Source organism: Agrococcus jejuensis (assembly GCF_900099705.1).
GTDB lineage: Bacteria > Actinomycetota > Actinomycetes > Actinomycetales > Microbacteriaceae > Agrococcus > Agrococcus jejuensis.
On the sequence record NZ_LT629695.1, the window covers coordinates 1,630,009 to 1,686,952 of the forward strand.

General features: G+C 71.1%; 53 protein-coding genes and 1 pseudogene (2 of these 54 running past the window's edge). 28 read left to right on the forward strand and 26 right to left on the reverse strand.

The genetic code is table 11. The features are described from left to right. Positions 1-602 carry the 5' portion of an NYN domain-containing protein gene (locus BLQ67_RS07715; protein ID WP_092503924.1) on the reverse strand. The gene continues 487 nt to the left of window position 1, outside the view, so the window shows 602 of its 1,089 coding nt (coding positions 1-602); its start codon is at positions 600-602; its stop codon lies off the left edge, out of view. 182 nt (positions 603-784) lie between these two features. On the opposite strand from BLQ67_RS07715, the gene BLQ67_RS07720 reads away from it, so the two are divergent. From BLQ67_RS07720 to BLQ67_RS17010, 4 genes are all read left to right on the forward strand, one after another. After that, positions 785-1,714 (forward strand): DUF2510 domain-containing protein, encoded by a 930-nt coding sequence (locus tag BLQ67_RS07720; RefSeq protein WP_172802271.1) that lies wholly within the window; start codon positions 785-787, stop codon positions 1,712-1,714. A gap of 118 nt (positions 1,715-1,832) precedes the next feature. Further along, positions 1,833-2,111, forward strand: coding sequence for a hypothetical protein (locus tag BLQ67_RS07725; RefSeq protein ID WP_092503928.1), 279 nt, complete (start codon positions 1,833-1,835; stop codon positions 2,109-2,111). Between the two features lie 106 nt (positions 2,112-2,217). Continuing rightward, positions 2,218-3,051, forward strand: a complete 834-nt coding sequence (locus BLQ67_RS07730) for an aldo/keto reductase (protein WP_092503930.1) — start codon at positions 2,218-2,220, stop codon at positions 3,049-3,051. 54 nt (positions 3,052-3,105) lie between these two features. Further along, positions 3,106-3,198: a hypothetical protein gene (locus BLQ67_RS17010; protein WP_331711994.1), complete on the forward strand. Its 93-nt coding sequence runs from the start codon at positions 3,106-3,108 to the stop codon at positions 3,196-3,198. 428 nt (positions 3,199-3,626) lie between these two features. On the opposite strand, the pseudogene dnaB reads toward BLQ67_RS17010, so the two are convergent. Next, positions 3,627-4,877 (reverse strand): annotated as a pseudogene (gene dnaB, locus BLQ67_RS07740) (replicative DNA helicase); the annotation flags it as partial. 368 nt (positions 4,878-5,245) lie between these two features. Next, positions 5,246-5,836, reverse strand: coding sequence for a TetR/AcrR family transcriptional regulator (locus BLQ67_RS07745; protein WP_172802272.1), 591 nt, complete (start codon positions 5,834-5,836; stop codon positions 5,246-5,248). A 116-nt stretch (positions 5,837-5,952) separates the two neighbouring features. Between BLQ67_RS07745 and BLQ67_RS07750 the strand changes: the two genes are divergently transcribed. Next, positions 5,953-8,499 (forward strand): MMPL family transporter, encoded by a 2,547-nt coding sequence (locus tag BLQ67_RS07750; protein WP_092503938.1) that lies wholly within the window; start codon positions 5,953-5,955, stop codon positions 8,497-8,499. Positions 8,500-8,658: 159 nt separating this feature from the next. Here BLQ67_RS07750 and BLQ67_RS07755 read toward each other — a convergent pair whose 3' ends face one another. Then, positions 8,659-9,504, reverse strand: coding sequence for an HAD family hydrolase (locus tag BLQ67_RS07755; RefSeq protein WP_092503940.1), 846 nt, complete (start codon positions 9,502-9,504; stop codon positions 8,659-8,661). A gap of 141 nt (positions 9,505-9,645) precedes the next feature. Next, the gene (locus BLQ67_RS07760; protein WP_092503942.1) at positions 9,646-10,365 is read right to left on the reverse strand and encodes an SDR family oxidoreductase; all 720 of its coding nucleotides are present in this window, start codon (positions 10,363-10,365) and stop codon (positions 9,646-9,648) included. Between the two features lie 83 nt (positions 10,366-10,448). Here BLQ67_RS07760 and BLQ67_RS07765 point away from each other — a divergent pair, with 83 nt between their 5' ends. Then, entirely contained in the window at positions 10,449-11,003 is a 555-nt protein-coding gene (locus BLQ67_RS07765) for a TetR/AcrR family transcriptional regulator (protein ID WP_092503944.1), read from the forward strand. A gap of 59 nt (positions 11,004-11,062) precedes the next feature. Then, positions 11,063-11,779: a GntR family transcriptional regulator gene (locus BLQ67_RS07770; protein ID WP_172802273.1), complete on the forward strand. Its 717-nt coding sequence runs from the start codon at positions 11,063-11,065 to the stop codon at positions 11,777-11,779. 19 nt (positions 11,780-11,798) lie between these two features. Here BLQ67_RS07770 and BLQ67_RS07775 read toward each other — a convergent pair whose 3' ends face one another. Beyond that, positions 11,799-12,215, reverse strand: a complete 417-nt coding sequence (locus BLQ67_RS07775; RefSeq protein WP_092503948.1) for a DUF1579 family protein — start codon at positions 12,213-12,215, stop codon at positions 11,799-11,801. 131 nt (positions 12,216-12,346) lie between these two features. Here BLQ67_RS07775 and nagE point away from each other — a divergent pair, with 131 nt between their 5' ends. After that, a complete protein-coding gene (nagE, locus tag BLQ67_RS07780) occupies positions 12,347-14,257 on the forward strand; it encodes an N-acetylglucosamine-specific PTS transporter subunit IIBC (RefSeq protein WP_092503950.1) in 1,911 nt (636 codons plus the stop codon). A 113-nt stretch (positions 14,258-14,370) separates the two neighbouring features. Beyond that, entirely contained in the window at positions 14,371-15,495 is a 1,125-nt protein-coding gene (locus BLQ67_RS07785; protein WP_157674726.1) for an ElyC/SanA/YdcF family protein, read from the forward strand. A gap of 207 nt (positions 15,496-15,702) precedes the next feature. On the opposite strand, the gene BLQ67_RS07790 is transcribed toward BLQ67_RS07785, so the two are convergent. Then, positions 15,703-16,896, reverse strand: coding sequence for a DUF3500 domain-containing protein (locus BLQ67_RS07790; protein ID WP_092503954.1), 1,194 nt, complete (start codon positions 16,894-16,896; stop codon positions 15,703-15,705). A gap of 111 nt (positions 16,897-17,007) precedes the next feature. On the opposite strand from BLQ67_RS07790, the gene BLQ67_RS07795 reads away from it, so the two are divergent. The 3 genes from BLQ67_RS07795 to BLQ67_RS07805 are packed head-to-tail and all read left to right on the forward strand — an operon-like array spanning position 17,008 to position 19,590. Next, the gene (locus tag BLQ67_RS07795; RefSeq protein ID WP_092503956.1) at positions 17,008-17,772 is read left to right on the forward strand and encodes a response regulator transcription factor; all 765 of its coding nucleotides are present in this window, start codon (positions 17,008-17,010) and stop codon (positions 17,770-17,772) included. Between the two features lie 8 nt (positions 17,773-17,780). After that, positions 17,781-19,193, forward strand: a complete 1,413-nt coding sequence (locus BLQ67_RS07800; RefSeq protein WP_092503958.1) for a sensor histidine kinase — start codon at positions 17,781-17,783, stop codon at positions 19,191-19,193. Between the two features lie 43 nt (positions 19,194-19,236). After that, positions 19,237-19,590 (forward strand): iron chaperone, encoded by a 354-nt coding sequence (locus BLQ67_RS07805; RefSeq protein WP_092503960.1) that lies wholly within the window; start codon positions 19,237-19,239, stop codon positions 19,588-19,590. A gap of 201 nt (positions 19,591-19,791) precedes the next feature. On the opposite strand, the gene BLQ67_RS07810 is transcribed toward BLQ67_RS07805, so the two are convergent. From BLQ67_RS07810 to BLQ67_RS07820, 3 genes are read right to left on the reverse strand one after another with little or no spacing between them, the layout of a single operon-like run. Further along, positions 19,792-21,312, reverse strand: a complete 1,521-nt coding sequence (locus tag BLQ67_RS07810) for a tripartite tricarboxylate transporter permease (RefSeq protein ID WP_092503962.1) — start codon at positions 21,310-21,312, stop codon at positions 19,792-19,794. Between the two features lies 1 nt (position 21,313). Then, positions 21,314-21,952, reverse strand: a complete 639-nt coding sequence (locus BLQ67_RS07815; RefSeq protein WP_092503964.1) for a tripartite tricarboxylate transporter TctB family protein — start codon at positions 21,950-21,952, stop codon at positions 21,314-21,316. Then, positions 21,949-22,968: a tripartite tricarboxylate transporter substrate binding protein gene (locus BLQ67_RS07820; protein ID WP_092503966.1), complete on the reverse strand. Its 1,020-nt coding sequence runs from the start codon at positions 22,966-22,968 to the stop codon at positions 21,949-21,951. Before BLQ67_RS07820 ends, BLQ67_RS07815 begins: the two co-directional genes overlap by 4 nt. A gap of 137 nt (positions 22,969-23,105) precedes the next feature. Between BLQ67_RS07820 and BLQ67_RS07825 the strand changes: the two genes are divergently transcribed. Together BLQ67_RS07825 and BLQ67_RS07830 are read left to right on the forward strand one after the other, a co-directional pair. Further along, positions 23,106-24,377 carry a sensor histidine kinase gene (locus BLQ67_RS07825; RefSeq protein ID WP_172802274.1) on the forward strand — a complete coding sequence of 424 codons (1,272 nt, stop codon included), beginning with the start codon at positions 23,106-23,108 and terminating at the stop codon, positions 24,375-24,377. Then, positions 24,374-25,087 (forward strand): response regulator, encoded by a 714-nt coding sequence (locus BLQ67_RS07830; RefSeq protein ID WP_092503968.1) that lies wholly within the window; start codon positions 24,374-24,376, stop codon positions 25,085-25,087. The genes BLQ67_RS07825 and BLQ67_RS07830 overlap by 4 nt, the downstream gene beginning before the upstream one ends. A 319-nt stretch (positions 25,088-25,406) precedes the next feature. Here the strand turns inward: BLQ67_RS07830 and rplI are convergent, their stop codons facing one another. The 8 genes from rplI to BLQ67_RS07870 all read right to left on the reverse strand — a co-directional run bounded on the left by rplI (position 25,407) and on the right by BLQ67_RS07870 (position 32,080). Then, complete coding sequence (gene rplI / locus BLQ67_RS07835) at positions 25,407-25,859, reverse strand: 50S ribosomal protein L9 (protein ID WP_092503970.1); 453 nt, start codon at positions 25,857-25,859, stop codon at positions 25,407-25,409. 13 nt (positions 25,860-25,872) lie between these two features. After that, positions 25,873-26,127, reverse strand: coding sequence for a 30S ribosomal protein S18 (gene rpsR, locus BLQ67_RS07840; protein WP_092503972.1), 255 nt, complete (start codon positions 26,125-26,127; stop codon positions 25,873-25,875). A 36-nt stretch (positions 26,128-26,163) separates the two neighbouring features. Continuing rightward, the gene (locus BLQ67_RS07845) at positions 26,164-26,700 is read right to left on the reverse strand and encodes a single-stranded DNA-binding protein (protein ID WP_092503974.1); all 537 of its coding nucleotides are present in this window, start codon (positions 26,698-26,700) and stop codon (positions 26,164-26,166) included. Further along, a complete protein-coding gene (rpsF, locus tag BLQ67_RS07850; RefSeq protein WP_092503976.1) occupies positions 26,700-27,068 on the reverse strand; it encodes a 30S ribosomal protein S6 in 369 nt (122 codons plus the stop codon). The genes BLQ67_RS07845 and rpsF overlap by 1 nt, the downstream gene beginning before the upstream one ends. A gap of 108 nt (positions 27,069-27,176) precedes the next feature. Then, positions 27,177-28,475 carry a hypothetical protein gene (locus BLQ67_RS07855; RefSeq protein ID WP_092503978.1) on the reverse strand — a complete coding sequence of 433 codons (1,299 nt, stop codon included), beginning with the start codon at positions 28,473-28,475 and terminating at the stop codon, positions 27,177-27,179. A 48-nt stretch (positions 28,476-28,523) separates the two neighbouring features. Further along, positions 28,524-29,561 (reverse strand): hypothetical protein, encoded by a 1,038-nt coding sequence (locus tag BLQ67_RS07860; RefSeq protein ID WP_092503980.1) that lies wholly within the window; start codon positions 29,559-29,561, stop codon positions 28,524-28,526. A 128-nt stretch (positions 29,562-29,689) separates the two neighbouring features. Further along, positions 29,690-30,577 (reverse strand): hypothetical protein, encoded by an 888-nt coding sequence (locus BLQ67_RS07865; RefSeq protein ID WP_092503982.1) that lies wholly within the window; start codon positions 30,575-30,577, stop codon positions 29,690-29,692. 42 nt (positions 30,578-30,619) lie between these two features. After that, positions 30,620-32,080 (reverse strand): CCA tRNA nucleotidyltransferase, encoded by a 1,461-nt coding sequence (locus BLQ67_RS07870; protein ID WP_092503984.1) that lies wholly within the window; start codon positions 32,078-32,080, stop codon positions 30,620-30,622. On the opposite strand from BLQ67_RS07870, the gene BLQ67_RS07875 reads away from it, so the two are divergent. The 5 genes from BLQ67_RS07875 to trxA are packed head-to-tail and all read left to right on the forward strand — an operon-like array spanning position 32,070 to position 37,691. After that, the gene (locus BLQ67_RS07875; RefSeq protein WP_157674727.1) at positions 32,070-34,175 is read left to right on the forward strand and encodes a DUF6049 family protein; all 2,106 of its coding nucleotides are present in this window, start codon (positions 32,070-32,072) and stop codon (positions 34,173-34,175) included. The genes BLQ67_RS07870 and BLQ67_RS07875 overlap by 11 nt on opposite strands. Further along, entirely contained in the window at positions 34,175-35,962 is a 1,788-nt protein-coding gene (murJ, locus tag BLQ67_RS07880; protein WP_092503988.1) for a murein biosynthesis integral membrane protein MurJ, read from the forward strand. Before BLQ67_RS07875 ends, murJ begins: the two co-directional genes overlap by 1 nt. A 29-nt stretch (positions 35,963-35,991) precedes the next feature. Beyond that, on the forward strand, positions 35,992-36,375 hold the full coding sequence (locus tag BLQ67_RS07885; protein ID WP_092503990.1) for a hypothetical protein: 384 nt from the start codon (positions 35,992-35,994) through the stop codon (positions 36,373-36,375). Positions 36,376-36,384: 9 nt separating this feature from the next. Further along, complete coding sequence (gene trxB, locus BLQ67_RS07890; protein ID WP_407922488.1) at positions 36,385-37,365, forward strand: thioredoxin-disulfide reductase; 981 nt, start codon at positions 36,385-36,387, stop codon at positions 37,363-37,365. Between the two features lie 14 nt (positions 37,366-37,379). Further along, positions 37,380-37,691 (forward strand): thioredoxin, encoded by a 312-nt coding sequence (trxA, locus tag BLQ67_RS07895; protein ID WP_092503993.1) that lies wholly within the window; start codon positions 37,380-37,382, stop codon positions 37,689-37,691. A 67-nt stretch (positions 37,692-37,758) separates the two neighbouring features. Here the strand turns inward: trxA and BLQ67_RS07900 are convergent, their stop codons facing one another. From BLQ67_RS07900 to rpmH, 8 genes are all read right to left on the reverse strand, one after another. After that, positions 37,759-38,745 (reverse strand): ParB/RepB/Spo0J family partition protein, encoded by a 987-nt coding sequence (locus BLQ67_RS07900; RefSeq protein ID WP_092503995.1) that lies wholly within the window; start codon positions 38,743-38,745, stop codon positions 37,759-37,761. After that, positions 38,742-39,584 carry a ParA family protein gene (locus BLQ67_RS07905; protein WP_092506842.1) on the reverse strand — a complete coding sequence of 281 codons (843 nt, stop codon included), beginning with the start codon at positions 39,582-39,584 and terminating at the stop codon, positions 38,742-38,744. Before BLQ67_RS07905 ends, BLQ67_RS07900 begins: the two co-directional genes overlap by 4 nt. A gap of 1,788 nt (positions 39,585-41,372) precedes the next feature. Further along, positions 41,373-42,002 (reverse strand): 16S rRNA (guanine(527)-N(7))-methyltransferase RsmG, encoded by a 630-nt coding sequence (rsmG, locus tag BLQ67_RS07910; RefSeq protein WP_092503996.1) that lies wholly within the window; start codon positions 42,000-42,002, stop codon positions 41,373-41,375. A 17-nt stretch (positions 42,003-42,019) separates the two neighbouring features. Beyond that, a complete protein-coding gene (locus tag BLQ67_RS07915) occupies positions 42,020-42,493 on the reverse strand; it encodes a Jag family protein (protein WP_092503998.1) in 474 nt (157 codons plus the stop codon). Further along, complete coding sequence (yidC, locus tag BLQ67_RS07920) at positions 42,490-43,473, reverse strand: membrane protein insertase YidC (protein ID WP_092504001.1); 984 nt, start codon at positions 43,471-43,473, stop codon at positions 42,490-42,492. The genes BLQ67_RS07915 and yidC overlap by 4 nt, the downstream gene beginning before the upstream one ends. Positions 43,474-43,498: 25 nt before the next feature. Next, positions 43,499-43,771 carry a membrane protein insertion efficiency factor YidD gene (yidD, locus tag BLQ67_RS07925; RefSeq protein ID WP_231945205.1) on the reverse strand — a complete coding sequence of 91 codons (273 nt, stop codon included), beginning with the start codon at positions 43,769-43,771 and terminating at the stop codon, positions 43,499-43,501. A gap of 8 nt (positions 43,772-43,779) precedes the next feature. Next, positions 43,780-44,106 carry a ribonuclease P protein component gene (rnpA, locus tag BLQ67_RS07930; protein WP_092504005.1) on the reverse strand — a complete coding sequence of 109 codons (327 nt, stop codon included), beginning with the start codon at positions 44,104-44,106 and terminating at the stop codon, positions 43,780-43,782. A gap of 6 nt (positions 44,107-44,112) precedes the next feature. Further along, positions 44,113-44,250, reverse strand: coding sequence for a 50S ribosomal protein L34 (gene rpmH / locus BLQ67_RS07935; protein ID WP_092504007.1), 138 nt, complete (start codon positions 44,248-44,250; stop codon positions 44,113-44,115). A gap of 298 nt (positions 44,251-44,548) precedes the next feature. Between rpmH and dnaA the strand changes: the two genes are divergently transcribed. From dnaA to BLQ67_RS07980, 9 genes are all read left to right on the forward strand, one after another. Then, on the forward strand, positions 44,549-45,958 hold the full coding sequence (gene dnaA / locus BLQ67_RS07940; RefSeq protein WP_092504009.1) for a chromosomal replication initiator protein DnaA: 1,410 nt from the start codon (positions 44,549-44,551) through the stop codon (positions 45,956-45,958). A gap of 608 nt (positions 45,959-46,566) precedes the next feature. Then, positions 46,567-47,709: a DNA polymerase III subunit beta gene (gene dnaN / locus BLQ67_RS07945; protein WP_092504011.1), complete on the forward strand. Its 1,143-nt coding sequence runs from the start codon at positions 46,567-46,569 to the stop codon at positions 47,707-47,709. Positions 47,710-47,726: 17 nt separating this feature from the next. Then, the gene (gnd, locus tag BLQ67_RS07950; protein ID WP_092504013.1) at positions 47,727-48,614 is read left to right on the forward strand and encodes a phosphogluconate dehydrogenase (NAD(+)-dependent, decarboxylating); all 888 of its coding nucleotides are present in this window, start codon (positions 47,727-47,729) and stop codon (positions 48,612-48,614) included. Between the two features lie 13 nt (positions 48,615-48,627). Beyond that, complete coding sequence (gene recF, locus BLQ67_RS07955; RefSeq protein WP_092504015.1) at positions 48,628-49,782, forward strand: DNA replication/repair protein RecF; 1,155 nt, start codon at positions 48,628-48,630, stop codon at positions 49,780-49,782. After that, a complete protein-coding gene (locus BLQ67_RS07960; RefSeq protein ID WP_231945206.1) occupies positions 49,779-50,276 on the forward strand; it encodes a DUF721 domain-containing protein in 498 nt (165 codons plus the stop codon). Before recF ends, BLQ67_RS07960 begins: the two co-directional genes overlap by 4 nt. 77 nt (positions 50,277-50,353) lie before the next feature. Continuing rightward, positions 50,354-51,757: a four-carbon acid sugar kinase family protein gene (locus BLQ67_RS07965; protein WP_092504017.1), complete on the forward strand. Its 1,404-nt coding sequence runs from the start codon at positions 50,354-50,356 to the stop codon at positions 51,755-51,757. Between the two features lie 200 nt (positions 51,758-51,957). Beyond that, positions 51,958-53,943, forward strand: coding sequence for a DNA topoisomerase (ATP-hydrolyzing) subunit B (gyrB, locus tag BLQ67_RS07970; RefSeq protein WP_092504019.1), 1,986 nt, complete (start codon positions 51,958-51,960; stop codon positions 53,941-53,943). Between the two features lie 48 nt (positions 53,944-53,991). Then, on the forward strand, positions 53,992-56,577 hold the full coding sequence (gene gyrA, locus BLQ67_RS07975; protein WP_092504021.1) for a DNA gyrase subunit A: 2,586 nt from the start codon (positions 53,992-53,994) through the stop codon (positions 56,575-56,577). After that, positions 56,574-56,944, forward strand: the 5' portion of a protein-coding gene (locus BLQ67_RS07980) for a DUF3566 domain-containing protein (RefSeq protein ID WP_092504023.1). Its footprint extends 31 nt past the window's final position; only the first 371 of its 402 coding nucleotides appear in the window; it begins with the start codon at positions 56,574-56,576; its stop codon lies beyond the right edge, outside the window. The genes gyrA and BLQ67_RS07980 overlap by 4 nt, the downstream gene beginning before the upstream one ends.

The following is a 56,944-nucleotide window of genomic DNA, read 5'->3' on the forward strand; positions in this document are numbered from 1 at the left end:
TGCTCGGCGAGCTCGGCCTTCGTGGGGATCTCCGGGCGCTCGACGCCCGGCAGCGCGTCGTAGTCGGCGAACTCGTCGCACGCGGCCGCCAGCGACTTCGACGTCGACCCGGCCACGCCGATGCCCACGACGAAGCGGCCGAGGCGCTTGGCCTTCTGCGCCAGCGCGATGTAGTCGGAGTCGCCCGCCACGATCACGACGTGCGTGATGTCGGGCAGGCGGAAGAGGTCCTCCATGACGTCGACCGCGAGGCGGATGTCGGCGCCGTTCTTGATGCCGCGCGTCGTGGGGAACAGCTGCACGAGGTCGACGGCGCGAGCCAGCAGCTGCTGCCGGTAGCCCGCGTTCACCGCGACCGACCAGTCGGCGTACGCCTTCGAGATCACGGGCGTGCCGAACGACGCCGCGTAGTCGAGGATCGCGCCCACGTCGACCGTCGCCTGCTCGACGCGCGTCGCGACCGCATCCGTCGATCCGCGCTGCACCGACTTCACGCGCTGCTGGTGGAACGTGCCCCTGCCGTGCAGCTGGTCGTACCGCGAGATGACGATGTTGTCGAAGTCGATGTAGACGGCGACGCGAGAGTCGGCCGGATCGATCATGGTGCCCCTTTCGGCGGCCCCCAGTCTGGCACCCGTCCCCCTCGCACCGTCGCCGAGTCGCCGTGCGTCGCCGCACCCGCCTGCCTTCAGGCGTGCGGGAGTAGCATCCCGGTCGGGCCGCCGCGCACCCGGTGGCCGTCTCGACGTCGCCGCGTGGCGACGAGCGCATGAGGAGACTCGACGTGAGCAGCACGACCCCCGCAGGCTGGTACCCCGACCCCGAGCGCGAGGGCGCGACCCGCTGGTGGGACGGCACGCAGTGGGCGCCGTCGCAGGAGCCCGCCGCGAGCGACGACCGCTTCAAGCCGAAGGACGAGTCGGATGCGGGTGCCGCAGCCGGCGAGGCCGGCGCCGAGCCGTCGTGGTCGCCCGAGCCCTACGCGGGCCCCGGCACCGCGTGGGACGGCGGATCCACCGCGGGCACGTCGGACGCGTCGTGGAACCCCTCGCCCGCAGCGGGCTCCGCCGAGCCCTCGTGGAACCCGACGCCCGCCTCGACGCCCGAGCCCACGGCATCCGCGCCGTCGTGGCAGCAGCAGGAGACCCCGTCGTGGCAGGCGCAGTCGTCGACGCCGTCGTACGGCGCGCCGCAGGACTTCAGCCAGACCGGCGCGCAGCAGTGGAACTCCTACGCCACCCCGCCGAAGAAGAGCCGCACCGGCCTGTTCGTCGGCATCGGCGCCGGCGTGCTCGTGCTGCTGCTCCTGCTCGTCGGCGGCGGCATCTGGGCCGTGTCGAGCCTCATCGGCGGCGCGACCCAGGTGCAGACCCAGGGCGGCGGCTCCGGTGGCGGCGGCACCGGTGGTGGCGGCGGTGGCGGCACGCAGGGCGTCGGCACGTTCACGGTCACGATCTCGGCGAACGGCCAGTCGTACACCGACATCGAGATCCCGACGTCGGGCCGCTACGTCATCGACGTCATCCCGACGAACGGCGAGGACCCGCGCATCGAGCTGACCGGCAACGGCCAGTCGTACGAGGACGACGACGGCGGCGACGTCACGTGGGCGTCGCGCCTCGACGAGAACCTCTCGGCGGGCACGTACACGCTCATGGTCGAGGAGTACAGCGGCGATCCGCTCGTCGCCGAGGTCACCATCACGCAGTACTGATCCACCGCCACGCGACCCCTGCGCGGCCTCGAGCGACACGCCCGAGGTCGGCCCGCAGGGGTTGCGTCGTCTTGCGATCCTCGGCATCGTGGCCTGCTCGCGATCCGAGAGGAGCACCATGCTCACCCTGACCGAGACCGCCCAGACCGTCATCACCGGCATCGTCGGCCAGTCCGACGCCGCCGAGACCGGAGGCCTCCGCATCAGCGGCGCCGAGGGAGACCAGCTGAACGTGGGCGTCGCTCCTGCGCCCGCCGAGGGCGACCAGGTGCTCGACGCATCCGGCGCCCGCGTCTTCCTCGACGACACGGCCACGACCGCCCTCGCCGACAAGGTGCTCGACGCAGCACCCGACGACCAGGGCCGCGTGACGTTCACGATCGCGCAGCAGGCCTGACGCACGGCTTCGCCACGGGGCGCCGACCATCTGGTCGGCGCCCCGTTCGCATGCGGCGGATGCGCACCCCCTGTCGCGCGGCCGCCGCGCGCGACAGCATGGAGGCATGCTGACGATCCCCACCGTGCCCCTCGCCGACGGCACCGCCTTCCCCGAGCTCGGCTTCGGCACCTACAAGCTCGACGGCGACGAGGGCGTCGCGGCCATCCGCTCGGCGATCGACATCGGCTACCGCCTGCTCGACACGGCTGTGAACTACGGCAACGAGGAGGAGGTCGGCCGCGCGGTGCGCGAGAGCGACGTTCCGCGTGACGAGCTGCTCGTGACGTCGAAGGTGCCGGGCCGCGACCACGGCTTCGACGAGACGCGGCGCAGCGTCGACGGCTCGCTCGAGCGGCTCGGCCTCGACCGCATCGACCTGCACCTCATCCACTGGCCGAACCCGTCGGTCGATCGCTACGTCGACACGTTCCGCGCGCTCGTGTCGCTGCGCGACGAGGGCGTGCTCGGCTCGGTGGGCGTCTCGAACTTCACCGAGGAGATGCTGCTGCGCGTCGCCGACGCCACCGGCGTCATGCCGGCGGTGAACCAGGTCGAGCTGCACCCGTACTTCCCGCAGGCGAACCTGCGCGCGTTCCACGCCGAGCACGGCATCCGCACGGAGTCGTGGAGCCCGCTCGCGCGCCGCAGCGAGCTGCTCACCGAGCGGGTGATCGCCGACGTCGCCGGCACGCACGACGTGACGCCGACGCAGGCGGTGCTGCGCTGGCACACGCAGCTGGGCTCGACGCCCATCCCGAAGTCGTCGAGCGCCGAGCGGCAGCGCGAGAACGCCGACGTGTTCGACTTCACGCTCGACGAGACCGAGCTGCGCGCGATCTCGTCGCTCGCGCGCGGTCGGCTGTGGGATGGCGACCCCGAGCGCCACGAGGAGATGTGACGCCAGCCCGCGGCGGTGAGCCGAGCGCTCGCCGATGCGGGCATCTCGTGCAACGTGATCGCCGGGCTGCGCCACGATCACCTGCTGGTGCCTGCGGGCGCGGCGGCCGCCGCGATGGAGGCGCTGGATCGACTGTCGCGAGGCTGACGCGGGTTCCTCCACCTGTGCCCGGCCACGTGCGCGGTCGCGTCGGACGGGCACGTCACGTGGTCTCGTGACGGCTCCTCGCCTGCGGCTCGGGGCCTCCTCGACCAGCTGTGGGGAGGCGATGACCCGTCGCTTGCGGGCCTGACCGGCCAGCGGCTTCCAGCAGCTGGTCGAGGAGCGCGCGAGCGCAGCGAGCACGCGTCACGAGACCACGCGACTGCCGCTCCCGCCCGGCCCCGTGCGTGGTCGCGTCGGGCGGGCACGTCGCGTGGTCTCGTGACGGCTCCTCGCCTGCGGCTCGGGGCCTCCTCGACCAGCTGCCGGGGGCTAGAAGCCTCCGCCGGCTCCACCCGGCGCGCCGCCGATGCCGGCGGGTGCGCCGGCCGGGGCATCCCGGGCGGGCCGCCGCCGAACGACGACGTGTCCTGCGCCATGTCGACGAAGCGCGACAGGTGTCCCTGGAACGACACGGCGATCGTCGCCGTCGGGCCACCACGGTGCTTGCCGACGATGATGTCGGCCTCGCCGGGGCGGATGTCGGGGGCGTACGCATCCTCGCGGTGCAGCAGGATGACCATGTCGGCGTCCTGCTCGAGCGAGCCGGACTCGCGGAGGTCGGAGACGGCGGGCTTCTTGTCGGCGCGCTGCTCGGGGCCACGGTTCAGCTGCGACAGGGCGATGACCGGCACCTGCAGCTCCTTCGCGAGCAGCTTGAGCGATCGCGAGAACTCCGAGACCTCCTGCTGACGCGACTCGACCTTCTTGCCGCTCGTCATGAGCTGCAGGTAGTCGACCACGACCATGCCGAGGCCGATCTGCTGCTTGAGGCGACGGCACTTCGCGCGGATCTCGACGAGCGTCAGGTTGGGGCTGTCGTCGATGTAGAGCGGCGCGTCGTTGATGCGGCCGCGCACCTGCGCGAGCGTCGTCCAGTCGCGCGACTCGATCGTGCCCTTGCGCATCTTGTGGTGGTGGATGCTCGACTCGGCCGAGAGCAGCTTCATCGCGATCTCGGACTTCGACATCTCGAGCGAGAAGAAGCACGTGGGCACGTCGCCCTTGATCGCGGCGGCGCGCGAGAAGTCGAGCGCGATCGTCGACTTTCCGAAGCCGGGTCGGGCGGCGACGATGATGAGCTGGCCGGGGTGGAAGCCGTTCGTGAGCTCGTCGAGCTGGCGGAACCCCGTGGGCACGCCCGTCATCTGCCCGTCGAGGCCCTTGGCGGCCTCGATCTCCTCGATCGCCGAGACCATGGCGACCGAGAGCGGCACGTAGTCCTCGGACTGCTGGCCGCCGTTGACGGCGTAGACCTCGGCCTGCGCGTTGTTCACGAGGTCGACGACCTCGCCCTCGGCGTTGTAGCCCATCTGCACGATGCGCGTGCCGGCCTCGACGAGGCGGCGCAGCACGGCCTTCTCGGCCACGATCGTCGCGTAGTAGCCGGCGTTCGCGGCGGTCGGCACGACCGACGTGAGGGAGTAGAGGTACTCGATGCCGCCGACGCGCGACAGGTGGCCAGCCTTCTGCAGCTCGTCGGAGACGGCGATGACGTCGGCGGGCTCGCCGTGGGAGTAGAGCGAGAGGATCGCCTCGTACACGTGCTCGTGCTTCGGCATGTAGAAGTCGGGGCCGCGCACGACCTCGATGCAGTCGGCGATGGCGTCCTTCGACAGCATCATGCCGCCCAGCGCGGACTGCTCGGCGAGCACGTCGTGCGGCGGGGTGCGATCGCGTCGATACTCCTCGGTGCCGAGCTCTGCGACGTTCGTCACTGCGCCTCCCGTTGCCCCACGATCCACACGAACCTCGTCACCATAGGAGCACCGCGCGCGCGTCGCCAAGCCCGGCCTGTTGACGACACGCGGTGCGCCTGTGGATGACGTGTGGACAACTGTGGACGGAACCACCCACAGCACATCCCAGCCTGTGGAGAAACCTGTGGTGACTTTCCGGCGGAAGCGCGACTATCGGCCTCTGACCGGCGATTTCCGTTTCCACACCTTGTGTGGGGAAATCCACCTCCAGTCCACGTGGAGACTTGGCGTCCCTACGGGTGGACGGGGATGAGCGAGGTCGAGAGCAGCGTCCAGATCCACGCTGCGGCCTGCGTCGGCGCGGGCCTGGGGCGCATGTGCAGCCATTGCCCGACCGCTGCGATCGCCGCGCCAGACACCGCCGCGACCTCGAGGTCGACGGGCACGTCGTTGGCAGGCACTGCGCCCGACTCGCGGGCGTGCTCGATGCCCTCGCGCACGATGCCGTCGATGCGGTCGCGCATGCGCGCCGTCGCGAGCGCCGAGCCGTGCGGCCCGAGCACGCGGCGGAAGAGGGATGCGTTGGCGCTCGCGTGCTCGAGGAACACCTCGAGCGTGCGCAGGATCTGCTGCTCGTCGGGGGCGACGGCGCCGCTCGCGAGGCCCGTGGCGAGCGAGCGCTCCGCCGCCTCGTCGACCGTCGCATCGATCGCGTCGGCGAGCAGCGTCTCCTTGTCGGCGTAGTGCTGGTAGAAGCTCGAGCGGTGCACGCCGGCGCGGGCGGCGATGTCGGCGACCGAGATCGCGTCGAGCGACTCCTCGCGCGCGAGGGCGAGCAGTGCCTGCTGCAGGCTCTGGCGCGTGCGCGCGATCCGCGGATCCATGCCATGAGTCTGCCATGTCGAATCCGACACGTGTCGCTTTTCCGACAGGTGTCGGTTACGCTCGACTCGGCCCGACGTCGTGCCCCTCGCATCCGCCTCGCCGTCGAAAGGCATCCATGGCACTCCTCCTCGCCCGCCTGGGGCGCTTCGCAGCCCGCCGCGCCTGGGTCGTGATCGTCGCGTGGGTCGTGCTGCTCGGCGGCGGCATCGCCGCGTTCCTCGCCTTCGGCGGCACCCTCGCGACCAACGTCACGATCCCCGGCACGCAGACGCAGGTCGTGGGCGACGAGATCGCCGACGAGCTCGGCGGCCAGAGCACCGGCACCGCCAACGTCGTCTTCTCGACCGACGACGGCTCGGCGTTCACCGACGAGCAGCGCACCGGCATCGCCGACCTGCTCGCCGAGATCGGCGACGTCGACACCGTCGAGACGACCGTCGACCCCTTCGACACGCAGCAGCAGCGCGCCGACCAGGCCGCGCAGCTCGACGCATCCGCTGCCGAGGCCGAGGCGGGCCAGCAGCAGCTGGATGCCGGGCAGGCGCAGCTCGACGCCGGCCAGGCCGAGCTCGACGCGAGCCGCGAGCAGCTCGAGGCAGCGCTCGCGCAGGCGGCAGGCACGCCGGCCGAGGCGCAGCTGCAGCAGCAGGCGGCGCTGCTCGACGCCGGCCAGCAGCAGCTCGACGACCAGCAGGCGCAGCTCGACCAGGGTCAGGCCGACCTCGACGCGGGCGCCGCACAGCTCGAGGCGGGCCGGACCCTGCTCGATGCCGCCGACGCGCTGCAGTTCGTCGCGGCCGACGACAGCGCCGCCATCGGCATCATCCAGTTCTCGACCAGCGCCTACGAGGTGCCGGCGGAGGACAAGGCCGCCATCGTCGAGACCATCGAGGGCGCCGACATCGACGGCGTCACCGTCGACGCCTCCGCCGAGCTCACGACCAACGTCTCCGACCTCGTCGGCCCCGCCGAGATCATCGGCGTCGTCGTCGCCGCGATCGTGCTGCTCGTCATGCTGCGCGCCCTGCTGCCCGCGATGCTGCCGATCGTCGCGTCGCTCATCGGCATCGGCGTCGGCGTCACCACCGCGCTCGCCCTCTCCGGCGTCGTCGAGATGACCTCGATCACGCCCGTGCTCGGCGTCATGCTGGGCCTCGCGGTGGGCATCGACTACACGCTGTTCATCGTCAACAGGCACCGTACGCAGCTGCGGCGCGGCCTCGACGTGCGCGAATCGATCGCGCTGGCCAACGGCACCTCCGGCACCGCCGTCGTGTTCGCGGGCTCGACCGTCGTCATCGCGCTGCTCGCGCTCAACGTCACGGGCATCGGCTTCCTCGGCGTCATGGGATCCGTCGGCGCATGGTGCGTCGCCGTGGCCGTGCTCATCGCCGTGTCCCTCACGCCGGCGGCGCTGTCCCTCATCGGCATGAAGGTGCTCACGCGCAAGGAGCGCGCCGCAGCGCAGGCCGCCCAGTCGGCGCCCGTCGCGGCCGAGCATCCGAAGCCCATGCGCTCGGGCCTCGCCGTGCTGCGCGTCGCCCTCGCGATCGCGGCGCTCGCCGTCATCGCCATCCCGGCGCTGTCGATGCGCCTCGGCCTGCCCGACGGCTCGGCCGAGCCGCAGGACTCGACGCAGTACGCCGCCTACCAGACGACCGCCGAGGAGTTCGGCGAGGGCCTCAACGGTCCGCTCGTCGTGTCGGCGCGCCTGGATGCGCCCATGGCCGACGACGAGGTCGTGGTCTGGCAGGCCGACGTCGCCGAGCAGCTGCTCGGCGTGGCCGACGTCGAGGCCGTCGCGCCCGTGGGCGTCGGCGAGGACGACGACTTCCTCGTCTTCCAGCTCATGCCCGCCGAGGGTCCCGCGAGCGTCTCGACCGAGCAGCTCGTGCACGCGCTGCGCGACCTCACGCCCATCGACGGCGTCGAGTCCTACGGCGTCGCGGGCACGGCGAGCGGCAACATCGACCTGTCCGAGACGATCGGCGACGCGCTGCCCACGTACGTGGCCATCGTCATCGGCCTGTCGTTCCTCATCCTGCTCGTCGTGTTCCGCTCGATCCTCGTGCCGCTCGTCGCGACCGCAGGGTTCGCGCTCTCGCTCTTCGCGGCGCTGGGCGCCGTGACGGCCGTCTACCAGTGGGGCTGGCTCGGCGACCTGTTCGGCGTGCACGACCCCGGCCCCGTGCTGAGCTTCGCGCCCGTCGTCATCACGGGCGTGCTGTTCGGCCTCGCGATGGACTACCAGCTGTTCCTCGTGTCGGGCATGCGCGAGGCGTTCGTGCACGGATCGCGGGCGAAGGAGGCGGTCGTGGCGGGCCTGCGGAACGGCGCACCCGTCGTCACGGCGGCGGCGATCATCATGATCTCCGTCTTCGGCGGCTTCGTGTTCTCGCACATGTCGATGGTGCGACCCTTCGGCTTCGGCCTCGCGATCGGCGTGCTCTTCGACGCGTTCGTCGTGCGCATGGTGCTCATCCCCGCGGCGATGCACCTGCTGGGTCGGTCGGCGTGGTGGATCCCCCGCTGGCTCGACCGCATCCTGCCGAACGTCGACGTGGAGGGCTCGAGCCTCGAGCGCGACGCCGGCCGGCGGGCGCACCCGACGACCGCGGAGCTCGCGGCGGCGGAGGTGCGCTCGGCACCCGCGAAGGACTGACGGATGCGCGAAGGGCCCCGACCTGTGAGGTCGGGGCCCTTCGTCGCGTCCGGGGCTCGCTTCGTGTTGCGTTTTGCAGGCGATCCGGGGTGGCGGAGGGAAGATACCCCTCTGACCCCCCTGATCGCCTGCAAAACGCAACCGACAGAGGTCTGCGCGTCAGCGCGCGAGCAGCCGCTCGATCGCGTCGACGACGCCGTGCTCGCGGTTCGAACGGGCCGTGTGGCGGGCGCGGGCGCGCACCGTCGGGTGCGCGTTCGCCATCGCGAACGAGTGCTCGGCCGCATCCATCATCTGCAGGTCGTTGAGGTAGTCGCCGAACACCGCCGTCTGCGCGGGCGTGATGCCGAGGCGCTCCTGCAGCGCGCGCACCGCGACGCCCTTGTCGATCGAGCGGGACATGATGTCGACCCAGCGCTCGCTCGACACGACGATCTGGTGGGTCGCCGAGAACGCGGCGAGGCCCGCGGCGACGGCGACGGGGTCGTGGAAGTCGATGACGGCGAGCTTGAGGATGTCGTCGTCGTGCTCGAGCAGGTCGTCGACGACCTCGATGGCCGCGAAGTACTGGCCGGCAGCCTCGAGGAATCGCTCGTCGGCGCGCTCCACGACGGCGCCGCGCTTGCCGCACAGCACGATGCCGAGGTCGGCGCCGTCGGCGGCGAGCTGGCGCAGCGTGCGCACGATCGCGGCCGCGCCATCCCGCTCGATCGTCACCGACGACAGCTCCTCGCCGTCCTGCATCACGATCGAGCCGTTCTCGGCGATGACGCACATGCCGTCGATCGCCTGCTCGAACAGGCTGTGCAGCGACGCGTACTGGCGTCCGCTCGCCGGGGCGAAGACGATGCCGCGCTCGCGCAGCCGCTCGAGCTGGCCCCAGAGCCGGTCGGGCACGGTGCCGTGCTCGTCGAGCAGCGTGCCGTCCATGTCGCTCACGATGAGCCGGATGTCGGCGTCGTCGAACGGGTGGGCGACGGTCGGGATGGACTCGGTGGTCGTCATGCGCAGGTGCTCCTGGATGCGGTCGATGGGCGCGAGGCCCGCGGATGCGCATGCACCGTTGCAGCGGCGAGGTCTGCATCCATGGTCCCATGTCGCGCGTGACCGCGGGCTGCGAGGCCATCGCCCCGCAGCCCGAGCGCGTCAGGCGAACGCGGCGAGCAGCTGCGCGTAGCGCGCGGTGGGCTCGAGCGCGAGGCTCGCCTTCGCGACCTTGGCGGGCTCGTCGGCGAGCACCTCGGCGTCGCCGCGCTCGAGGCCGTCGAGGGCCGCGGTCACGACCTGCGAGACCGGGATGCGGTCGCCGGGGAGGCTCCTCGACATGTCGGTGTCCACGAGGCCCATGTGCAGCGCGACGACCTGGGTGCCCTGCTCGGCGAGCTCGTTGCGGAGCCCGTCGGTGAGGCTCCATGCGGCCGCCTTCGAGACGCCGTAGGTGGTGCCGCCGGGGAACGCGACCCACGACGATGCCGACAGCACGTTGAGGATCGCGCCGCCGCCTGCCGCGGCGAGCGTCGGCGCGAACGCGCGCGCCATGTGCAGCGGGCCGAACGCGTTGGTCTCGAGCTGGCTGCGGATGTCGGCGAGGTCGCCGGTGACGAGCGGCACGGGCGCTGCGATGCCGGCGTTGTTGACGACGAGGGTCGCGTCGGTCGCGAGCGCGGCGACGGCGGCGACCTGGTCGGGATCGGTGACGTCGAGCGTCACGGGCACGACGCGCGGGTCGTCGACGGCGATGGCGGATGCGTCGCGAGCGCCGGCGTAGACCGTGGTGGCGCCGCGCTCGAGCAGCTGGCGGACGAACTCTGCGCCGATGCCCCGGTTGGCTCCGGTGACGACGGCGACGGACTCTCGGATCTGCACGATGGACCTTTCTGTAGCGTTCGTTATGGAACGGACGTCGGCGACGCTAGCACATTGCGTAGCGAGCGTTATAGAATGGGCGCATGGCAGGCAGGCCCAGAGGATTCGATCGCGACGACGCGCTCGACGTCGCCGTGCGCGGCTTCTGGCGCGACGGCTACGACGAGACCACCGTCGCCACGCTCACGAAGGCCATGGGCATCTCGGCGCCGAGCCTCTACGCCGCGTTCGGCGACAAGGACCGCCTGTTCGCCGAGGCCGCCGCGTGCTACGCCGACTCGGCGACCGCCGAGCTCGAGCGGCAGCTGTCGCACGAGTCCACGAGCGACGCGATCGCGAGCATCCTGCGCGGCTGCATGACCGCGTACACCGATCCCGACACCCCGCAGGGCTGCTTCGTGCTCACCGAGCCGCGCCTCGCCGATCGCCGACGCGACATGGCGAGCCGCATCGCCGCGCGCATCGAGCGCGGCATCGCCGAGGGCGACGTGCCGGCAAGCACCGACGCGCACGGCACCGCCGACCTCGTACTCGCAGTGCTCGGCGGCATGTCGACTCGAGCGCGCGACGGCGGCTCCGCCGGCGAGGTCGCGGCGATCGGCGAGCTCGCGCTCGCCACCCTCCCCCTGCGCGCCTGAGCGACGCCCGGCGTCACGCGCCATCCGCATCCGCAGGGTCGGGTGGGATGCTGGATGCCATGGCACGGGACAGCGGGGCGACGGCGCTCGAGGGCGTGCGCGCCCTCGCGCAGGGGCTCGCGCCCGGCGAGCTGCTGCCGGCCGAGCGCGCGCTCGCCTCGCAGCTGGGCGTCGCACGCATGACGGTGCGCGCCGCGATCGACGTGCTCGAGCGCGAGGGCCTCGTGCGCACGCGACGCGGCGTCGGCACCGAGCGGCTCGCGCCGCCCGTGTCGCTGCAGGTGCGGCTGCGGTCGTTCGCGAGCGCCGTGCGCGAGCACGGCATGCGGCCCGAGACGCGCGTGCTGTCGTACGTGCGCAGCACCGAGCGGCCGGCGGAGGTGTCGGCGCACCTGCAGCTCGACGACGACGCCGAGACCGTGCACCTGCGCAGGCTGCGCCTCGGCGACGACCGCCCGCTCGCGCTCGAGGATGCGTGGCTGCCGGTGTCGCTCGTGCCGCAGCTCGATCGCGAGGCCGCCGAGGGCAGCCTCTACGAGCTGCTCGAGCGCCTCGACCTGCTGCCGACGGAGGGGGTGGAGGTCGTCACGGCGGCGCTGCCGAGCCCCGAGGAGATCGCGGTGCTCGAGATCGCGCCGACGTATCCGGTGCTGCGACTGTCGCGCACGGCGGTGTCCGATGGCGTGCCCGTGGAGTTCTCGCGCGTGACGTTCCCTGCCGATCGGTACGAGCTCACCTTCCCGCTCGCCGAGCGCCTGTCGCTGCCGCTCGGCTGACGCAGGCGCCGCGCGAGCGTCAGTCCACGCGATGCGCGACGCGATCGCAGAGCGTGATCCACTCGCCCTCCGGCCGGAACTCCCAGTGGTGCGTCTGCGTGCGGCCGTCGTCGGCGAACGTGATCGTCGCGCGCTCCTGCTCGCCCGTGAGCGTCCACTCGTCGCCGTCCACCGTCACGAGGTACTCGCGATTGAAGCCGTGGTTCTCGACGCTCCATGAGAAGTACGTCTCGCGCTCTTGATCCCAGCCGAGGAACGAGAGGGTGTCGAACGGTCCGTTCGCGCGCTCGTCCTGCACGACGAACCGGTCGCCGGAGTGCCATCGTGCAGAGTGGACGCTGCGCCAGGGCGCACCGTCGCCATCAGCGCCGTACGCCGTGCCCTCCGCCGACCAGTCGCCGATGAATGCCTGCAGTCGCTCGTGCTCGTTCGCCATGCCGCCACCATCCGCCGAGTCCGGCGAGGAGACAAGGCCTGGACGACCACCGACCACGGTGGTCTAGACCAGATGAGCGATGAGGGGTAGAGTCCCCCCAATCCCTCTCCCGTCCCCCATGGAGTCGCACCATGAAGTTCTTCCAGAGGCTGGGCAAGTCGCTCATGCTGCCCATCGCGGTCCTGCCGGTCGCAGCCATCCTGTCCGGCATCGGCTACTGGATCACCACCGCCGCAGGCGAGAACGTCGCCTCCGCATTCTTCGCCGCCGCAGGTGGCGCGCTGCTCGACAACCTGCCGCTGCTCTTCGCCATCGGCGTCGCGTTCGGCATGGCGTCGAAGTCCGACGGCACCGCCGCCCTCGCTGGCCTCGTCTCCTACCTCGTCATCACGCGCCTGCTGTCGCCCGACACCGTCGCCGGGCTGACCGGCGTCGACGTCGAGGCCACGAACCCCGCGTTCGGCAACATCGAGAACGCGTTCATCGGCATCCTCGCCGGCCTCATCGGCGCAGTGTGCTTCGACCGCTTCAAGGACGTGCAGCTGCCGACGGCCCTGTCGTTCTTCTCGGGCAAGCGCTCCGTCGCCATCGTCACGGCCGGCGCCTCGCTCGTCGTGGCACTCGTGCTGTTCTTCGTCTGGCCGATCGTGTTCGGCGGCCTCGTCGGCTTCGGCGAGCTGCTGCTGGGCCTCGGCCCGGTCGGCGCCGGCATCTACGGCTTCTTCAACCGCCTGCTCATCCCCACGGGTCTGCACCACGCGCTGAACTCGGTGTTCTGGTTCGACGTCGCCGGCATCAACGACCTCGGCAACTTCCTCAACAACACCGGCACCTACGGCGTCACCGGCCAGTACATGTCGGGCTTCTTCCCGATCATGATGTTCGGCCTGCCGGGCGCCGCCCTCGCGATGTACCTCACGGCCAAGACCACGCGCCGCAAGGTGACCGCCGGCATCCTCATCTCGGCCGCGTTCGCGTCGTTCTTCGTGGGCGTCACCGAGCCGCTCGAGTTCGCGTTCATGTTCCTCGCGCCGCCGCTGTACGTGCTGCACGCCCTGTTCACGGGCATCTCGATGGCCATCGCCGCCGCGCTGCCGGTGCGCATGGGCTTCGGCTTCTCGGGCGGCTTCATCGACCTCGTGCTCAACTGGGTCAACCCGATGGCGCAGAACCCGTGGATCCTGCTGCTCATGGGCGTCGCGTGGTTCCTCATCTACTTCGTCGCGTTCTACTTCATCATCAAGCGCTTCGACCTCAAGACCCCCGGCCGCGAGGACGAGGAGATCGGCGTCGAGGGCGCCGTCGGCCAGTCGAAGTTCCTCGCGCAGGCGTCGGCCATCCTCGACGGCCTCGGCGGCAAGGGCAACGTGCTCGACCTCGACAACTGCGCCACGCGCCTCCGCATGGAGATCGCCGACGTGTCGAAGGTCGACGACGCAGCCATCCGCCGCGCGGGTGCCGCGGGCGTCATGAAGCCCGGTGGCAGGTCGGTGCAGGTCATCTACGGCCTCGAGGTGCAGTTCGTGAAGGATGCGATGGAGGACCTCATCGCCGGCCGCGTCGCCCCGCCGTCGGATGCGGAGGTCGAGGCCGTCGTCGAGACCGCCGCACCCGCCGCGGGTGGCGTCGCGACCGCGACCGTCGTGACGGTGCGCCAGCCCGTCGAGGGCCGCATCGTGCCGCTGACCGAGGTGCCGGATGCGACCTTCGCCGAGGGCATCATGGGCCCCGGCGTCGCGATCGAGCCGACCGGTGGCGTCGTCGTGGCGCCCGCCGACGGCACCGTCGCGCACGTGTTCCCCACGGGCCACGCGGTCGCGATGGTGCTGAGCGACGGCACCGAGCTGCTCGTGCACGTCGGCATCGACACCGTGCAGATGCAGGGCGACGGCTTCACGACGCTCGTCGCCGTCGGCGACGAGGTCACCGAGGGCACCCCGCTGCTCGAGTTCGACGCCGCCAAGATCCGCGCCGCCGGCCACCCGACCGTGACGCCCGTGATCCTGCTGAACGGCGGCGACGCGGAGCTGCGACTGCGGTAGCCGACATGCGTGGAGGCCCCGCCCACCCGACCCGAAGAGGAAGAGAGACGAGCATGCGCTCGACCATCACCCGAATCGATCGAAGGAGGCGGGGCCTTCGCGCATCCGTCGCCGTGCCCATCGTCTTGGCGACCGCCATCGCGCTCGTCGGCTGCACCGATCCCGCCAGCAGCGAGCCCGCCGCCGGCGACGAGCCCACCGTCGAGGAGCTGTTCGACGCCGTCGACAACGCCTCGCCCACCTCGGAGCGCGTGGACGCGCTCACCGACATCGCCATGCACTACTACTGGAACGGCGGCGACCTCTCGGAGACCGAGGAGGAGTTCTTCCAGGGCGTCACGCTGCACGGCGACTACGACGTCGTCGCCGAGGCCATGCGCCAGGCGGTCGAGATCGATCCGCACGACCTCGACCTGCGGTACGGGCTCGCCTCTGCGCAGCTGCTGCAGGATGACGTCGAGGCGTCGCTCGAGACGCTCGACGGCATCCTCGCGATCGACCCGGATGCGTACGACGCGCACCTGCGCGCCGCCGCCTACAGCAGCGCGTCGGGCGACGACGCCGGCGCCGCCGAGCACGTCGCCGAGATGCAGCGCATCGACGCCGAGCGGGCTGCCGACGACGTCGCCGCCCTCGACTCGGCGGCGGCCGCATCCTCGCTCACCCTGAACGAGGACGTGCCCGCCGACCTGCCGGAGCAGGGCCACGCATTCGTGGTGCTCGGCTATGCGCTCGCCGACGACGGCACGATGGAGCAGACGCTCATCGATCGGCTCGAGGTCGCGCTCGACGCTGCCGAGGAGTACCCGGAGTCGACGCTCATCGTGACGGGCGGCGTGCCGCAGGAGGGCGTGACCGAGGCGACCGCCATGACCGAGTGGCTCGTCGAGCAGGGCGTCGACGAGGACCGCATCGTGCCGGAGGCCCTCGCGACCGACACCGTCGAGAACGCGCTGTTCTCGCTGCAGCTCGCTGCCGACCACGACGTCGACACCGTCACCGTGATCTCGAGCGCATCGCACATGCGTCGCGCGATCACGATCTTCGACGAGGTCGCCGACTCCCTCGGCCCGGCCATGGGGCTCGACGTCACGGGCGACGACCTCACGAACGTCGTCGCGATGGACTACGACTCGGCCGACGAGGCCGCCGAGGTCACGCCGCAGGAGCAGCTCGTGATCTACCGCGACCTGCTGCGCGCGTCGGGGGTGTGGGCGTTCCCGGGGTTGCAGCGGTGAGGTGAGCCTTCGGGCGGCATCCTTCGAGGCTCACTGCGTTCGCACCTCGAGGAGCGGTCTTCGGGAGGCCCCTGGCCCAGCTGGTCGGGGGTGCTCCCTTCCGCTCCCTGAGGTGCGAGCGAAGCGAGCCTCGAAGGGTCCCACCGTCGCCGGTTGGCACCTTTCGAGGCTCACTGCGTTCGCACCTCAAGGAGCGGTCTCTTGGGGCTACGGCGCGCTCGGCACGCCACCCATGCCGCCCGTCGCCGCCTGCTGCTCGACGCTGTTCGCGTAGTCGTTCGTCGGGTCGCGGTAGATGGTGTGCACGTGGCCCCAGCCCGAGGTCGTGACGCCGTCGACGTCGGCGCCCGCGGAGCCCTGCTGCGCCTGGAACGCCACGTACACGTTCGGCCCCGAGATCGAGAACGAGATGCCGTCGCCCTGCGTCATGTCGTACGTCGTCTCGCCCGACCACGCGATCACCGTGTCGTCGAGCGTCGCCTCGATCGCGGCGAGCGCATCCGCCGTCGTCTGCTCGTCGGCCATGCCGACCCAGTTCGCGAGCAGGTCGAGCAGCAGCGTGCGCTGCTCGTCGGTGAGGTCGGCGCCCGTGAGGCCCGAGCCGGTCTCGAAGTCGCACTCGTCGCCCGGCGCGCACATCGTGACGTCGCCCGACGTCAGCGTCGCCTGCTGCTCGGCGGTGAGGCTGTCGAAGAACGCGAACGCGTCGGTGTAGATGCCGTCGAACGGCTGCACCTCGGTGCCGTCGGCCGCCGTGTAGACGGCGGGCTGCACGCCCAGGTGCGTCGGCGCGAACGTGATGGCGTCGGCGGATGCGTCGAGCGTCGCGTTGATGCCAAGGTGGTGGCCGCCGAACTGCACCTCGTACGCCGTGCCGCTCGTCGCGTCGCCGAAGATCGCCAGGTAGTACTGCCCGAGCGAGGTCTCGGTGCTGGAGCTGTGCTCGAGCAGGTACTCGTCGCCGCCCATGATGCCCGTGACCGTCGCGTACGCCTCGTCGCTCAGCAGCGCCTCGAGCACCGCCATCGCGGCCGCCTGCTGCTCGTCGGTGAGGTCGTCGAGGTCGAGCCCGGCGCGCTGCACGAACGTGACGGGGAAGTTCGACCACGAGGTCGTCTTCGTCTCGTCGTCGTAGTCGTACAGCACGGTCTCGCGCTGCTCGGCCGTGAGCGTCGCGAGGAACGCCTCCACCGCCGCCGACGTGTCGGCGATCGTCTCGGCCGTCGTCGTCGCATCCGTCGTGCTCGCGTCGGTCGTCGTCGTGGTCGTCGTCTCGCTCGAGCCCGTCGAGCTCGTGCTCGTGGTCGCGGCGACCTGCGCCGTCGAGCATCCGGCGAGCACGAGGCCCGCCACGAGCATCGAGGAGGCCACCCAGGCCGTTCGTCGAATCGTCTTCAGCATGTCCGCATCTCCCTGCGTCGTCCGGCTGCGTCGTCTGCGACCAGTGCAACGGCGCCACATTCACGCACGCCAAGAGCCCGATTCGGAGTCCATTCGGAAGCGCCCGATCGCATGGTGCGCACGCGCGCGGCGCGTCAGACTGACGTCGTGACCGATCCCACGACGCCCCCGCAGCGCCTCACCCGCGCCGACGGATCCCCCATCCGCGCCCTCGTCGTCGACGACGAGCCGAACCTCGCCGACCTGCTGCGCATGGCGCTGGGCACCGAGGGATGGGATGCGCGCGTGGCGTCGAACGGGCAGGAGGCGCTCAACCTCGTGCGCGAGATCGAGCCCGACGTCGTCGTGCTCGACTGGATGATGCCGGGCCTCGACGGCATGGAGGTGCTGCGGCGCCTGCGCGACGGCGGCAACGACGTGCCCGTGCTGTTCCTCACGGCCAAGGACGGCGTCGACGACCGCATCGCCGGCATCACCGCCGGCGGCGACGACTACGTGACGAAGCCGTTCGACCTGCGCGAGGTCGTCGCCCGCCTGCGCGGCATGGTCAAGCGGCGCGTGGGCGAGCCCGAGCACGACTCGGTGCTGCGCGTCGGCGACCTCACGCTCGACGAGGAGACGTACGAGGTCGCGCGGGCCGGCGAGACGATCCGCCTCACGGCGAAGGAGTTCGAGCTGCTGCGCTACCTCATGCGCAACCAGCGTCGCGTGCTCACGCGCGCGCAGATCCTCGAGAACGTGTGGTCGTACGACTTCGGCGGCCGGTCGGGCGTCGTCGAGATCTACATCTCGTACCTGCGCAAGAAGCTCGACGCGCTAGGCGCGCCGCTCATCCACACCGTGCGCTCGGTGGGCTACACGATCAAGCCGGCGTGAGGCGCGGCATGCTGCGTTCGTGGACGCTGCGGCGCCGCCTCGTCGTGGGCGTGGCGCTGCTCGCGCTCGTCGCGTTCCTCGTGGCGGGCGTCGGCACGGTGCTCGCGCTGCGGGCGTCGCTGCTCGACCGGCTCGACGAGGACGTGCGGATGGGCGTCATGCTCGCGGGCGGACCGGGCGGCGGGCCCTCGCAGGGACCTGGTCAGGGGCCAGAGCAGCGGCTCGGCACGTTGCAGCTCGTCGTCGACGCGAGCGGCACGCCGACCACTGCGTCGTACGTCGCCGACGACGGCACGACGTCGTCGCTCACCGCGACGCAGATCGAGCGGCTGCTCGAGGTGACGGCGGATGCGGATCCCGTGACGGTCGACCTGGGCGGCACGCTCGGCACCATGCGCGTCGCGGCGGCCGAGCAGGACGGCGCGACGATCGTCGCCGGCCAGTCGATGGATGACCTCGACGCCACGAGCGGCGCGCTCGTGGGCATCCTCGTGGCCGTGATGGGCGGCACGCTCGTGCTGCTCGCCCTCGCGATCGGCTGGCTCGTGCGGCGGTCGCTGCAGCCGCTCGAGCGGGTCGCCGCCACGGCCGAGCGCGTCGCGGCGAGGCCGCTGTCGGAGGGCGCCGTGTCGGTGCCCGAGCGCGCCGCCGTCGACGAGGATCCGCGCACCGAGGTCGGTCGCGTCGGCGCCTCGCTCGACCGGCTGCTCGACCACGTCGAGACGTCGCTCACGGCGCGGCAGGCGAGCGAGGAGCGTCTGCGGCGGTTCGTGGCGGATGCGAGCCACGAGCTGCGCACGCCGCTCGCGTCGGTGCGCGGCTACGCGCAGCTCGCACGCGCCGAGGATGCGCCGCGCACCGCCACGCAGGAGCGCGCGCTCGACCGCATCGAGTCGGAGGCGTCGCGCATGGGCGTGCTCGTGGACGACCTGCTGCTGCTCGCGCGGCTCGACGCCGGCCAGTCGCTGCGCGACGAGCCCGTCGACCTGCCGCTGCTCGTCGTCGACGCCGTCGGCGACGCCCACGCCGTCGATCCGTCGCACGGGTGGCTCGTCGACGTCGGCGACCCCGTGCAGGTGCGCGGCGACGAGGCGAGGCTGCGGCAGGTGCTCGCGAACCTGCTCGCGAACGCCCGCATCCACACGCCCGCCGGCACGACGGTGCAGACGTCGATCGCCGTCGAGGGGGCGGATGCGGTCGTGACGGTCGTCGACGACGGCCCGGGCATCGCGCCCGAGCTGCTGCCGCGGCTGTTCGACCGCTTCGCGCGCGGCGACGACGCTCGCACGCGCACCGAGGGGTCGACCGGCCTCGGCCTCTCGATCTCGCGGGCGATCGTCGAGGCGCACGGCGGCACGCTCACGGTCGAGAGCGCCCCGGGACGCACGGCGTTCGCGCTGCGCCTGCCGATCGCCGACTGACCCGACCCTGGACCGCGCGGCGGACGCGTGCCACGCTCTGTCCATGAGCGCAGCCGACGTCGACGCGTACATCGCGGGCTTCCCACCCGAGATCGCCGAACGCCTCACGCTCGTGCGCGAGGCGCTGCTGCGCGCGGTGCCGGGCGCCGACGAGGTCATCCGGTACGACATCGCCGCCGTGATGCTCGGCGGCAGGTACGCCATCCACTACGCCGGCTGGCGGCAGCACGTGGGCCTCTACCCCGTGCCCGTGCTCGACCACGAGCTCGAGGAGGAGGTCGCGCCGCTGCGCTCGGGCAAGGACTCGGTCGTGCTGAAGCACCGCCAGCCGCTGCCCGTCGACCTCGTGGAGCGAGTGGCGCAGGCGATCGTGGCGATGCGGGCGGCGGAGGGGTAGGGGCTTCCACCCACCAGCTGGTCGAGGAGCGCGCGAGCCCCTGGGCGAGCCCGCGTCACGAGACCACGCGACCGCCGCTCCCGCTCAGCCACGCGCATGGTCGCGCCGAGCGGGCACGTCGCGTGGTCTCGTGACGGCTCCTCGCTGCGCTCGGGGCCTCCTCGACCAGCTGGGTGGAGGCGGCCCCGAGCGAGGGACCCCCTACGCGTCCACCAGCTCCCGCTTCGACGCCCTCCGCGCCACGACCTTGCTGCGCACCGTGATCGCGAGCACGATCGCGAGGATCGCGTAGAGCACGATCGGGATGGGGCCGGCGACGAGCGTCGAGAAGTCGCCGTCGGCGCTCAGCGCCGCGTCGCGCAGGCTCGTCTCGGCGAGCGGGCCGAGCACCATGCCGATGATGAGCGGCGCGAGCGGCACGTCGAGCGCGCGCATGAGGAATCCGACGATGCCGATGCCGAGCAGCATGAGCAGGTCGAACACCGAGCCCGACGTCGCGTAGATGCCGAGGCCGCAGAACACCGCGATGCCCGCGTAGAGGTACGCGCGCGGGATGCGCAGCAGCTTCGCCCACACCATCGCGAACGGCAGGTTGATGATGAGCAGCACCACCATGGCGATGAAGAACGATGCGAGCAGCGCCCACACGAGGTCGGGTGCGCGGTCGAACAGCAGCGGGCCCGGCTGCAGGCCGTACTGACGGAACGCGGCGAGCATGATCGCGGCGGTCGCCGAGATCGGCAGGCCGAGCGACAGCAGCGCGCCCATCGCCATGCCCGTCGTCGAGTTGCCGGCCGCCTCCGGTGCGGCGAGGCCGCGGATGGCGCCCTTGCCGAACTGCGGATCCTTGCGCCGCGCATCCAGCCGCTTCTCGAGGCCGTAGGCGAGGAACGTGGGGATCTCGGAGCCGCCGGCCGGCACGACGCCGAACGGCAGGCCGATCGCGGTGCCGCGCAGCCATGCGGGCGCCGCCTCGCGCAGCTCCCTCTTGGACAGCCACGGGCGGCCCTTCGGCTGCACGATCTTGCCGTCCTTGAGGTGACGGGCGAGGCACGCGACGTAGATGACCTCGCCGAGCGCGAGGATCGCGACCGTCACCGTGACGAGCGAGATGCCGTCGAACAGCTCGGGCACGCCCATCGTGAAGCGCGGGGCGCCCGAGATGCCGTCGACGCCGATCACGGCGATGCCGAGGCCGAGGCACAGCGATCCGAGGCCCTTGAGCGCGTCATCGGTCACGACCGACGACGTCGTCACGAACGCGAACAGCGCGAGCGCGAAGAACTCGGCGGGGCCGAAGCTCGACGAGAACGCCGCGAGCGCCGGGGCGAGGAACACGACGAGGATCGACGCGATCATGCCGCCGACGAACGCGCCGATCGCGGCCGTCGCGAGCGCCTGCGCCGCCCGCCCGTTGAGCGCCATCTTGTGGCCCTCGAACGTCGACGCGATCGCCGACGCCTGGCCGGGCGTGTTCATGAGGATGCCCATGGTCGAGTCGCCGAACAGGCCGCCGAAGTAGACGCCGGCGAACATGATGAACGCCGCCGTCGGGTCGAGCGAGAACGTCACGGGCAGCAGCAGCGCCACCGCCATCGACGAGCCGAGGCCGGGCAGCACGCCGACGGCGGTGCCGAGGAGGCAGCCGACGACGACCCAGAGCAGGTTGGCGGGCGTGAGGGCGCCGGCGAAGCCGTCGCCGAGCAGTGCGAGCACGTCCATGTCAGAACTCCCATCCGACGATGCCCGAGGGCAGCGACAGCTCGAGCAGCATGTCGAAGGCGATGTAGCTGAGCGACGCCAGCGTGAGCCCGATCACGAGCGGGCGCAGCCAGCCGACGGCGCCGAGTCCCTTCGCGACGCCGAGGAACAGCAGTCCGGCGCCGACGATCCAGCCGAGCACGTTCAGCAGCAGCGCGAAGCCCGCGAACGACAGCACGACCCACGCCATCGAGCGCCAGTCGACGCGCACCGCCCGCTCGGGCATCGGCACGTCGACCTGGTCGACCTCGGCGCCGGTGACGTCGAGCACGGCGACGGATGCGGTCGTCGGCTCCGCCTCGGAGGCGTGAGCATCCGTGCCCGCGCGCTGCTGGCGCACGAACCGCACGACGAGCAGGCCGGAGAGCAGCAGCAGCGCCGCGGCGATGAGGCCGGGGAAGAACTCCGGCCCGGGGAACGACGTGCCCTCCGGCACCTCCATCGTCACGATGCCGACGATGAGGTAGACCGCGAACGCTGCGAGCAGCACCGGCACGGTGAGCTCCTTCGCGACCTCGGCGATGCGACCGGTGTCGGCGCGGATCGACAGCCGCTGGCCGACGACGGCCGACGACGACGTGGGGTTGCTCGGATGCATCATCGGCCCAGCTCCTCGTAGAGCGCCTCGATGCGCTCGCGTTCGTCGGCGACGAACGCATCGAGCTCGTCGCCCGTGATGATGCGCTCGGTCCAGTGGTACCGCTCCATCGCCTCCGCCCACTCGGGCGTCTCGAGGGTCTCGAGCACGATGTCGCTGAGCTGCGTCGTCTGCGCGTCGTCGAGCCCGCCGGGCGCGGCGACCATGCGCCAGTTCGTGAGCGTGACGTCGTAGCCCTGCTCGACGGCGGTGGGGATGTCGATGCCCTCGACGGGCTCGGATGCGACGAGCGCGAGCGCGCGCAGGCGGCCCGACTCGATCTGGTCGATGTTGTCGGGGTAGCCGCCCGCCGCGGCGGCGGCCGTGCCGTTGAGCAGGGCCTGGATGGCCTCGCCGCCGCCGTCGGAGGGGATGTAGCTCGTGTCGGTCGGCTCGATGCCGGCCGAGACGGCGAGGTCGGTGACGACGAGCTGGTCGAACGAGCCGCCGCCGGTCCACGGCACCGAGCCGGGGCTCTCGCCCCATGCGGCGACGAGGTCGTCGAGCGTCTCGTACGGGGAGTCGGCGGGCACGACGATGACGTCGTACTCCTCGACCGTGACGGCGAGCGGCGTGATGTCGTCGTGCGTCACGGCGGAGCCGTACTGGATCTCGGCGGCGAGCAGACCCGTGCCGCCGATGAGCAGCGTGTCCGTCTGCCCCTCGAGGCGTGCGACGTTGCCGAGGGCGATCGTGCCGCCCGCGCCAGGCATGTTCACGACCTGCACCGAGTTGACGATGCCGTTCGCTCGGGCTGCCTGCTGCATCGCGCGAGCCGCGCCATCCCAGCCGCCACCGGCCGCGGCGGGCGCGACGATCGTGACGGAGGTCGTGGGGTCGCCGCCGGCTGCGGCCGAGGTGACGGAGCCGTAGGCGGCGACGCCGATGGACGCCACGGCGACGGCGGCGCCGACGACGCGGGCGATGGGGCGACGACCGCGCGGCTGCGCGCCCGGTTCCGTCGCTGGCTGGTCTGACATTGCTCGCTCCCTCCTGCGCACGTCGTCGTGGCGCAGGTCGAGAAGTACGATGGCAGGCACCGCGTCGGCCCCCGGGCCGTTCGCGGCTTTGTGCTCATTGACGCTCACGGCGTCGTCGACTCGAGAGGTGCGCCACGGTGACGAGGCCGCGAGCCGCCCGCCTGGGTCGCATCGCCGTGCTCGCGCTGCCGAGCGTCATCGTGCTCGCCGCGACCGGCATCACGACCGTGGTCGCCGCCGCGGTGCAGGAGCAGAGCATCCGCGCCGGCGTCGCCGAGCAGGTGCACGGCGTCGCGTCGAGCCTCGCCGGCCTGCCCGAGGTGCTGGCCGCCGTCGGGTCGGTCGTCGACGCCGGCACCGACGACGACCTCGCCGACGCGGCCGACCTCGCCGATGCGACGGCGGCGCTGCAGCCCATCGCGTCGCTCGTCGAGGGGGCTGCGGGCGTCTCGTACGTCGTCGTCACCGACGACGAGGGCGTGCGCATCACGCATCCCGACCCCGACGAGCGCGGCGAGCTCGTGGAGACCACGACGACGCAGGTGCTGGAGGGCGAGGAGTTCGTCGGCACCGAGACGGGCCCGTCGGGGCCGACGCTGCGCGCGAAGGTGCCGATCGTGGATGCCGACGGCGACGTGATCGGCATGGTCGCGGTGGGCGTGCTCGAGTCGACGATCGCCGCCGATCGCGAGCGAGCGCTCGGCGGTCTGCTGCCGTGGAGCATCGGCGCGCTGGGCGTGGCGACGCTCGCGAGCGTCGCCCTGTCGGTCACGATCGCCCGCAGGCTGCGCCGTGCGGATGCCGTCGATGCCGAGAGCACGCAGATGCGGCGGCAGGCGGATGCGCTGCGCGAGCAGGCGCACGAGTTCGGCACGCGCCTCCATGTCGTGCGGGGGCTCGTGGCGCAGGACCAGGGCGACGACGCCGTCGCCTACATCGACGCGGTCGCGCCCGGGCTCGGCCGAGCGCCGGGGGCGCCGCCGCGGCGCGGCGTCGTCGCGATGGCGACGATCGAGGCCGTGCGCGGCGAGCTCGACGGGCACGGCGCATCGCTCGAGCTGCACATCGACGAGGACGTCGCCCTCGACGACGACGTGCTGCTCGTGCTCGCCAACCTCTGCCGCAACGCTGCCGAGGCGGGGGCGACGCTCGTGCGCTGCACGCTCGCGCTGCGGGATGGCGTCGTGACGATCGCGGTCGAGGACGACGGGCCGGGCATCGACCCTGGCGACGCGCACCGCATCTTCGCGCGCGGCTGGTCGACGCGCGACGACGCGTCGGGCGTGGGCCGCGGCGTGGGGCTCGACGTCGTGCGCCGCACGGTCGCCGACCGCGGCGGCTCCGTCGTCGTGGGTCGCTCGGCCCTCGGCGGGGCGCGCTTCGACGCCGACCTGGCGGTGCCGTCGTGACCGCCGACATCCGCGTGCTCGTCGTCGACGACGACGCGGGGGCCCGCGCGCTGCACGCCCGATGGGTGTCGGCGACCGAGGGGTTCACGGTGATCGGATCCGCGGCGTCGGGTCGCGCGGCGCTCGGGTTCGTCGAGCACGGCGTCGACCTCGTGCTGCTCGACATGCGTCTGCCCGACATCAGCGGCATCGAGGTGCTGCACCGCATCCGCATCGCCGGCGCCATCGACACCGACGTGCTCGTGGTCAGCTCGTCGCGCGACCAGGTCACCGTGCGCCAGGCGCTCGCCGCCCAGGTCGTCGGCTACCTCATCAAGCCGTTCGAGCGCGAGGTGCTGCGGGATCGGCTCCTGGCGTACGCGGCGGAGCGGCAGCAGCGCGACGCGTCGGATCGCGACGTGCCGCTCGCGCAGGGCGAGGTGGATCGGCTGCTCACGACGGGATCGGTGCGCACCGTCGCGCCCGCATCCGCCGTGCCCGCGGAGCTGCCGAAGGGGCTCAGCCGGGTCACGTTGGATCGCGTGCTCACGGCCCTCGGTCCGGTGACGCCCGTGTCGGTCGACGACGTCGCGGCGTCGGCCGGGGTCTCGCGGGCGACGGCCAGGCGCTACCTCGACCACCTCGTCGCGATCGGCGCCATCGACCTCGCGCACCGCTACGGCCGCCGCGGCCGCCCGCAGGTGCTCTACCGCCTGGCGCCGGCGCACTGATCCGTTGGGGCCGCTCCCCAACCAGCTGGTCGAGGAGCGCGCGAGCCCCTGGGCGAGCACGCGTCACGAGACCACGCGACCGTCGCTCCCACTCGGTCACCCGCATGGTCGCGCCGAGCGCGCACGTCACGTGGTCTCGTGACGGCTCCTCGCCTGCGGCTCGGGGCCTCCTCGACCAGCTGGTGGGTGAGCCGACCCCCAAGACCGCTCCTCGAGGTGCGAGCGCAGCGAGCCTCGAAGGGTGCCCCCAGAAGACCCCCACGAACGACGAGGGCCGCACCCCCAGCTGGGAGTGCGGCCCTCGTTCGTGGGTCGCTGCCTACTTGGCTGCGACGACCTCGATGGTGATGTTCGCGATGAGCTCGTCACGCAGGCGCGCGGTGGCCTGGTGCTTGCCCGTCGACTTGATCGCCGTCGGGATCGTGATGACGCGCTTGTCGAGCGAGCCGAGGCCCTGCGACGAGACGGCGTCCGCGATGTCCTGCGTCTGCACCGAGCCGAAGAGACGACCCTCCTTGCCAGCCTTGACGGCGACACGGAGCGGGTTGGCCTCGAGCTTCAGCTTGAGGTCCTGCGCCTCCTCGATCGTGGCGTGCTCGCGCGCGGCGCGGGCGGCCTTGATCTGCTCGACCTGCTTCTCGCCACCGCGGGTCCACGGCGTCGCGAAGCCCTGCGGCACGAGGTAGTTGCGGGCGTACCCGTTCTTCACCTCGACGACGTCGCCGGCGATGCCGAGGCCCGAGACCTCGTTCGTGAGAATGACCTTCGCCATGTCAGATCCTTCCTCAGCGCCCGGCGCCGGAGTACGGCAGGAGCGCCATCTCGCGGGCGTTCTTGATCGCCTTCGCGATGAGACGCTGCTCCTGCACCGATGCACCGGTGATGCGACGGGCACGGATCTTGCCGCGCTCCGAGATGAACTTCTTCAGCGTCGCGACGTCCTTCCAGTCGATGACGCCGACGGTGATTGCCTTCGCCGGCGCGACCGGCTTCCCGCCCTTGGGTCCACGACCCCGGCGGCCCTGCGGCTTTCCAGCCATAGTGCTTTCCTTGCTCTCTTGTCTTGCAGACAGCCGTTAGAACGGCGTCTCGTCGTTGTAGGAGGTGCCCGGTGCGCCCCAGACGTCGCCGCCCTGGTTGCCGCCCGACTGCTGGCCTGCGGGCTGACCCCACGGCTCGTCGGCGACTGCGCCTTGGCTCTGCTGACCGCCGCCGAACTGGCCGCGGCCACCGCCTCCGCCGCCGCCACCCTGCGAACGGGTGACCTGCGCGGTCGCGTAGCGAAGGCTGGGGCCGATCTCGTCGACCTCCAGCTCGATGACCGTGCGCTTCTCGCCCTGCTGCGTCTCGAACGAGCGCTGCTTGAGGCGGCCCTGCGCGATGACGCGGCTGCCCTTCGTCAGGCTCTGCGAGACGTGCTCGGCGAACTCACGCCACACCGACGCGCGGAGGAACAGCGCCTCGCCGTCCTTCCACTCGTTCGCCTGACGGTCGAACGTGCGGGGCGTGGATGCGATCGTGAAGTTCGCGACTGCGAGACCGTTCTGCGTGTAGCGCAGCTCGGGGTCGGCGGTGAGATTGCCGACGACCGTGATGATCGTCTCGCCGGCCATCAGGCTGCCTCGGTCGCCTTCGCTGCTGCGCGTGCGGCCTTGGCCTCGTCCTTCGCGGCCTTGACGGCGCGCTGGGCGATGACCTCGTCACGACGGAGCACCTTGGTGCGGATGACGGCCTCGGACAGGTTCAGCTGTCGGTCGAGCTCGTTCGTGGCCTCGGGGGTCGCGATGAAGTCCACGACGGCGTAGATGCCCTCCGTCTTCTTGTCGATCTCGTATGCGAAACGACGGCGGCCCCAGATGTCCACGTTCTCGATCTCGCCCTCTGCGGTGCGGATGACACCGAGGAACTTCTCAAGCGACGGGGCGACGGTGCGCTCGTCGAGGGCCGGGTCGAGGATGACCATCAGCTCGTAGGGATGCATGCTTCACCCACCTCCTTCGGACTCGAACGGCTGCAGACGATCTGCAGCAGGAGGGTATGCATGGTGCCCGGCAAGGCCGGACAACCTGTACAGGCTAGCGCATCCCCGTCATCCCGCGCCAGATGGGTCGTCGACGTCGCGTCGGCGGCGTGCATCGACGACGAGCCAACGGATGCTCCACACGGCGATGCCGGCGAACGCGACGGCGGGCACGAGGTACCAGGCGTTCGGCTCGGGGCGCAGGGGGATGACGCCGACGGCCACGCCGAGGTTGCCGACGGCGAGCAGCGGCGCGAGCACGGCGGCGAGCCAACGCCGTCGGCGCCGGTCGCGGTCGCGCCAGTCGGCGCCGAGCTCCTCGGCGGCGATCTGCCGCATCTCGCCGCCGAACGTCGTGCCGAGCTCCGCATGCGCAGCCTCGCGGAACGAGGAGGCGATCGTGCGCAGCGTCCCCCGGTGCGGCGTGAGGCGCGCCCCGGGCAGCGAGTCGGGGTGGACTCGATCGTGCAGCACGTCGGCCACCACGGCCGGCAGCCCGAGGACGGCGACCACGCGATCGACGGTGTCCTCGGCGAGCGGCGACTCGATGACGGTCGCGAGTTCGTCGATGGCACTGGCGAGCCCGAGCTCGGCGAGCGCACGCTCGACGACCACCCGACCCTCGTCGGTCACCTGCGGTCGATGCCGTTCGACGACCGCGTCCTCGAGATCCCTGGCGATCGTCGGCAGCGCATCGCCGCCGATCCTGTCGGGCTCCTGGATCCAGGCGAGCACGAGGTCGGGGTCGAGCATCGCCTGCTCGCGCGCGATGGGCGACTGCCGCATCCGCACGGCGTCGGCCGTCCAGATGGCGACCGTCGCGGCGGTCGCCGAGCGCTGCATCGCGACGACCGGTCGAGTCGCGGGGCTCCAGGGCACTCCATGCACCGCACGCCCCATGACGAGCTGCCTGCCCTCCACGACGACATCGACGACGTCGACTCCGAACGCCAACGCGAGCTCGCTGGCCGTCGTCCCCGTCGGGAGCGTGGGTGCGATGGCGGCGACGGTCGTCGGCACCGGGATGGCGGCCCACGACTGCTCGGCACGTTCGAGCGCCGCGGGCAGCACCGACTCGGCGACGACGTCGTGGTCGCCGTAGCAGGCGACGCTCGCGGCGCACCGCATCCGCAGCGACTCGACGACCTCGTGCGGCGACCTCGGCACCACCGCGTCGTCGCGCACCACCAGGGGCTCGGCCCCCCGGGCCGCGACGATGACCTCGACCGTGCCGGCATCGCCGGCGGGCAGCACGACGCCGAGCAGCCCGAGGTCGCGTGCCGCAGCGAGTACACGCGCCCTGGCGTCCATGGGCTCGAACGGCACGACCTCGATCGTGAGGGTCTCGTCGTGCACGATCGCGGCCATGGACGGAGCATAAGGGTGAGCGATGCTCACCCTTATGAGCGGCGCGGGCTAACCCTCGGTCGGGTCGAACCAGCTCACCGTCACGGCGGGCTCCTCGTCCGCAGCGTCGGCGGCCGACCACGACGCCTGCACCGGGAAGTCGACCGACGCGGTCGCGGCGCCGCTCGGGTAGGTCGCGCGCACGACCGCGCTCACCTCGACCGCCCACGCGTCGTCCGCCGGCTGCTCCGTCGACGACGACTCGACCGTCCACACGACGCCCTCGTACGCCTCGGCGTCGGAGCCAGTGCGGATGCCGAGGGTCTGCACGATCTCGGAGTCGAGGCCGAGCAGCAGCGTGCCGCATCGGAGGTTCACCGAGACCTCCCCGGCGACGCAGTCGGCGAGCGCGGTCAGCGCCTCCTCCTCGACGAGCGTCGCGAGCGCATCCGTCGGCGTCACCGGCACCTCGACTGCGACGTCGCGGTCGACGACGACCACCTCGACGCCCTCCGCCGACGTCACGCTGCCGGCCGTGGGCTCGAGCGCGTAGACCCCGGGATAGAGGTGCAGCTCGCCCGTGCGGAACGGGCTCAGGCCGAGCGTCTCGCCTGCGACGACGGCATCGACGCTCACGAGCACGTCGCCGCCGGTCTCGGCGAGCGCCACGTCGACCCGGCGCTCGAGCGAGTCGTCGAGCGACCATCGCGGCTCCGAGCCGCCGACCTGGGTCACCGTCAGCTCGGTCTCGACCGTCTCGCCGGCGACGACGTACGACACGGCAAAGGTCTCTCGCCGCGGTGCCTCCTCCTCGCTGCGGACGCTCTCGGTCGACACCGTCACGTCGGTGATGCGCTCGGCGTCGTCGAGCGAGCCGACGGGAGCGTCGTATCCCGACGTCAGCGCGTTCGCGGCCGCGACGTCGCCGTCGCGGATCGCCTCGACGTACTCCACGACGACGGCCCGCGGGTCGGGGCCCGTGGTCCGGAAGGCGACCGCGCCCGCGGCGATGAGCCCGACGAGCGCGACGCCGCCGACGACCGTGAGCACGAGACGCCGCGTCGACGGGCGACGAGACGGGGTCTCGGAGGCTGCGGGATCGGTCACGTCGGGCTCCTCGATGGCACGGTGGCCGAGGGGCTGGCACCGCTCGGTGCCCTCAGTGTCGCCGTCGGATGCGCCGCGCGCACTCGGGCGACGTCCAGGAGGGCAGAACTGCCCATGCGGCCGGTGGTTCAGTGACGGACGGCTCCGGGGAGTCCCGCGACGTCGACCTCGCCGCGCAGGGCGAGCAGCAGCGCGTCGGGCACGCCGAGCAGCGCGAGCGCGCGTTCGCCCGTGTTCGCCTCGAGCCGCTCGTCGAGAAGTGCGAGCAGCGCGTCGGCGTGCTCGCCGCGACCGAGCGCCGCCATCGCGCCCCGGACGTCGGCCTCGGGAGGCCGACGGTGCGGACCTGCGCCCATGTGCTCGACGATCTCGGCCTGCGCGTGCAGCACCGAAGCGGTGGGGTGCTCCACCAACGGCAGCGGCCGTCGCCACCAGACGAGCGGAAGGCCGGGGACTCCCGCGCTCGCACGCACGTGGAGCACGAGCTCTGTCGAGTCCTCGGAGGCACCGATCGCAGGCAGCGCCTCCCGCGGCCATGCCGGGAAGGTCGTCACGGTGCCGACCGCGAGGCACCGGTCGCCGATCGCGAGCTCGACGGATCCGCTGCCGAGTGCACGACGGACGGCCTCGAAGCCGCGCACGCCGCGCGGGGCGATCCACCACGCCCACCGCTCCGGCGCGGGCATCCACTCGCGGCGCTCCGCGACCTCGACCGTCGTCGCCTCCTCGTCGCCGTCCTCGTACAGCGTCACCGATCCGCCGGTGCTGGCCGCGAGATCTGCGACCACGGCAGCCCGCTCCGCCACCAGGAGCTCGCCGCCGACGCACAGCAGCGGGCGGCCATCGTCGTCGCACGCCACGAACGCCATCGTCGCGTCGGGCGGCCGATCCTCGGTGTCGCCGAGGACGGCGCCGACGAGACCGACCTCGCGCATGGCGCGCACCGCATCGGCGAAGCCGTCGTCGTCGCGGTCGACGCGCACGAGCAGCACCAGGTATCGGAGCGACGGCTGCATGGCGCGAGCCTAGGTCGTGGGTGCTGACGGCCTGCTGCGACGTCAGTCGGCGGCGCGCGCCGCCCACCACTCGCGCAGCAGCCGCTCTGCGTGCTCGCGCTCGAGCGGTCCGTGCTCGATGCGCGCGTCGAGCAGCATCCGATACGCCTCGCCGACCGCGCGCGACGGGCCGATGCCGAGGATCGCCATGATCTGCTCGCCGTCGAGGTCGGGGCGCATGGCGTCGAGCTCCTCCTGCTCCGCGAGCTCGGCGATGCGGTGCTCGAGGTCGTCGTACGCGAAGTCGAGGCGCTCGGCCTTGCGGCGATTGCGCGTCGTCACGTCGGAGCGCGTGAGGATGTGCAGCCGCTCGAGCAGCGGCCCCGCGTCGCGCACGTAGCGGCGCACGGCGGCATCCGTCCACGACGCATCCATGTAGCCGTAGAAGCGCAGGTGCAGCTCGACGAGGCGCGCGACCGCCTTCACGGTGTCGTTGTCGAACCGCAGCGCCTTCAGCCGCTTCGCCGCGAGGCGCGAGCCGATGACGTCGTGGTTGTAGAAGGTGACGGCGTTGCCCTCGACGCGACGCGTCGCGGGCTTGCCGATGTCGTGCAGCAGGCCCGCGAGCCGCGAGACGACGTCGGGCGCGGCACCCGGGTTGCGCGAGCCCTCGAGCGCGATGCCCTGCAGCAGCACCGTGAGCGAGTGCTCGTACACGTCCTTGTGGTGCGCGTGCTCGTCGACCTCGAGGCGCAGCGCCGGCACCTCGGGCAGCACGTGGTCGAGGATGCCCGAGTCGGTCAGCAGGCGCAGGCCCCCCGTGGGGTCGGGCGTCGACAGCAGCTTCACGAGCTCGTCGCGCACGCGCTCCGCCGAGATGTTCTGGATGGTGGCTGCGGCATCCGCCATCGCGTCGCGCACGCGGTCGGCCACGTGGAACCCCAGCTGCGCCTCGAAGCGCGCGGCGCGCAGCATGCGCAGCGGGTCGTCGCGGAACGACACCTCCGGTGCCTGCGGGGTGTCGATGGTGCTGGCGAGCAGGTGCTCGAGGCCGCCGCCCACGTCGACGAGGCGCGGCGCGATGCGCTCGACGCCGCCATCCGTGCGCGCCACGAGCTGCAGCGCCATCGCGTTCACCGTGAAGTCGCGGCGCACGAGGTCGTCGGCCAGGTCGTCGCCGAACGTCACCTCGGGCTTGCGCGTGACGCCGTCGTACACGTCGGCCCGGTACGTCGTCACCTCGACGGTCTCGCCGTCGATGCGGCACGCGATCGTGCCGAACTCGCGCCCCACGTCCCACTGCGCATCCGACAGCGGACGCACGATCGCCAGGATGTCGTCGGCGCGCGCATCGGTCGTGTAGTCGAGGTCGCTCGTGGCACGGCCCAGCAGCGCGTCGCGCACGGGGCCGCCGACGAGCGACAGCTCGAACCCGGCCGTCGCGAACGCGTCGGCGAGCACCGCCGTCGGTCCGGTTGCCGCCACCTGCTGCAGGCGTGCGGTCGCCTCGGCCATGCTCGTCACGGTCAGCAATCCTGCCAGGGCTCGCGGGCTGCGCGTCACGGGCGCGCAGCCGGGCGCTCGTAGACTGTCGGTCATGCTCGCGGCGGGTGGGCGCGTGCGGCGCGCACTGGCGATCACGATCGCCTCGCTCGGCGCGCTCGGCGGCCTGGCCATCGCGCCGACCGCCGCGACCGCAGCCGACGATCCCGATCCGGCCATCGCAGCGGTCGATCCCGTGCTCACCGCGGGTCAGGATCTCGTCGTGCGCGTGAGCGTGGGCACGAACGCCACCGAGGATCTCGGCGTCGACCTGCTCGTCGGATCGCGCGCCGTCGCGACCCGCTCGGCGCTCACGCAGTGGATCGACGGCGAGGGCTCGCCTCGGCTCACGCCCGTCGCGACCGCCACGATCCCCGCCGGATCGTCGAGCGTCGACGTCACGGTGCCCGCGGCCGAGCTGCCGTGGTCGTCGGCTACGAGCGGCGCGATGCTGCTCGGCGCCGACGTCGACGGCGTCGACGACCGCATCCGCTCGCTCGTGACGCTCGACCTGCCCGGCGGCGGCCCCACGAGCATCGCCCTCACGATGCAGACGACGACGCCCGAGACCGACACGGGGCTGCTGACGGCCGACGAGCTCGAGGCCGCCGTGAGCGACGGCGGCACGCTCGCGCAGCAGCTCGCCGTCGGCCAGGCGGGCGCAGCGCTCGGCATCGACCCGATCGTGCCCGCGAGCATCGCCGCGCTCGGCGACGACGCCCCCGACGACGCCGTCGCCTGGCTCCAAGCCGCCACGGCGTTGCCGCAGACGTTCGCGCTGCCCTACGGCGGCGCCGACCCCATCGCCATCGCGCGCGCAGGCGTCGCCGTGCCCGGCCTCGAGGGCATCCCCGGCCCCGACGGCGCCGTGCTGCCCGCGACGCTCGCCGAGGTTCCCACGTCGATCGCCCCCGTCGTCGACGCCACGCAGTCGTCGCTCGACGCCGCCCTGCTCGGGCAGCTCGGTGCCGCGTCCACCGTCGTCGTCGACACCGACGACCTCGACGAGACGCTCGACAGCCGCACGCCCGACGCGCACGCCGTCGTCGGCGGCGTCTCGGTGCTCGCCGCCGACGCCGAGCTGCAGCGCCTCGTGCGCGAGGCGGTCACGGCGGGCGGCGTCGCGTCGTCCTCCGGCATCGCGAGCACGCTCGCGCTGCTCGCGACCATCACGCGCGAGGCGCCGTCGCTGCAGCGCGCGCTCGTCGCCGCCCTGCCCGTCGACGCCGACCCCGTGGCCGCGCTCGCGCTGCAGGAGGCGATCGGATCCGTCGCCTGGCTCGAGCAGACCGGCGTCGCCTCCGCCCTCGCGCAGCCCGCCCGCACCGCCGAGCTCGTCGCATCCGAGACGACGGAGCGCGAGGCAGACGCCGCCGCACGCATCACGTCGCTCGTCGGCACCGCGACCGCCGCCGAGTCCATCGCCACGACGCTCGAGGACCCCGCGGCGCTCGTCGCGCCCGTGCGCCTCCAGCTGAGCGCCGCCATCGCCGCGACCTCGCGCGCCGACGACGCCGACGCCGTCACCCGCTTCGCCGAGCTCGTCGCCCCGCTGCGCTCCCCCGTCACGATCGTCGAGGGCGGCGAGACGGCCCTGCTGGGCAGCCCCGCCGAGCTGCAGGTCACCCTCGACAACGCGCTCGACGTCGACGTCACCGTGCAGCTCACGGCGCGCACCGGCACGAACGCGGTCTCGCTGCCCGACGAGCCCATCGAGATCGTCGTGCCCGCCGCGGGCCGCGTGCGCGTGCCCATGCCGGTCGACGTCGTCGCAGCAGGCAGCGGCATCATCCGCCTCGACGTGTCGACGCCCGCCGGCGTCTCGCTCGACACCGCCGTGCTGCGCGTCAACGCCCAGCCGGCGTTCGAGACGATCCTGCTCGTCGTCGTCTGCCTCGCCGCCGCGCTGCTGCTCGGCTTCGGCATCCTGCGCTCCGTGCGCAATCGCCGCGCGGGCACGGCACGCGGCGACATCGACCCGCGCACCGAGCAGATCGCCGTCGCCGACGCCCGCGACGCCGCCGCTGCCAAGCGCGCGAGCACGCACCGACCCCCCGACGACCCAGGAGCACGTTGATGACCGACGGCACGCCCCAGGGGCCCACGAACGATCCGCAGGAGGCAGGCGCGCAGGCCGTGACCCCGCCCGCTGCGACATCCGCAGCCCCTGAGCAGCCGAAGGCCGCGAGCGTGCAGCGCTCGAGCGCCATCCTCGCCGCAGGCACGATGGTGTCGCGCGTGCTGGGCTTCGTGAAGACGGTGCTGCTCGCGGTCGTCATCGGTCAGACCGGCTCGCAGGCGGCTGCGGCGTTCGGACTCGCCAACCAGCTGCCGAACAACGTGTACATCCTCGTCGCCGGTGGCGTCATGTCCGCGGTGCTCGTGCCGGCCATCGTCAAGGCGAGCCTCGGTGCGGACAACGGGCAGGCCTTCGTCTCGAAGGTGCTGACCCTTGGCGGCACGATCTTCCTCCTGCTGACCATCGTCGCCACCGTGGCCGCACCACTGCTCGTGCAGCTCTACGCCACGACGAGCGACGACGGCAATGGCTTCACGTCCCAGCAGATGGCCCTGGCGATCGCCCTCGCCTACTGGTGCCTGCCGCAGATCCTCTTCTACGCGCTCTACACGCTGATCGGTGAGATCTTCAACGCGCGCGGCCAGTTCGGCCCGTACACGTGGGCCCCCGTGGTCAACAACCTGATCTCACTGGCCGGCCTCGCGGCGTTCCTCGTGTGGTTCGGCGACCCGCTCGTCAACGAGAACCCGTCGCCCGAGGTGTGGACGCCCGACCGCGTCGCCTTCCTCGGCATCGCCACCACGGCGGGCGTCGTCGCGCAGGCGCTGGTGCTCGTGCTGCTCTTCCGCAGGACGGGCCTCAAGTTCCGTCTCGACTTCGGATGGCGCGGCGTTGGCCTGCGCGCGACCGGGATGCGCGCCGGCTGGATCTTCGGCGTCGTCATCATCGGACAGATCAAGGGTCTGCTGCAGTCGCGCGTGGTCACGATGGGCGACCCCGATGGCGCCAACGTGCTGACGATGCAGACCGCCTGGTACGTGTTCTCGCTGCCGCACTCCGTCATCGCGGTGTCCATCGCGATCGCCTTCTTCACCCGCATGTCACATCACGCGTCGCGGAACGACCTCACCGGCATCCGTAACGACGTCGCGGGTGCGTTGCGCGGCGTGGGCATGCTCACGACGATCAGCGCCTTCGTGCTCGCCGTCGTCGCCGTGCCATTCATGCGCCTCTTCGATCGCAACTTCGAGCGCGCGTTCCAATCGTCGATCGTGCTGTGGGCGATGCTCATCTGCCTCGTCGCGTTCAGCGCCGAGTACGTCCTGCAGCGCGTCTTCTTCGCGCTCGAGGACACCCGCACCCCCTTCCTCTACTCGGTCTTCGGACTCGTCGTCACGTCGCTGCTGCTCTGGGCCTGCACAGCGGTCCCCTCGCTGTGGATCGTCGCCGCCGCCTCGCTCGCTGTGTCGATCGCGAACCTGATCTCCTGCTCCGTCTGGGTCTGGCTCGTGCGGCGCAAGATCGGACCCTTCGGGTTCGGACTCATCGCGCGACGCCACGTGCAGTACCTCGTGTACGCCGTCGCGGCAGCCGTCCCGGGCGCGGCCATCGTGTGGGCGATGGGCGGGTTCGTCGATGGTGGGTTCGCCACGACGGGCATGGCGCCCGGCCTCGTCACGTCGACCCTCGCGGGGGCGGCGATGGCCCTCGTCTACTTCGGGCTCCTGTTCGTCACCCGCAATCCCGACTTCCGTTCCACGATCGACCTGGTGGCCGGCCGCATCCCCGCGCTGGCGCGCTTCACAGGGCGCGGTCGTAGCGTGGGAGCGTCCGACAAGGGCTGAAGGCCCCCGACCGACCCGCAGGAGCCGCCATGCCGCATCCGCTCGCCAGGTTCGTCGCCCCCGTGATCGTGGGCGTCGCGGCAGGCATCGGCGCGGTCGTCGCGCAGGCCGTGCTCGTGCGGCGCGCCCCCGCCCAGCCGTCGCTCGGCGCTCCCGAGCGTCCCCTGCCCTTCCAGGGCTGGTGGTCGTCCGACGCGTCCTCCCCCATGGCCTACGCGCATCCCGCCGTGCTGTTCGTCGACGGTGCGACGCGCACCGTCGTCGACTCGTGGGATCGCCGCACGCGAACGCGCGTGCCCAACCCTCGCGTCGTCGGCTCCGAACCCCTGGTGATCGATGCCATCTCGGTGCTCGACGCCTCGACGGGCGACGTGCTGCAGACGCTGCCCGTCGAGGGAATGGCCCGCGGCTAGCATCGGTTGATGAGCAGGGGAGGCCACCGTGGCCTCCAGCGAAAGGCACCCGTGCACGACGTCATCATCATCGGATCCGGCCCCGCCGGATACACCGCGGCGATCTACGCCGCTCGCGCGAACCTGGCACCCATCGTGCTCGCGTCGAGCGTCGAGGCCGGCGGCGACCTCATGACGACGACCGAGGTCGACAACTTCCCCGGCTTCCCCGAGGGCGTCATGGGCCCCGACCTCATGTTCAACATGCAGCAGCAGGCCGAGCGCTTCGGCGCCGACGTGCGACTGGAGGACGTGACGGAGCTCGAGCTCGACGGCCCCGTGAAGAAGGTGCACGTGGGCGCCGAGGTGCTCGAGGCCCGCACGGTGATCTTCGCCACGGGTTCCGCCTACCGCCGCCTGGGCCTGCCCGGCGAGGACCGCCTCTCTGGCCACGGCGTCTCGTGGTGCGCCACGTGCGACGGCTTCTTCTTCAAGGAGAAGCACCTCGTCGTCATCGGCGGCGGCGACTCGGCGATGGAGGAGGCGACCTTCCTCACGAAGTTCGCCGCGACCGTCACGATCGTGCACCGCTCCGAGACGTTCCGCGCGAGCCCCGCCATGCTCGACCGCGCGCAGGCCGACCCGAAGATCTCGTTCGTCACGAACGCGATCGTCGAGGACATCCTGGGCGAGTCGGCCGTCGAGGGCGTGCGCCTGCGCGACGCCGTCACGGGCGAGACCCGCGAGCTGCCGGTCGACGGCGTGTTCGTCGCCATCGGCTCCGACCCGCGCACCCACCTGGTGCACGGCAAGCTCGACATCACGGCCGACGGCACCATCGCCGTTGCAGGCCGTTCGTCGCTGACGAGCGTTCCCGGCGTCTTCGCTGCCGGCGACGTCATCGACCCCACCTACCGACAGGCCATCACGGCCGCCGGCTCGGGCACCGTCGCGGCGCTCGATGCCCAGCACTACCTGGCCGAGCTGCCCGCAGCGGCAGTCTCCGCCTGACAGGAGGAATCATCATGAAGAACGTCACCACCGACTCGTTCCAGGCCGACGTGCTCGACGCCGAGAAGGCCGTGCTCGTGGACTTCTGGGCCGAGTGGTGCGGCCCGTGCCGCGCCGTGGGCCCCATCCTCGAGCAGATCGACGGAGAGACCGAGAAGCTCGACGTCGTGAAGGTCAACGTCGACGAGAACCCCGACCTCGCCATGCGCTACGGCATCACCTCCATCCCCGCGATGAAGGTGTTCGTGGGCGGCGAAGTCAAGAAGGAGCTCATCGGCGCCAAGCCGAAGGCCGCTCTCGAGGCGGACCTCGCAGCCTTCCTCTGATCCACCACGCACCCACGGGTGCACGAAGGGCCCCGGCATCGAGCCGGGGCCCTTCGTCGTGGTCGGGCTACTCCGAGAGGCTCACGGCGTCGCCGAAGGGCGACTCCCCGAGCTCGGTGAGGATGCGGTTGAGGTCGGCGACCGTCGCGAAGTCGACGACGATCTGCCCCTTCGTGCGGCCGAGGCTCACGCGCACGCGCGTGTCGAGACGGTCGGTGAGTCGCTCGGCGACCTCGTCGAGGCCGCGCTGCACGCCACCGCGCTGCGGGGTGCGCCTGGGCGAGGTCACTTGGGCGACGCTCGCTGCGTGCTCGGCTGCACGAACCGACAATTCCTCATTGACGATGCGATCTGCGAGGCGCAGCATGGCGTCCTCCGCTTCCACCGAGAGGATCGCTCGCGCGTGACCTGCGCTCAGCACGCCGGATGCGACGCGTGTCTGGATCGGCTCGGGCAGGCGCAGGAGCCGGATGGTGTTCGAGATCTGCGGACGACTGCGGCCGATGCGCTTCGAGAGCTCATCCTGCGTGATCGAGAAGTCGGCCATGAGCTGCTGGTAGGCCGACGCCTCCTCGAGCGGGTTGAGGTCGGCGCGGTGGAGGTTCTCGAGCAGCGCGTCGCGCAGCATCGCGTCGTCGGGGGTGTCCTTGATGAGGGCGGGGACGGAGTCCTTGCCGGCACGGCGCGAGGCGCGCCACCGGCGCTCGCCCATGATGAGCTCGAACTTCTCGGTCTCGCCCGGGATGGGGCGCACGACGATGGGCTGCAGCACGCCGAATTCGCGGATGGAGTGCTCGAGCTCCGTCAGGTCGTCCTCGTCGAACACATCGCGGGGCTGCACGTGGTTCGGCGCGATCGCGTCCAGCGGCAGCTGGGCGAGACGAGCGCCGGGCACGCTGGCGAGCTCGGCGCCGTCCGTGGCCTTCGCGGCGGGGAAGAAGACGTCGACGGGTCGATCCTTCGGGGGCGTCGTCGCGCTCGTCGCGTCGGTCTCGGCGGGTGCCGTGGGGATGAGGGCGCCGATGCCTCGGCCGAGCCCGGTCCGCTTGCTCATGCGGCTCCTCGCTGTGCGATCTCCGCGGCCGCCTCGCGATAGGCGAGCGCGCCGGGAGAGTTGGGGTCGTACGCCAGCACGGTCTGCCCGAAGCCAGGCGCCTCGGAGATCCTGACCGTCCTGGGGATGATCGTCTGCAACGCGACGTCACCGAAGTGCGCGCGGACCTCGTCGACGACCTGCTTCGACAGCAGCGTGCGGCCGTCGTACATCGTGAGGAGCACCGTCGACAGCGACAGTGCGGGGTTCAGGTGCTGCGTGATGCGCTGGATGGTGTCGAGCAGCTGCGTCACGCCCTCGAGCGCGTAGTACTCGCACTGGATGGGCAGCAGCACCTCGGTCGCGGCCGTGAACGCGTTGATCGTGAGCAGGCCGAGCGACGGAGGGCAGTCGATGAAGACGTAGTGCACGGGCTCGTCCTGCGCGGCGAGGTACTGCTCGAGCGCGGCGCGGAGGCGGAACTCGCGGCGCTCGAGCGGTGCGAGCTCCAGGTCGGCGCCGGCGAGGTGGATCGTCGACGGCACGCCCGAGAGCGCCTCGGAGTCCTGGCTGGGCTGCACGGCCTCCGCGAGAGGCGTCTCGTCGACCAGCACGTCGTAGGTGCTCACGACGTCCGCGTGATGCGGGATGCCGAGCGCCGTGGAGGCGTTGCCCTGGGGGTCGAGGTCGATCACCATGGCCCGCGCGCCCGCGCGCACGAGGGAGGCCGCGAGGTTCACCGCGGACGTGGTCTTGCCGACGCCGCCCTTCTGGTTCACGACCGCGATGACTCGCGTGGTCGTGGGCAGCGGATGCGGTGCGTTCGCGAGTGCAGTCCGTCGCTTCGCGAGATCAGCCATCTCTCGCGCGATCGGCGTGGTGTCGAATCGACCCGTCGTCTGCACTGGAACCCCGTCCTCTCCCGGTCGTGTTTCACGTGAAACATCACGCGTTCGTCCGTTGTCCCCCTGCCATCTTGCGGCATGGATGAGCGTTGCGCCAACTCCATCGGCGAGTCTGTGCACAGGGTGCCCCTGTGGAGACCTGTGGACAACTGGCGACGTGCACCAGGAGGCGTTGTGTGATCGCCCGACGTACGTTCGAGGGGCATTCTGCCGCGCCAACACTGGGAAGTCGGCGTACGCGGCTCGTCTCAGACGCCGCATCGCGACCGCCTGGTCACCTCAGTTGTCCACAGCTCTCCACAGGTGAGACGTGGACGACCAGCGCCCACTCTCCACAGATCGATGCACACGTGGGCAGGCGCCGCCGCCGTCGCTTGCGTGCGCGGGAGCATGATCGACCCAGCAATCCTTGCCCGGCGCTGGCGCTTGTCGGTGGCGCAATGCTCGCGGGGATCGCGCGATGTTCCACGTGAAACATCGGTGCCCGACACGACCGTCTCGGTTACCGGGAACCGACGACCGGGACACGCTCAGCGCCGTCAGCGAGGTGATGCCCTCGCGGGACTCGCCCGCAGGGAGCCCAGCCCGTCGAGCATGCTGACGCGCTCCGATGTGCAGGTTTCGCACCAGCTTCTCGCTCACCGTGCAGTGGTACAGCTGGAGCATCAGGCCTGGTCCGATCGAGCAAGCTCGAGCGTCCTCCCGTCTCATGTGCCCGGCGCCGCACATCTCGCTCGCGATTCACGTGAAACATCGAATGCCTGGCCATGGACAGTACGCACCCCTGTCTCACTCTCGCCAGGAGCCGAACGCGAAGGACCCCTACGCGGCCGTAGACAGCAACGACGCTCACGCAGGTCTGAGGTCGTGAGCATCTCGCCCAGCGTGCGACGCGGATGGTCCTCGACCAAACACGACGTGACCAGGCATAGCGCGACGAGGGCTGCAGTGCATCGCCATCGATCGTCCCAGGATCGAGGGCTGCCATGTTTCACGTGGAACATCGACTGCGCAAGCGCGAGGCCGCGGTGGCGTCGCGGCCCGCAGGAGGTCACGCCGGGCCTGTCAGGCCGACCTCGTCGCGGTCTCCCATCACGCCACCCGTCTTCGACGCAGGCTGAAGCCAGACCCCGCGACGTCGTCCACGACCAGCCTCAAGCGCCACTGATCCCGTGCATGCCACACGCGTTGCGCGTTTCACGTGAAACATCGGAGCGTCCCGAATGAGAGACGCAGCCGACCCGGCCGGAGAGATCCGTCCTGCGCACTCGCCGACCGCGTCCCACTCGATCGTCGCGACAGAGGTCCTCGAGGCACGGGCCGCTTGGATGGCTCTCCGTCATCGAGTCGCGCGCGCCTCGCATGCTCGGCGCACGCGAGAGCACCGACGAACGCAAGGAGCTCGACGCCGGTCACCAGCATCGGGCGCGACGACCGCGTCACTTCGACACGATGCACTGCGCGAAGACGCCTGGATCGGGCCGAAAGCGGCCGGATCTGCACCGACCGGCCCACGCGAGATCGGCCGTACGATCGGTCCTGACGCACGTAGCCACGTCACCGGACGACGATCCACGGTGCCCACGACACCGAAGATCGGGATCGTAGTCGCGAGGAACGGCATCGCCGACGTCCACGCGTCGAGCGAGGTGACGACCACGAGCCACGTCACCGCCTCGCGTGACCGAGGCGTGGCGGTCACCCGCGCCCGAACGCGACGGTCGCGACGCGAGCGGGTCTGGGTCAGCCGCGCACGACGGCGCGGAAGACGCGCGTCACGTCGCCGTCGCCGGCGTCGAGCTCGAGCACCTCGGGGGTGCCGACCTTGTGCTTGCGCAGCGCCTTCTCGGCGGCGGCGATCTCGTCGTGCACGCGTGCGCCCTTCAGCAGCACGAGCTCGCCACCATCCGCCACGAGCGGTGCGGTCCAGGGCACGAGCGTGCGCAGCGCCGAGACCGCACGAGCCGTCACCTGGTGGAAGGCGCGGGTGCCGTGCACCTCCTCGGCGCGAGCGCGCACGACCTCGACGTTCGTCAGACCCATCCGCTCGGTCTCCGACCGCAGCCAGTCGCAGCGGCGCTCCATGGGCTCGATGAGCGCCATCGACACGTCGGGCCGTGCGATCGCGAGCACGAGGCCCGGCAGGCCGGCGCCCGAGCCGACGTCGGCCACGAGTGCATCGGACTGCAGCAGGGGAGCCATCACCGCAGAGTTGAGGATGTGTCGACTCCACAACTGATCGAGCTCACGAGGACCGATGAGCCCCAGCGTCTCGCCATGCTCGGCGAGCGACGCCGTGTACGAGCGAGCGAGCTCGATGCGGTCGCCGAACATCGCCGCGGCAGCAGCGGGCTCGGCCTCGTAGGTCGTCACGGCTCAGCGAGTCGAGGTCACTTGGGCACGACGACCGCGTGGCGGTCGCGACCCTCGCCCTCGGACTCCGAGTGGTAGCCGGCCTCGGCCACCAGGTCGTGCACGAGCTTGCGCTCGTACGACGACATCGACGGCAGCGAGACGCGGTCCGAGCCGCCCTCGATGCGCGAGACGGCGTCGTCGACCAGCGCACGCAGCTCGACGGTGCGCGCATCCTGCGAGCCTGCGACGTCGAGCACGACGCGCGAGAACTCGCCCGTCTGCGACTGCACCGCGAGGCGCGTCAGGTCCTGCAGCGCTGCGACGACCTCGGGGGCCGCGAGCATCGACAGCGACGCGTCGCCGGACTCGCCGACCTTGAGCGTCGTGCGCGTGCCGGTCTCCTCGATCTCGATGTCGCCGTCGACGTCGGCGATGTCGAGGAGCGCCTCGAGGTAGTCGGCCGCGATCTCGCCCTCGTCGAGGTCCTGCGTCTGCTGCTCGTCGGTCACTTGGGGCCTCCATCGCGCTGCGCCTTCGTGCCCTTGCGCTTCGGCTGCTGCCGCTGCGTGTTCACGATGACGGGGGTCTCCTCGACCTCGGTCGTCGTGGTCGACTCCGAGCCCTCGGCCGGCAGTCCCTGGCGCTGGCGCTTGCGCGCCATGCGGGCCTCGCGTGCCAGCGCGGCATCGGAGCCCGGGTTCGGCAGCTTCGAGATGATGATGAGCTGCTGGATGAGCGTGTAGATGTTCGAGACCAGCCAGTAGAACATCGTGGCGATGGGGAAGGCCCACGCCGAGATGAGCAGGAACACCGGGATGACGTACAGGATGATGCGCTGCTGCTTGTACATCGGCGATTCCTTCATCGCCGGCGTCTGGTTCTTCGACATGATCTGCAGCTGCGTGTAGAACTGCGTCGCGACCATGATGAGCGTCATCACGATCGACGTCGCGATCACGGCGACGTTGCCCTGCTCGAAGCCGTGCTGCATCGTCATGTTCAGCGGCACCGCGTCGAAGAGCGACGCCTGCTGGAACTGCTCGGCCAGCGAGACGCCCATGAAGCCGACGCCCGCCTCGCCGCGGTTCGCGGTCTGCAGCACCGTGACGAGACCGAAGAAGATCGGCATCTGCACGAGCAGCGGCAGGCACGACGCGAAGGGGTTGGTGCCCGCCTTGCGGTACGCCTCCATCGTCTCGCGCTGCATCGCCTCGCGAGAGAACTGGTCCTTCTTGCCGCGGTACTTGTCCTGGATCTTCTTGATCTCGGGCGCGACCTCGAGGGCCTTGCGCGACGACAGGATCTGCCGCACGGTGAGCGGGATCATCGCCGTGCGCACCACGAGGGTGAGCGACGCGATCGAGAGCACCCAGACGAGACCCGAGAACGGATCCATGCCGAGCGCCTCGAGTCCGAAGTGGGCGCCGGCCAGGATCGCCTCGAGGACCCACTTGATGGGCCACATCAGCAGTCCGAGGATGTCGGGCATCAGCTGTTCCTCTTCTTCATGGTTCTCAGGCGGCTCCGGTGACGAAGCCGAATCTCGTGAGCGTCATCGCTCGTCGCGGCACGGGGATGTCGTCGACGCCGCCGGCTGCCCAGGGGTGGCAGCGCACGATGCGCCGAGCCCCCATCCAGATCCCGCGCACGGCGCCGTGCTGCTGGATCGCCTGCAGCGTGTACGACGAGCAGCTCGGGTAGTACCGGCACACGTCGCCGTACAGCGGCGAGACGATGGCGCGGTACGCGACGAGGATCGCGATGCACACGTTGCGGGGGATCAGCATGAGCGCGCTCATCGTGACCTCAGCAATGGTTCGAATGCAGCGGTCAGCGTACCGCAGTCGGCTGTGGCGGCTGCAGGCATCGCCCGTACGACGACGTCGACCGGATGGTCGAGCGGCAGCAGGTGCTGCCGCACGTGCTCGGACATGCGGCGTCGCACGCGATTGCGCACGACGGCGTTGCCCACCTTCTTGGACACGACGAAGCCGAAGCGGCTCGTTGCCGCTTCGGCTTCGGTGACGTGGAGCACCGCGATGGGGGAGGAGATCCTGCGCCCCGCGCGGACGATGCGCCGGAAGTCGGCCGCGTGCACGACGCGGTTCGGCTTCGGCAGCACCGCAGCTCAGGCGGAGAGCTCGACGCGCCCCTTGCGGCGACGAGCCGCGAGGATGGCGCGACCCGCACGCGTACGCATGCGGAGGCGGAAGCCGTGCTTCTTGGCGCGGCGGCGGTTGTTCGGCTGGAACGTGCGCTTGCTCATGAGAATGTCTCCTGGGTGTCGGCCGATGCGGCCGGAAGTCGTAGCGCCTCGCGAGAGGCAACCTGGCGATCATACGCGATGCCGGCACCGATGTTCAACCGCTGGTCGAACCGTGTCGCACGCCACGCCGCTGCCATTCTGCAGCGACTTGCACGGAGTGCGCTATGCGTGCAGACTCAGTGAATCCTCCCGGCGGAACCGTCAGCACCACGGCCCCAGCGGAGACCCTGCACCTCCTCCCTCCACTGTGGAGAAGGCTGTGGAGAGACCCACGCACCCCACGGGACGGAGCCTGCGCATGAGCGATGGTGGCGACGCCCACCAGCTCTGGGCCTCCGTGATGGCGACCCTTGCAGGCGACCTGCGCATACCGCCCTCTGTCCGGGGATTCCTCGATCTCGTGGAGCCTCAGGGCGCCATGGGATCCGTGCTCTACCTCGACGTCCCGAACGACCTCACGCGCGACATGATCGAGCAGCGGCTCCGCATCCCGGTGACCGAGGCGATTGTGGACAACGCTGTGGACATCACGTCGTTCAAGATCGTCGTGAACCCCGAGCTCGAGCTCGGCGCGGCGCTCGACGAGACCCCCGAGGTCGCGACGCCGTACGTGCAGCACGAGGTCATCTCGGCGCCGACCGATGCCATGCGACCCGTCGCGGGTCAGCGTGTCGAGTCGCGGCTCAACCCGAAGTACGTCTTCGACAACTTCGTCATCGGCGGCTCGAACCGCTTCGCGCACGCCGCCGCCCTCGCCGTGGCCGAGGCGCCGGCGAAGGCGTACAACCCGCTCTTCATCTACGGCGACTCCGGTCTCGGCAAGACCCACCTGCTCCACGCCATCGGCCACTACGCCGAGAACATGTACCCGGGCATCCGCGTCCGCTACGTGTCGAGCGAGGAGTTCACGAACGACTTCATCAACTCGATCGCGAACAACCAGGGCCAGGCGTTCCAGGCCCGGTACCGCGAGGTCGACGTGCTGCTGATCGACGACATCCAGTTCCTGCAGGGCAAGGAGTCGACGCAGGAAGCGTTCTTCCACACCTTCAACACGCTCCACGACCACGACAAGCAGGTCGTGATCACGTCGGACGTGGCGCCGAAGCACCTCACGGGCTTCGAGGCGCGCATGGTGTCGCGGTTCGAGTGGGGTCTCATCACCGACGTCACGGCGCCCGAGCTCGAGACGCGCATCGCGATCCTGCGCAAGAAGGCGCAGGCGGAGCGCATGGATGCGCCCGACGACATCCTCGAGCAGATCGCCGAGCGCGTGACGACGAACATCCGCGAGCTCGAGGGCACGCTCATCCGCGTCACCGCGTTCGCGAGCCTCAACCGCCTGCCGGTCACGATGGACCTCGCGCAGACGGTGCTCAAGGATCTGTTCGCGCAGTCGAGCGAGGTCGTGATCGGGCCGAGCGACATCATCACGCACACGGCCGGCTACTTCCAGCTGACCGAGGAGGACCTGTACGGGTCGTCGCGGTCGCAGACCGTGGCGCTCGCGAGGCAGATCGCGATGTACCTGTGCCGTGAGATGACGAGCCTGTCGCTGCCGAAGATCGGCCAGCTGTTCGGCAACCGCGACCACACCACGGTCATGTACGCGAACAAGAAGATCGAGAAGCTCATGAAGGAGAAGCGCTCGGTCTACACGCAGGTGACGGAGCTCACCGCGCGCATCAAGCAGGCGCCGGCGCGCTGACGCCGGGCTGCGTCCTCTCCTCTCCTCTGCTCGCGCATCTCGCCGGTCCCAGCGACCGGCCGTCGAGGTGCGGTCATCGCACGACGCCCACGCCAGCTGGTCGAGGAGCGCGCGAGCCCCTCGGCGAGCCCGCGTCACGAGACCACGCGAGCGCCGCTCCTGCGCCATCACGCACATGGTCGCGCCGAGCGCGCACGTCGCGTGGTCTCGTGACGGCTGCAGCCTTCGGCTGCGGCCTCCTCGACCAGCTGCTGGGCTCGAACGACATGAATCCGGGGGTGTGGAGTTCGTGTTGGCAACCATGTGCGGCTCGCCGGACCCGGTGTGGACAACCCGACGGGTGCCTGTGGAATGACATTCCTGTCATTCGAGCCGCTCCGCACAGATCGGACCGATCCACGCACAGGCGCTCCACATCTCACAAGGATGTAGTTCCCTTGGGATGACAGGAATCCTGTCATTCGTCCACACCATCCACACCCGTTATTCCCATTCCTGAGAGAGATGTCATTCCACCGCCCGATGACCGTCGCCGGCCGGCTCGGCGGCGCCACGGGGACGCCCTCTCGCTATGACACAATGACCGGGCTGGATCGAAGGAGTGCGCCGTGAGGTTCGTCATCCACAGGGATGTCTTCGCAGAGGCCGTGTCGTTCGCGGTGAAGCTGCTGCCGCAGCGCTCGACGCTGCCCATCCTCACGGGTGTGCGCATCGAGGCCGCCGCTGGCAAGGTCACGCTGTCGACGTTCGACTACGAGGTCTCGGCCACGACGTCGGTCGATGCCGACGTCGACGTCGAAGGCACCGTGCTCGTCTCGGGTCGACTGCTGAGCGACATCGCCGGCCGCCTCCCGCAGCGCGAGATCGTGGTCGAGGAGACCGACGGCATCGTCAAGGTGCAGTGCGGCTCGGCGAAGTTCACGCTGCTGAAGATGCCGATCGAGGAGTACCCGACGCTCCCCGAGGTCGCCGGCCGCACGGGCGTCGTCCCCGGCTCCGACTTCGCAGAGGCCGTCGCCCAGGTCGCCGTCGCCGCGTCGCGCGAGGACGTCACGCCCGTCATCACCGGCGTGCAGCTCGAGGCATCCGACACGCGCCTGTCGCTCATCGCCACCGACCGCTACCGCGTCTCGGTGCGCAGCATCCCGTGGGATGCGGGCAGCGACACCGACGCGCTCACGGCCCTCGTGCCGGCGCGCACGATCTCGGAGGTCGGCCGCACGTTCGGCTCGGCCGCGCAGATCTCCATCACGATGTCCGAGCCGGGCGAGCGCCAGCAGATCGCGTTCTCGGCAGGCGACAAGACGGTGACGAGCCTGCTCATCAAGGGCAACTACCCGCCCGTGCGCCGCCTCTTCCCGACCGAGACCCCGCACCACGCCGTGCTCAACACGGCCGAGCTCGTCGAGGCCACGCGTCGCGTGCAGCTCGTGCTCGAGCGCGAGGCCGCGCTGCGCTGCACGTTCGAGGACGGCCAGGTCACCCTCGAGGCGATCGGCTCCGAGCAGGCGCAGGCGCAGGAGTCGGTGGATGCCGTGCTCTCGGGCGAGGACATCGTGCTGTCGATCAAGCCGCAGTTCCTGCTCGATGGCCTGGGCGCGACGCACGCGGAGTTCGTGCGCGTCGCCTTCACCCGCTCGGAGACGACGAACAAGCCGGGCCCCATGCTCATCACGGGCCAGACGTCGCGCGACGACGCCGAGGCCACGAGCTTCCAGTACCTGCTGCAGCCCAACCTGCTGCTGCGCTGACCCTCGAGGAGCCTGTCGTGACGCAGCTCGGACTCATCGGCCTCGGCAAGATGGGCGGCAACATGCGCGATCGCGTGCGTGCCGCAGGCATCGAGGTCGTCGGCTACGACCGCAACCCCGAGGTCACCGACGTCGAGAGCGTCGAGCAGCTCGTCGCCTCCCTCGCCGCGCCGCGCACGGTGTGGGTCATGGTGCCCGCCGGCGAGATCACGGCCTCGGTCGTGGCCGACCTCGCCGAGCGCCTCGAGCCCGGCGACCTCGTGATCGACGGCGGCAACTCCCGCTTCACCGAGGATGCGACGCACGCGGCGCTGCTCGCCGAGCGCGGCATCCGCTTCCTCGACGTGGGCGTCTCGGGCGGCGTCTGGGGCCTCGAGAACGGCTACGGCCTCATGGTCGGCGGCGAGACGACCGACGTCGAGCGCACCATGCCGATCTTCGACGCGCTGCGGCCAGAGGGTCCGCGCGAGGAGGGCTTCGTGCACGCGGGCGGCGTCGGCGCCGGGCACTACGTGAAGATGGTGCACAACGGCATCGAGTACGGCCTCATGCAGGCGTACGCCGAGGGCTTCGAGCTGCTCGAGAAGTCGCCGATCGTCTCCGACGTCGCCGGCTCGTTCAAGGCGTGGCAGCGCGGCACCGTCATCCGCTCGTGGCTGCTCGACCTCATGGTGCGCGCGCTCGACGCCGACGACGACCTGTCGGACATCGAGGGCTACGTCGAGGACTCGGGCGAGGGTCGCTGGACCGTCGAGGAGGCGATCGCCAACGCGGTGCCGCTGCCGGTGATCTCGGCCGCGCTCTTCGCGCGCTTCGAGTCGCGGCAGGACGACAGCCCCGCGATGAAGGCCGTCGCGGCGCTGCGCAACCAGTTCGGCGGCCACGCGGTCAAGTCGGCGGAGTGATCGTGGCGGCGCCATGCACGTGAGCCGCCTCGAGCTGAAGGACTTCCGCAACTACGAGCGCGCCGTCGTCGAGCTCGAGCCCGGCGTCACGCTGCTCATCGGCCGCAACGGCCAGGGCAAGACGAACCTCGTCGAGGCGCTCGTCGTCGTCGCGACCGGTTCGAGCCATCGCGTGAGCCACGACGCGGCGCTCGTGCGCGCCGGCGTCGAACAGGCGTTCGTGCGCACGAGCCTCACGAACGGCGAGCGCACCATCGGCGTCGACCTGCAGATCCAGGCGAAGGGGTCGAACAAGGCGCAGGCATCCGGCCACCCCGTGCGCATGAGCGAGCTGCCGCGCTACCTGCGCACCGTGCTCTTCTCCCCCGAGGACCTCGCGCTCGTGCGCGGCGATCCTGGCGGACGGCGCAAGATGCTCGACCAGCTCATCGTGCAGCGCAGCCCGCGCATGGGCTCGGTGATGAGCGACCTCGAGCGCGTGCTGCGGCAGCGGTCGAGCCTGCTGAAGTCGGCGCGCGCGACGCGCATGAGGCCCGACGACCTCACGACCCTCGACGTGTGGGACGAGCGTCTCGTGGCGCTGGGGCTCGAGGTCGAGCGGGCGCGCGCCTCGCTCGTCGCCGAGCTGCAGCCGCACGTCGCCGAGGCGTACCGCACGGTCGCGGGCGACGAGCACGTCACCGAGATCCGCCTCGTGAGCGAGGTGCCCGACGACGAGGTCGCGTACGCGGAGGCGCTGCGCGCCAAGCGGCGCGAGGAGCTCGACCGCGGCGTGAGCCTGCTCGGCCCGCACCGCGACGACCTCGACCTCGACCTCGGCGGGCTGCTCGCCCGGCACTACGCGAGCCACGGGGAGTCGTGGTCGTACGCGCTCGCGCTGCGCCTCGCGGCCGCCGAGCTCATCCGCCACGACGCTGCCGGCGACCCCGTCGTGATCCTCGACGACGTGTTCGCCGAGCTCGACGCCGGCCGCCGCGAGCGGCTCGCCACGGCGGTGTCGTCGTTCGAGCAGGTGCTCATCACCGCCGCCGTCGACGACGACGTGCCCGACGTGCTCGCTGGGCGCCGCATCCGCATCGCCGCCGGCGTCGTCGTGGAGGACAGCGGATCGACGACGGCGGCCGTCGTGCCCGCCGCCGCGGAGCCCGCGAGCGAGGAGGCATCGTGAAGGACCTCGACGCCGAGCGCGACGAGCCCGAGCGCGTGTGGATGCGCATCCGCGCCCGCTTCGGCGACCCCGCGATCACGACGAAGGACGGTCGCAGGCGCACGCGCCGCGCCGCGGCATCCGAGCCGTTCACCGCCGGCCGCGACCCGCTGGGCCTCGGCGGCGTGCTCGACGGCCTCGTCTCGGACGCCGGCTGGCAGGGCGAGATGGCGCAGGGCGGCGTGCTCGCCGAGTGGCCGCGCATCGTCGGCCCCGAGATCGCCGACAAGACCGCGCCGGAGGGCATCGCCGAGGGCCTGCTCGTCGTGCGCTGCGTGTCGACGGCGTGGGAGCAGCAGATGCGACTCATGCGCGCCGACATCACGACGCGCATCATCGCCGAGTTCCCGCAGGCGGGCATCGTGGGCATCCGCTTCGTGGGCCCGCAGCAGCACTCGTTCCTCAAGGGCCCGCGCACCGTGCGCGGTCGCGGCCCGCGCGACACCTGGGGATGACCGAGCGGGCACCGGCGCGTCCGTAGGCTTGGACGGGCCCGCTCGGGCCTCCACCATCCCCTCCCAAGGAGTTCCGCGTGCACGTCGACGAGCTGCTGGCCGGCGCCCCCGCGCCCCTGACGATCCCCGCATCCGAGGTCGCGGCGGCGCTCGATCCCTCGCTCGTGCAGATTGTGCTCGACGACGACCCCACCGGCACGCAGTCGGTCGCCGACCTGCCCGTGCTCACGCGCTGGGAGGCCGAGGACCTCGACTGGGCCCTCGCGACCGGCGCCCCCGCCGTGTACGTGCTCACGAACACGCGCTCGCTCGACGAGGCGGATGCCGCGGCTCGCAACCGCGAGGTCGTGGCGGTGGCGCTCGCCGCCGCCGAGCGGGCCGGGCGTCGCGCATCGTTCGTGAGCCGCGGCGACTCGACGCTGCGCGGCCACTTCCCGCTCGAGACCGACGTGCTGCGCGACGCGATCATCGAGGCCGGCGGCGCGGCGCCGCACCTCACGGTGCTCGTGCCCGCCTTCCCCGACGCCGGCCGCATCACCGTGGACGGCGTGCACCACTGGGTCGTCGACGGCGAGGCGACGCCCGTGGGCGAGACGGCGTTCGCCGAGGATCCGACGTTCGGGTTCCGCTCGTCGGACCTGCGCGACTGGGTGGCCGAGAAGACCGGCGGCCGCATCGCGGCGGGCGACGTCTTCGCGCTCACGCTCGAGGTCATCCGCGCCGGCACGGACGCCGTCGTCGAGGCGCTGCGCGCGCTGCCGGCGGGCACGGTCGTCGCAGTGGACGTCGTCGACGAGGGCGACATGCGCCAGGTGGCGCTCGCGCTGCACGCGCTCGAGCGCGAGGGGCTCGGCGCGCTGCTGCGCGTCGGTCCGCCCTACCCGCGCGCCCACATCGGCCAGGAGATCGCCGAGCCCGTGCGGGCGGAGGACGTCGTCTTCGCGAACGACCGCGGCGGCCTCGTGGTCGTGGGCAGCCACGTGCCGCTCACGACGCAGCAGCTCGCCGCGCTGCGCGCGGCCCGTCCCGACACCGCGACGATCGAGCTCGACGTGCGCGCCCTCATCGGCGACGACCGCGACGCGCACCTCGCCGAGCGCACCGCGACGGTCGCCGACGCCATCGCGCACGGCACCGTCATCGTGCACACGACCCGCGAGCGCATCGACGGCGCAGATGGCGACGCGAGCCTCGAGATCGCGCGCCGAGTCTCGTCGGGCGTCGTCGAGCTCGTGCAGCGCGTGCTCGAGGCCGCCCCGCCGCGCTTCGTGATCGCGAAGGGCGGCATCACCTCGAGCGACGTCGCGTCGGAGGCCCTGCGCATCCGCCGCGCCCGCGTCGTGGGGCCCATGCTGCCCGGGATCGTCTCGCTCTGGCAGCCCGACGGCGGCCCGGCCGACGGCATCCCCTACGTCGTCTTCGCCGGCAACGTCGGCGACGCCGACTCGCTCGCGACAGTCGTCGCGACGCTCGCCGACTGACCCCTCGGCGAGGCTCGTCCGACGCGCGACGCCTCGGACGCCTGCCGTGAGCATCCGTCACGGAATCGCGAGGATTGCGCCGTGCGCGAGATCGTCGGACGAACGGCCTGCCGACCGCAGCAGCGCCATAGATACAAGGTAGAATCGGGGAGTTGCGCGCGCGTGCGCGCGCGAGGAGATCCGAGGGAGCTGCACGACGCATGGCGGACGAGACGCAGAACGAGTACGGGGCCGATCAGATCCAGATCCTGGAGGGCCTCGAGGCCGTCAGGAAGCGTCCAGGCATGTACATCGGATCGACGGGTCCGCGGGGCCTCCACCACCTGGTGTACGAGATCGTCGACAACTCCGTCGACGAGGCGCTCGCAGGCTACTGCGACCTGATCAAGATCCGCATGCTCGCCGACGGCGGCATCGAGGTCGTCGACAACGGCCGCGGCATCCCCGTCGACCCGCACTCCTCCGACCCCACGAAGTCGACCCTCGAGGTCGTGCTCACCGTGCTGCACGCCGGCGGCAAGTTCGGCGGCGGCGGCTACGCCGTCTCGGGCGGCCTGCACGGCGTCGGCTCGTCGGTCGTCAACGCGCTCTCGTCGCGTCTCGAGGTCGAGATCCGCCGCCAGGGCAACCTGTGGACGCAGTCGTTCGCGGTCGGCGACCCGCAGGGCCCGCTCGTCAAGGGCGAGGCGACCGAGCAGACCGGCACGACCATTCGCTTCTGGCCAGACGGCGACATCTTCGAGACGACCGAGTTCGACTACGACACGCTTGCGAAGCGCTTCCAGCAGACGGCCTTCCTCAACAAGGGCCTGCGCATCCACGTCACCGACGAGCGCCCCGACCACGGCGAGGTCGCCGAGGACGGCTCGGTCTCGCCGCGGTTCGAGGAGTTCTACTACGAGAACGGCCTGCGCGACTACGTCGAGCAGCTCAACCGCACGAAGAAGGTCGAGCTCGTGCACGACGAGATCATCGACTTCGAGTCGGAGGACGTCGAGCGCCGCATGTCGGTCGAGATCGCGATGCAGTGGACGACGGGCTACCAGGAGGCCGTCTACACGTACGCGAACGTCATCAACACGCACGAGGGCGGCACGCACGAGGAGGGCTTCCGCGCTGCGCTGACGAGCCTCGTGAACCGCTACGCGCGGAACACGAACCAGCTGCGCGAGAAGGACGAGAACCTCTCGGGCGACGACGTGCGCGAGGGCCTCACCGCCATCATCTCCGTGAAGCTCGGCGAGCCGCAGTTCGAGGGCCAGACGAAGACGAAGCTCGGCAACACCGAGGCGAAGTCGTTCGTGCAGAAGGTCGTCAACGACCAGCTGGGCGACTGGTTCGAGCGCAACCCCGCGTCGGCGAAGGAGATCGTGCGCAAGGCCATCCAGGCCGCCACCGCACGCATCGCCGCCCGCAAGGCGCGCGAGCAGACGCGCCGCAAGGGCCTGCTCGAGTCGGGCGGCATGCCCGGCAAGCTCAAGGACTGCCAGTCGCGGAACCCCGCGGAGTGCGAGATCTTCCTCGTCGAGGGCAACTCGGCAGGCGGCTCGGCCGTGCAGGGTCGCGACCCGCGCACGCAGGCGATCCTGCCGCTGCGCGGCAAGGTGCTCAACGTCGAGAAGGCGCGCCTCGACCGTGCGTTGCAGAACGTCGAGATCCAGTCGATGATCACGGCCTTCGGTGCGGGCCTCGGCGAGGACTTCGACCCCGACAAGGTGCGGTACCACAAGATCGTGCTCATGGCCGATGCCGACGTCGACGGCCAGCACATCACGACGCTGCTGCTCACGCTGCTGTTCCGCTACATGCGCCCGCTGATCGACCAGGGCTGGGTCTACCTCGCCGCGCCGCCGCTCTACAAGATCAAGTGGACGCAGGGCGACCCCGACTACGCGTTCTCCGACCGGGAGCGCGACGAGCTCATCCGCATCGGCCGCGACGCCGGCCGCAAGCTGCCGAAGGCGAACGACGGCGGACTGCAGCGCTACAAGGGTCTCGGCGAGATGAACTTCTCGGAGCTGTGGGAGACCACGATGGACCCCGAGACGCGCGTGCTGAAGCAGGTGACCCTCGAGGACGCCGCCGTCGCCGACACCGTCTTCTCGACCCTCATGGGCGAGGACGTGGAGTCGCGCCGCACGTTCATCCAGCGCAACGCCAAGGACGTGAGGTTCCTGGACATCTAGGCCCAGCCTGATCCCTCGAACCCGACGCCACGAACCCAGGACGCGAGCATGACCGACACCACCACCAACGAGCCGAACCACGGCCGCATCGAGCAGGTCGACCTGCAGCTCGAGATGCAGCGGTCGTACCTCGACTACGCGATGAGCGTCATCATCGGGCGCGCGCTGCCCGAGGTGCGCGACGGGCTCAAGCCCGTGCACCGCCGCGTGATCTACGCGATGTACGACGGCGGCTTCCGCCCCGACAAGGCGTTCTCGAAGTGCGCCCGCGTCGTCGGCGACGTCATGGGTCAGTACCACCCGCACGGCGACTCGCCCATCTACGACACCCTCGTGCGCCTCGTGCAGCCGTGGTCGATGCGCCACCCGCTGGCGCTCGGCCAGGGCAACTTCGGCTCCGCCGGCAACGACGAGGCCGCAGCCCCTCGGTACACCGAGACGAAGATGTCGCCCATCTCGATGGAGATGGTGCGCGACATCGACGAGGAGACCGTCGACTTCCAGGACAACTACGACGGCTCCACGCAGGAGCCCGTCGTGCTGCCCGCGCGGTTCCCGAACCTGCTCGTCAACGGCTCCGTCGGCATCGCCGTGGGCATGGCGACGAACATCCCGCCGCACAACCTGCGCGAGGTCGCCGAGGGCGCCATCTGGCATCTCGAGCACCCGGAGGCGACGCAGGAGGAGCTGCAGGATGCGCTCATCGCGCGCATCAAGGGTCCCGACTTCCCCACGGGTGCGCAGATCCTCGGCACCCGCGGCATCCAGGAGGCGTACCGCACCGGCCGCGGCTCGATCCGCATGCGCGCCGACGTCGCGGTCGAGGAGATCCACGGCCGCACGTCGCTCGTCGTGACCTCGCTGCCGTACCAGGTGAACCCCGACAACCTCGCGATCAAGATCGCGGACCTCGTGAAGGACGGCAAGCTCTCGGGCATCGCCGACCTCAAGGACGAGACCTCGGGCCGCACCGGCCAGCGCCTCGTGATCACGCTCAAGCGCGACGCCGTCGCGAAGGTCGTGCTCAACAACCTGTACAAGCACACGCAGCTGCAGGACAACTTCTCGGCGAACATGCTCGCGATCGTCGACGGCGTGCCGCGCACGCTGCCGATCGACGGCTTCATCACCCACTGGGCGGCGCACCAGGTCGAGGTCATCGTGCGCCGCACGCAGTACCGCCTGCGCAAGGCCGAGGAGCGCATGCACATCCTGCGCGGCTACCTCGCCGCGCTCGACGCCCTCGACGAGGTCATCGCGCTCATCCGCCGCTCGCCGAACGCCGACGAGGCGCGCACCGGCCTCATGGAGCTGCTCTCGATCGACGATGTGCAGGCGACCGCGATCCTCGAGCTGCAGCTGCGGCGCCTCGCGGCGCTCGAGCGCCAGCGCATCCACGACGAGGCCGAGGAGCTCGGCAAGCGCATCGCCGACTACGAGGACATCCTCGGCGACGAGGAGCGCCAGCGCTCGATCATCGTGACCGAGCTCACCGAGATCGTCGACAAGCACGGCGACGACCGCCGCACGCACATCGTGCCCGGCGGCGACGGCGACGTGTCGATGGAAGACCTCATCCCCGAGGAGCAGATGGTCGTCTCGCTCACGCGCGGCGGCTACGTGAAGCGCACCCGCATCGACAACTACCGGGCGCAGCACCGCGGCGGCAAGGGCGTGCGCGGTGCGCAGCTGCGCGGCGAGGACCTCGTGCAGCACTTCGAGGTCACGTCGACGCACCACTGGCTGCTGTTCTTCACGAACCTGGGCCGCGTGTACCGGGCGAAGGCGTACGAGATCGTCGAGGCCGGCCGCGACGCCAAGGGCCTGCACGTGGCGAACCTGCTGGCGATGCAGCCCGACGAGTCGGTGCAGCAGGTGCTCGCGGTGCGCGACTACCAGGCGGCCGAGTTCCTCGTGCTCGCCACCCGCAACGGCCAGGTGAAGAAGACGCGCCTCGAGCTCTACGACACGAACCGCACCGGCGGCATCATCGCCGTCGACCTGCGCGACGGCGACGAGCTGGTGTCGGCGATGCTCGTGAACGAGGCCGACGACATCCTCGTCGTCTCGCGCGACGGCAAGGCGGCGCGCTTCTCGGCGGCGAACGACACGCTGCGCCCCATGGGTCGCTCGACGGCGGGCGTGAAGGGCATCAACCTGCTCGACGACGACACGGTGCTCAACGCCATGGTCGTCGGCGACGAGGGCTACGTGTTCGTCGCGACCGACAAGGGCTACGCGAAGAAGACGCACGTCTCGCAGTACCCGTCGAAGGGTCGCGGCACGCAGGGCGTCATGACGTACAAGCGCGGCGAGCACGACCGCGGCGCGCTCGCCGGCGCGATCATCGTGTCGGAGACCGACGAGGTGCTCATGATCCGCGCGAGCGGCAAGGTCATCCGCTCGGCAGCGAGCGAGGTCACGCCCTCCGGTCGTGGCGCGATGGGCGTGCAGTTCGCGTCGATCAGCGACGCCGACCCCATCCTCTCGATCGCTCGCAACCAGGAGGAGCAGATCGAGGAGGTCGTCGAGGGTGCAGCGCCCGCCGATGCGGCATCCATCGACGATGCCACTATCGTGGACGGGTCCGAGACCACGGATGCACCCGACGAGGGTGACACGGAGGAAGCATGAGCATCGCGGAGCGACTGCAGGGCAAGGGCCCGCGCCGGTCGGGCGGCAAGCAGGTGCGCCTGCGGCTCGTCTGGATCGACTTCTGGTCGGCCCTGAAGCTGTCGGCGATCGTCGGCGTCATCGCGGGCGTCGTGCTCGTGGTCGTGACGTTCGTGCTGTGGACGCTGCTGAACCTGCTCGGCCTGTTCGGTCGCATCGACGACACGCTCTCCGACATCCTCGGCGACTCGTTCACCGTCATGAGCTTCCTGTCGCTGCCGCAGGTGCTGGTGTTCGCGCTGATCGTGGCGCTGCTGAACTTCGTCGTGATCACGGTGCTCGGCGCCGTGTTCGCGACGCTGTACAACCTGTCGGTGCGGTTCACGGG

Coding starts and splice junctions, on each gene's coding strand:
- BLQ67_RS07725 (WP_092503928.1), top strand. CDS start 1,833: ATGCTCACCCTGACCGAGACCGCCCAGACCGTCATCACCGGCATCGTC.
- BLQ67_RS07730 (WP_092503930.1), top strand. CDS start 2,218: ATGCTGACGATCCCCACCGTGCCCCTCGCCGACGGCACCGCCTTCCCC.
- BLQ67_RS07745 (WP_172802272.1), bottom strand. CDS start 5,836: ATGGATCCGCGGATCGCGCGCACGCGCCAGAGCCTGCAGCAGGCACTG.
- BLQ67_RS07750 (WP_092503938.1), top strand. CDS start 5,953: ATGGCACTCCTCCTCGCCCGCCTGGGGCGCTTCGCAGCCCGCCGCGCC.
- BLQ67_RS07755 (WP_092503940.1), bottom strand. CDS start 9,504: ATGACGACCACCGAGTCCATCCCGACCGTCGCCCACCCGTTCGACGAC.
- BLQ67_RS07765 (WP_092503944.1), top strand. CDS start 10,449: ATGGCAGGCAGGCCCAGAGGATTCGATCGCGACGACGCGCTCGACGTC.
- BLQ67_RS07770 (WP_172802273.1), top strand. CDS start 11,063: ATGGCACGGGACAGCGGGGCGACGGCGCTCGAGGGCGTGCGCGCCCTC.
- BLQ67_RS07775 (WP_092503948.1), bottom strand. CDS start 12,215: ATGGCGAACGAGCACGAGCGACTGCAGGCATTCATCGGCGACTGGTCG.
- nagE (WP_092503950.1), top strand. CDS start 12,347: ATGAAGTTCTTCCAGAGGCTGGGCAAGTCGCTCATGCTGCCCATCGCG.
- BLQ67_RS07790 (WP_092503954.1), bottom strand. CDS start 16,896: ATGCTGAAGACGATTCGACGAACGGCCTGGGTGGCCTCCTCGATGCTC.
- BLQ67_RS07795 (WP_092503956.1), top strand. CDS start 17,008: ATGGTGCGCACGCGCGCGGCGCGTCAGACTGACGTCGTGACCGATCCC.
- BLQ67_RS07800 (WP_092503958.1), top strand. CDS start 17,781: ATGCTGCGTTCGTGGACGCTGCGGCGCCGCCTCGTCGTGGGCGTGGCG.
- BLQ67_RS07805 (WP_092503960.1), top strand. CDS start 19,237: ATGAGCGCAGCCGACGTCGACGCGTACATCGCGGGCTTCCCACCCGAG.
- BLQ67_RS07810 (WP_092503962.1), bottom strand. CDS start 21,312: ATGGACGTGCTCGCACTGCTCGGCGACGGCTTCGCCGGCGCCCTCACG.
- BLQ67_RS07815 (WP_092503964.1), bottom strand. CDS start 21,952: ATGATGCATCCGAGCAACCCCACGTCGTCGTCGGCCGTCGTCGGCCAG.
- BLQ67_RS07820 (WP_092503966.1), bottom strand. CDS start 22,968: ATGTCAGACCAGCCAGCGACGGAACCGGGCGCGCAGCCGCGCGGTCGT.
- rplI (WP_092503970.1), bottom strand. CDS start 25,859: ATGGCGAAGGTCATTCTCACGAACGAGGTCTCGGGCCTCGGCATCGCC.
- rpsR (WP_092503972.1), bottom strand. CDS start 26,127: ATGGCTGGAAAGCCGCAGGGCCGCCGGGGTCGTGGACCCAAGGGCGGG.
- BLQ67_RS07845 (WP_092503974.1), bottom strand. CDS start 26,700: ATGGCCGGCGAGACGATCATCACGGTCGTCGGCAATCTCACCGCCGAC.
- rpsF (WP_092503976.1), bottom strand. CDS start 27,068: ATGCATCCCTACGAGCTGATGGTCATCCTCGACCCGGCCCTCGACGAG.
- BLQ67_RS07855 (WP_092503978.1), bottom strand. CDS start 28,475: ATGGCCGCGATCGTGCACGACGAGACCCTCACGATCGAGGTCGTGCCG.
- BLQ67_RS07865 (WP_092503982.1), bottom strand. CDS start 30,577: ATGCAGCCGTCGCTCCGATACCTGGTGCTGCTCGTGCGCGTCGACCGC.
- BLQ67_RS07875 (WP_157674727.1), top strand. CDS start 32,070: ATGCTCGTCACGGTCAGCAATCCTGCCAGGGCTCGCGGGCTGCGCGTC.
- murJ (WP_092503988.1), top strand. CDS start 34,175: ATGACCGACGGCACGCCCCAGGGGCCCACGAACGATCCGCAGGAGGCA.
- BLQ67_RS07885 (WP_092503990.1), top strand. CDS start 35,992: ATGCCGCATCCGCTCGCCAGGTTCGTCGCCCCCGTGATCGTGGGCGTC.
- trxB (WP_407922488.1), top strand. CDS start 36,385: ATGAGCAGGGGAGGCCACCGTGGCCTCCAGCGAAAGGCACCCGTGCAC.
- trxA (WP_092503993.1), top strand. CDS start 37,380: ATGAAGAACGTCACCACCGACTCGTTCCAGGCCGACGTGCTCGACGCC.
- BLQ67_RS07900 (WP_092503995.1), bottom strand. CDS start 38,745: ATGAGCAAGCGGACCGGGCTCGGCCGAGGCATCGGCGCCCTCATCCCC.
- BLQ67_RS07905 (WP_092506842.1), bottom strand. CDS start 39,584: ATGGCTGATCTCGCGAAGCGACGGACTGCACTCGCGAACGCACCGCAT.
- yidC (WP_092504001.1), bottom strand. CDS start 43,473: ATGCCCGACATCCTCGGACTGCTGATGTGGCCCATCAAGTGGGTCCTC.
- yidD (WP_231945205.1), bottom strand. CDS start 43,771: ATGCTGATCCCCCGCAACGTGTGCATCGCGATCCTCGTCGCGTACCGC.
- rpmH (WP_092504007.1), bottom strand. CDS start 44,250: ATGAGCAAGCGCACGTTCCAGCCGAACAACCGCCGCCGCGCCAAGAAG.
- dnaA (WP_092504009.1), top strand. CDS start 44,549: ATGAGCGATGGTGGCGACGCCCACCAGCTCTGGGCCTCCGTGATGGCG.
- recF (WP_092504015.1), top strand. CDS start 48,628: ATGCACGTGAGCCGCCTCGAGCTGAAGGACTTCCGCAACTACGAGCGC.
- gyrB (WP_092504019.1), top strand. CDS start 51,958: ATGGCGGACGAGACGCAGAACGAGTACGGGGCCGATCAGATCCAGATC.
- gyrA (WP_092504021.1), top strand. CDS start 53,992: ATGACCGACACCACCACCAACGAGCCGAACCACGGCCGCATCGAGCAG.